This window comes from Pseudomonas sp. 57B-090624 (assembly GCF_003234055.1).
Taxonomy (GTDB): domain Bacteria; phylum Pseudomonadota; class Gammaproteobacteria; order Pseudomonadales; family Pseudomonadaceae; genus Metapseudomonas; species Metapseudomonas tohonis.
On record NZ_QKRU01000029.1, the window covers coordinates 1 to 55,283 of the forward strand.

Genomic DNA, 55,283 nt, shown 5'->3' on the forward strand with positions numbered 1-55,283 from the left:
GGCGAATGAATGGGCTCTTTCTGCGTTTGCTGTTGTGAGCTTGATGCGAAGCCTCAAGCACGGTGCTTTCCGGGCATTCACGGCTCCCTGGCACACCCACCGCGTGGGTTTCGCTTCGCTCCACGCCACCCTACGGAGGCGCGCTCACACCTGGAAGCGCGCCACGGAGGTCTGCATCGCCTCGGCCACGTTGTCGAGGCGTTGCGCGGCGTCGGCCAACTCGTGCATCGCCTCGGTGTTCTGCCGCGACATGCGGGCGATGGTCTCCACCCGCTGGGCCACCTCGCTGCTGGCCCGGGATTGCTCGTCGATGGTCTGGGAGATCTCCTCGACCACCTCGGCGGCACGGTGGGCGCCGTTGCGGATCTCGCTGATGGAGGTGCCGGCCTGGGTGGCCAGGGAGACGCCGTCGTTCACCCGCGTCACCCCCGTCTGCATGCTGCTGACCGCCTGTTCGGTGCTCTCGCGGATGCGTTCGATCATGCCGGTGATCTCCTGGGTGGACTGCGCCGTGCGTGCCGCGAGGTTGCGCACTTCGTCGGCCACCACGGCGAAGCCGCGACCCGCCTCGCCGGCCCGCGCGGCTTCGATGGCAGCGTTGAGCGCCAGCAGGTTGGTCTGCTCGGCGATGCTCTTGATCACCTGGATGATCGAGTGGATTTCCTCCGAGGAGCGGCCCAGCGCGGTGATGGTGCTGGACGAGCTGTTCACCGCGTCGGCGATGCGGTTCATGCCGTCGACGACGCCGAGGATCACCTGTCCGCCGTTGCTGGCCAGGCCTTCGGAGTGCGCGGAGATGCCCTGGGCGTTGCGCGCGTGCTCGGCGATCTGGGCGATGTTGGCGATCATCTCCTCCATCGCCGCGGCCATGCTGGTGGCGCTGTCGGCCTGCTCGCTGGCGCCATCGACGATACCGCGCGAGGTGTCGCTGAGGGTGTGCGCGGTGCCCCGCAGCTCCTCACTCTCCTGGCGGATGTCGGCGATCATCTGGCGCAGGTTGTTCTGCATGTCCGCCAGCGCCTGCTGCAACTGGCCGGCCTCGTCGTTGCTGTCGACGCTGATGGTGTTGCGCAGGTTGCCCTGGGCGATCGCACGGGCAGCGGCGACGGTCTTCTCCAGCGGGCGCAGCACGGTGCGCATCAGTTGGCCGGTGGCCAGGCACAGCGCCAGGCAGACGACGAGGATGCCGCCGACCAGCCACATGGCCGCCTGGTTCACGGCGGCCTCGCTGGCGTTGCGCGCCTCGGCGGCGTGCTCCTCGATCAGGCTGCTGAGGGCTTCGTTGCGCTCCTCCAGTTCGCCGAAGGTGGTGTTGAAGGCCGGCAGCTCGGCGCGCGCTGCGGCCGGGTCGCGCAGGGCATGGTCGATGATCTTCTCGGCAGCGGTGATGTAGGACTCCAGCGCGGGCTGCGAATCGCCGATGGCGCGCTTGATGTTGGCGCTCAGGGGCAGGCTGGCGTTCTCGCTCATGGCCTTGCGGAACCAGTCGCTGTGCTCCTTGAGGTCCTGGCGCACCTGGTCGGCGGCGGCGCTGTCGCCAGGTTCGGCGACGAAGGCGGCAAGCACGTCCGCCCGCAGGGCGTCGTGCATCATGTCGCCCTCCAGGTGGTTGCGCAGGGCGCTGACGCTCAGTTCGTTCTCGGCCAGCGCGTCGGCGAGGCGGGTCTGGCCCCAGAAGCCGATGCCGCCGAGCAGGGCGGCGGCGATGACGCTGATGGCCCCTGAAGCGACCATTTTCTGGCGAATGTTCATGCCGTTCCTCCCTAGGCGCAGACTGGCTGCTAAAGCGTAGCCCAGCGGCGCGAGAAGGCATCAGGGTACGCGTTGCAGCCTGGCGCCCCAGTCTGCCAGCGGCACGCTGGCGTCCTGGTTCCAGATGCGCCGCCAGATCAGCCCCAACTGCTGCAGGTCGCCTCGCACGGCGGGCAGGCGCTCGGTCACGGCCGGCAGCACCCAGGTGTCGCCCCTGCGCGTGGCGAGGACGAAGCGGAACGGGTGGTAGCCGGTGAAGCCCAGGCGCAGGTCGGTCACCACCAGGGCGTCGCCCAGTTGGTCGAAGCGCAGTACGCCGTCGGTGAACCACGCCAGCCGTGCGTATTGCGGCGATGCCTTGAGGTGTTCGGCCAGGGCGGTGCCACGTGGCAGGGTCACCAGGGCGGGCGGTGCCGTGTCGAACCCGCTCACCAGGGCCTCGTGGTAGCGCTCGCCGTCCAGCACCGTGACCCGCCAGAGCAGGCTGTTGAAGGGCGTCGGCGAGGCGAACAACGCCTGCGCCCGGACGCCCTGGCGGGCGAGCTCGGCCTCGACCCGCTGCTCGGCCATCCATTTGCCGGCGACCGTGAAGGCCAGGTAGAGGCTGGACAGGGCCAGCGCCAGCAAGGGGCCGCGCGGTGCCTTGCCCCCTGGGCTTGCAGCCAGCCCGGCGAGCACGGCCAGCAGCAGGGGCAAGGTGTAGAGCGGGTCGATGATGAAGATGCTGGACCAGGCCGTCGGCGGCGGGGTGAAGGGCCAGAGCAGCTGCGTGCCGTAGCTGGTGAAGGCGTCGAGCAAGGGGTGGGTGATCAGCACCAGCCAGAGGGCGAGGAACAGCCGTCGCCCCGAATAGCCGGGGTTGGGTCGCCAGCGCCGCAGGAGCAGGGTCAGCACCAGCGCCAGCAGGGTGAGCACCGGCAGCGAATGGCTGAAGCCGCGATGGCGGGTCATCACGTCCACCGCATCCTGGTAGCGGATCAGCACGTCGAGGTCCGGCAAGGTCCCCAGCGCCGCGCCGTAGAGCAATGCCTTGCGTCCCTGCCAGCGGCCCAGTACCGCCGTCTGCACCGTCGCGCCCAATACCGCCTGGGTGATCGAATCCATTGCCGCGCCCCCTGGAGACAAGGCGCCTAAATTAGGGGCTCGGCGGGAGCGCGGGAAGTGGCGGGGCAGGGCGATTGGTAAGTTTGTATGAACGAGGCGAGGGTACAGGCCGCGAGATTTAAGTGGGCTGCGGCGCTATCCTGTCGCTCTTTCCGCTATCCGGCCCGTGCCATGTTGCTGATCTCCAACAGCGTCCACCTGCCCGACGATGAAATCGAGCTGACCGCCATCCGCGCCCAGGGCGCCGGCGGGCAGAACGTCAACAAGGTGTCCAGCGCGATGCACCTGCGCTTCGACATCCACGCCTCGTCGCTGCCGCCGTTCTACAAGGAGCGCCTGCTTGAGCTGCGCGACAGTCGCATCACCGGCGAGGGCGTGATCATCATCAAGGCCCAGCAATACCGCACCCAGGAGCAGAACCGCGCCGATGCCCTGGAGCGCCTGGCGGAACTGATCCGCAGCGCCGGCAAGGTGGAGAAGAAGCGCCGCCCGACGCGGCCGACCCTGGGCTCGAAGACCCGCCGCCTGGATGGCAAGTCCAAGCGCGGTGCGATCAAGGCCGGTCGCGGCAAGGTGGACTACTAGCCCGCCAGGACCCGGGTGGCGAAGCCGGGCGATTATCGGCGGGTTTCGCCACTGGGCACCGCGCCTGGCGGGGCCCGCTGACGGATACTGGCGCCACTTCACCGCGATCGCCCCGAGGCCGCCGTTGCTCGACGTCATCACCATCACCGCCCCCGTTTTCCTGATCATCGGCCTGGGCTTCGCCGCCTCCCTGGGCGGGCTGGTCAGCCGTGAGCAGGTGCGTGGCATCGGCGCGTTCGTGCTCAACTTCGCGCTGCCCGCGCTGGTGATCAAGGCACTGGCCGAGCGCCCCATCGGCGAGGTGTTCAACCCTTGGTACCTGCTGGCCTACGGGCTGGGCTCGCTGGCCGTGTTCGGCCTCGGCCTGGCGTACTTCCGCCTGGTGCGCGGGCGTGGCCTGGCCGATGCCGCCATCGCCGGGCTGGGCATGTCGGCCTCCAACAGCGGCTTCGTCGGCTACCCGGTGGTGGTGATGGTGGCGGGGCCCACGGCGGTGCTCGGCCTGGCGTTGAACATGGTGGTGGAAAACCTGCTGATGATTCCCCTGGCGCTGGCCCTGGCCGAATCGGCTCAGCAGCGCGGCGAGGGGGTCTGGCACACCCTGCGCGGGACCTTCGGGCGTCTGGCGCGCAACCCGCTGATCATCGCCATGCTGGTGGGCGTCGGCCTCTCGCTGCTGGGGCTGCGCCTGCCGGCCGTGCCCGCGCGGGTGGTGGAGATGCTGGCGTCGGCCTCGGCACCGGCCGCGCTCTTCGTCATCGGCGGCACCCTGCATGGCGTGCGCCTCGGTGGCCTGCTGCCGGACATGGCGGCCATCAGCCTCGGCAAGCTGGCCTTGCACCCGCTGGCGGTGGCGGGGCTGTTCTGGTTGCTGCCGCCGGTGGAGCCCGCGCTGATGGCAGCGGGCATTCTCTTCGCCTGCGCGCCGATGATGAGCATCTACCCGCTGGTGGGCATGCGCTTCGGCCTGGAGGCGCGCTGCGCGGCGACCCTGGTGATGGCCACGGTGCTGTCGTTCTTCGGCCTCAGCCTGGCCATCGCGCTGTTGCAGCACTGAGCCACCGGCGCCAGGCCGCGCCGCCGCCCCGTCGGGTACGAGGGGCGGGGAGGGAAGGGCGCCTCAGCACACCCGTGCGATCGCCTGCGCCAGGTCGCCCAGGCGCGAGGCGTCCACCCCGGCGATGTTGGCGCGGCCGCTGCTGACCATGTAGACGCTGGACTCGCTGCGCAGCCGGGCCACCTGTTCGGCACTCAGGCCGGTGTAGGAGAACATGCCGCGCTGGCGGGCGATGTGGGCGAAGCGCTCGGCCAGGCCGTGGGGCGCGAGGGCCTCCACCAGGCCGGCACGCAGTTCGGCGACGCGGCGGCGCATGGCGTCCAGCTCCTCCAGCCACACGGCCTTCAGCTCGGCATCGCCGAGGATGGTGGCGACCACCGCCGCGCCATGGTCCGGCGGGGTGGACCAGAGGTTGCGGGCGATGAAGGCCAGCTGGCTGCGCACGTCGATGAGCTGGTCGGGGCTGGCGGCGCAGACGACCAGGGCGCCGGTGCGCTCGCAGTAGAGGCCGAAGTTCTTCGAGCAGGAGCTGGTGATCAGCACCTCCGGCAGCGATTCGGCGAACAGGCGCACGGCCCAGGCGTCCTGCTCCAGGCCGTCGCCGAAGCCCTGGTAGGCGAAGTCCAGCAGCGGCAGCAGGCGGCGCGCGCGGACGATCTCCAGCACCCGTTGCCAGTCGTGGCGGCCCAGGTCGAAACCGGTGGGGTTGTGGCAGCAGGCGTGCAGCAGCACCACGTCGCCTTCGGGCACCTGTTCCAGGGCGGCGAGCATGGCTTCCAGGTCGAGGCGGTTGTCGGCGCCGACGTAGGGGTAGTGGTGCACGGCCAGGCCGCTGGCGGCGAACAGGGTCTCGTGGATCGGCCAGGTCGGGTCGCTGACCCAGATGCCCCGGCCCGGCAGGCAGCGGGCGATGAACTCGGCCGCCAGGCGCAGGGCACCGGTGCCGCCCGGGGCCTGGGTCACGCCGGCGCGCTGGCCGGTCAGCAGCGGCGAGCCCGCGCCCAGCACCAGCTCGCCCAGCAGGCGGCCGAAGGCGGCGTCACCGTGGCCGCCGATGTAGGTCTTGGTGCGCTGCACCTCCACCAGGCGCTGCTCGGCGAGCTTCACCGCACGGGGGATGGGGGTCACGCCCTGGCTGTCCTTGTAGACGCCCACGCCGAGGTCGATCTTGGCCGGGTTGGGGTCCGCGCGGTGGGCCTCGATCAGGCCGAGGATGGGGTCGCCGGGCACGCGCCCGACCGGGGCGAAATGGCTCATTTGCGGCCCTCGGCGCGTTCGGCCACCTCGTCGGTGCGGGCGGCCATGATGAAGTCGTTGCGGTGCAGGCCCTTGGCCTCGTGGCTCCACCAGGTGACGGTGACCTTGCCCCACTCGGTGAGCAGGCCCGGGTGGTGGCCTTCTTCCTCGGCGATGGCGCCCACCGCATTGGTGAAGGCCAGGGCATGGCGGAAGTTCTTGAAGCGGTAGACCTTCTCCAGCTGCATGATTGCGTCGCGGACTTCGATGTTCCAGTCGGGGATCTGCTTGAGCAGCTCGGCCAGTTCGGCCTCGGAGACCTTGGGCGCGTCGGCGCGGCAGGCTTCGCAATGGGCTTGGGACAGTGCGGTCATGGGGTTCTCCAGGTAGAGGGCTGGCCGGTTGGCGCGGCTCGTGGCGCCAACCGGCGGGAAAGGGTTTCAGGCCGCCTTGGGCTTGGGCGGGAACTTCGGCGCGTGCAGGCCGAGGGCCATGGCCTGGTGCACCAGCGCCATGATGTCCTCGTGGGCCAGTTCGAACAGGCGCTTGAGCTCCGGCAACACGAAGTAGAGCGGCTGCAGGATATCGATGCGGTACGGGGTGCGCATGCATTCCAGCGGGTCGAAGGCCTGGTGCTCGGGCTCGCCGGAAAGACTGTAGACGGTCTCCTTCGGCGAGGAGAGGATGCCGCCGCCGTAGATGCGTCGGCCCTGGGCGGTTTCCACCAGGCCGAACTCGATGGTCATCCAGTACAGGCGGGCGAGGTAGACGCGCTCCTCCTTGGTGGCCTTGAGGCCGAGCTTGCCGTAGGTGTGGGTGAATTCGGCGAACCAGGGGTTGGTCAGCAGGGGGCAGTGGCCGAAGATCTCGTGGAAGATGTCCGGCTCCTGCAGGTAGTCCAGCTCTTCCGGCGTGCGGATGAAGGTGGCCACCGGGAATTGCTGGCTGGCCAGCAGCTCGAAGAAGGTCTGGAAGGGGATCAGTGCCGGGACGCGGGCGACGCGCCAGCCGGTGGCGGCCTGCAGCACCCGGTTGATCTCGCCCAGCTGGGGGATGCGGTCATGGGGGAGGGCGAGGCGCTCGATGCCGTCCAGGTACTCCTGGCAGGCGCGCCCTTCGATCACCTTGAGCTGGCGGGTGATCAGGGTGTTCCACACCTGGTGCTCGCTGTCCGGGTAGTGGATGAAGTCGTTCTCGTCCGGCTCGCGGGCCACGTATTGCGTGGTTTTCATTCGGCCTCCTGGGGCGGGGCTTCGTTGTTGTGTTGAGCCATGGATAACCCCTAACCCTGCGTCGCGCAGCCCGCTGGCGGCTACAGCGACCGGGATGAAGGCGGAATTTGCGTAAAGAAATGTTTACGTATTGGTCGGGATCAGGCGGAGTCGCCTTGCTGGTGGGGCAAGTCGTCACATATTCTTGACGGAAAAATCGGGCAGGACGCTGATTTTCAGCCCCGCGCCCCAGACAAGAACCCGTTCCGGGGTGCCGCATGCGTATCAAAGTCCATTGCCAGAACCGCGTAGGCATCCTGCGCGACATCCTCAACCTGCTCGTCGACTACGGCATCAACGTCAACCGCGGCGAAGTCGGCGGCGACCAGGGCAACGCGATCTACCTGCTCTGCCCGAACCTGATCAACCTGCAGCTGCAATCGCTGCGGCCGAAGCTCGAGGGCATCCCCGGTGTCTTCGGCGTCAAGCGCGTGGGGCTGATGCCCAGCGAGCGTCGCCACCTGGAGCTCAACGCGCTGCTCGGGGCGCTGGAGTTCCCGGTGCTGTCCATCGACATGGGCGGCTCCATCGTCGCCGCCAACCGCGCCGCCGCGCAGCTGCTGGGCGTGCGCGTGGACGAGGTGCCGGGCATCCCGCTGTCGCGCTACACCGAGGATTTCGACCTGCCGGAGCTGGTGCGGGCCAACAAGGCGCGCATCAACGGCCTGCGGGTGAAGGTCAAGGGCGATGTGTTCCTCGCCGATATCGCGCCGCTGCAATCCGAGCACGACGAGAGCGAGGCCCTGGCTGGTGCGGTGCTCACCCTGCACCGCGCGGACCGCGTGGGCGAGCGCATCTACCACGTGCGCAAGCAGGAGCTGCGCGGCTTCGACAGCATCTTCCAGAGTTCGCGGGTGATGGCCGCCGTGGTGCGCGAGGCCCGGCGCATGGCGCCCCTGGATGCGCCGCTGCTGATCGAGGGCGAGACCGGCACCGGCAAGGAGCTGCTGGCCCGCGCCTGTCACCTGGCGAGCCCGCGCGGGCAATCGCCCTTCATGGCGCTGAACTGCGCCGGCCTGCCTGAGTCCATGGCCGAGACCGAGCTGTTCGGCTACGGCCCCGGCGCCTTCGAGGGCGCGCGCCCGGAAGGCAAGCTCGGCCTGCTGGAGCTGACCGCCGGCGGCACGCTGTTCCTCGATGGCGTCGGCGAGATGAGCCCGCGCCTGCAGGCCAAGTTGCTGCGTTTCCTCCAGGACGGCTGCTTCCGCCGCGTGGGCAGCGACGAGGAGGTGTACCTGGACGTGCGGGTGATCTGCGCGACCCAGGTGGACCTCTCGGAGCTTTGCGCCCGGGGCGAGTTCCGCCAGGACCTCTATCACCGCCTCAACGTGCTGTCGCTGCACATTCCGCCGCTGCGCGAGTGCCTGGACGGGCTGGGGCCGCTGGTGGAGCACTTCCTCGACTCGGCCAGCCGGCAGATCGGCTGTGCCTTGCCCCGCCTGGCGCCCCAGGCGCTGGAGCGCCTCGGCCATTACCACTGGCCGGGCAACGTGCGGCAGTTGGAGAACGTGCTGTTCCAGGCCGTTTCCCTGTGCGAGGGGGGCACGGTGAAGGCCGAGCACATCCGCCTGCCGGACTACGGCGCACCCCAGCCGCTGGGGGACTTCTCCCTGGAGGGCGGGCTGGAGGCGATCCTCGGGCGCTTCGAGAAGGCCGTGCTGGAACGCCTGTTCGCCGACCATCCGAGCAGCCGCCAGTTGGGCAAGCGCCTGGGGGTGTCGCACACCACCATCGCCAACAAGCTGCGCCAGCACGGGCTGGGGCGCGAGGAGGCCTAGCGGGCTGTTGAAAAACCGATCGCGTTGCGGCTGCGGCATTGAAAGCGCCCGCAGGATGCCTGCGTACCCTGCGTACCCTGCGCTCCCGGCCGGTCCTGCCGTCCAGGTTTCAACGGCCTGTTAGACCTTGGTGCAATGGCCGGTGGGCAGGCGGGTGGGTAAAAAGGGCGCTGTCTGAATCTTGCGTGATGCGGACACTAGCGTTTCTACATTCCTCTCCCGGAATGATTGAGCGGGCGACCCGAGGGTCGCCCATTTTTTTGCCTGCGATCTGCCCTTCCGCACAGGGCGGGTCACGCCAGTTTCAGCAGGCCCATCCCCAGCACCAGCATGACCAGGCCGAGCCAGCCCTTCCACGCCAGGCGCTGGCCGAACAGTGCCCAGCCCATGGCGACCGTGGCGAGGATGCCGAAGCCGCCCCAGATGGCATACGCCAGTGACAGCTCGATGCCGCGCACCGCCTGGGCCAGTGCGGTGAAGGCCGCCAGGATGCAGAGGATGGAGACGGCGCCGAGCACGCGGCGACGGAAGCCGTCGGAGTACTTGAGCAGGACGTTGGCCAGCACTTCCAGGGCGATGGCCACGCCCAGCCAGGCGAAGTGGATCCAGGTCACGCCGCTCATGCCGCCACCTCCTGGCCGCGGGCCACGGGCTCGGCGCGGGTGCCGAACTTGATCAGCAGGATGCCGACGATCATCACGGCCAGGCCCAGCGCCTTGGCCAGGCCGAGGCTCTCGCCCAGCCAGGCGACGCTGACGGCGGTGATCAGGACGATGCCGATGCCTTCCCACAGTGCATAGGCGACGCCAACCGGGACGCGCTTTACCGCCAGGGCGAGGAAGAAGTAGGACAGGCCGATCAGCACGTACATCGCGAGGTAGCCGAGCAGGGGTGCGTATTCGGTGGCGAATTTCATCGAGGTGGTGCCGACGACTTCGAAGAAGATCGCCGTGAGCAGATAGAACCAGGAACGCATGGTGCCCTCCCATGGGCATGCAGGGGCGTCGTCATGGGTGACGGACGCCAGGGGGTCTCGGTGGTTGGCGAGCGCAGGGTCATTCCCGGGGGAATCCCGGCGCGGCCAGGGGTGGACGAGGGGGAGGGCGCTAGAGGTCGCCGGTCCAGTGTCCTTCGCGGGACACCAGGCGGGAGAAGTGCAGGGAGTAGGGTTTTGTGTTCGACATAATGAACACAAAATTACCATTAGGAATCGAATAAAGCCAATCGATAGGTTTTGGCTAAATGTTTCGGCCTGTATTCGGGGGTTATAGAGATCTGATGGCGGGCCCAGGAAATCGCCCGTTCGTTTTTATGTTCATTTTCTTGGGGGCGGCCGCTGCCCCGTGAGGCCGGCGGTGGCGTGCCCTCGACCCTTGCGCCCGTCTGCGCAGGGCCCCGCCGCGAGGGCTCTGCGGCGGCCTTAGACCATAGTCCGTATGCGGTAAGACCATGGTCGAATGGCCCCACAGGGAGGCGGGGGATACAAAAGGCGGCATACAAAAACAACTGCCCGTCGAGGTATGAACATGAGTGCTGCTTCACTTTATCCGGTGCGTCCCGAGGTGGCTGAAAAGTCGCTGACCAACGAGGCGACCTACAAGGCCATGTACCAGCAGTCGGTGATCAACCCCGACGGCTTCTGGCGCGAGCAGGCTCAGCGCATCGACTGGATCAAGCCGTTCACCAAGGTCAAGCAGACCTCCTTCGACGACCACCACGTCGACATCAAGTGGTTCGCCGACGGCACCCTCAACCTGTCCGCCAACTGCCTGGACCGTCACCTCGCCGAGCGTGGCGACCAGCTGGCGATCATCTGGGAAGGCGACGACCCGTCCGAGCACCGCAACATCACCTACCGCGAGCTGCACGAAGAAGTGTGCAAGTTCGCCAACGCCCTGCGCGGCCAGGATGTGCACCGCGGTGACGTGGTCACCCTCTACATGCCGATGATCCCCGAGGCGGTGGTGGCCATGCTGGCCTGTACCCGTATCGGCGCCATCCACTCCGTGGTCTTCGGCGGCTTCTCCCCCGAGGCCCTGGCCGGTCGCATCATCGACTGCAAGTCCAAGGTGGTGATCACCGCCGACGAAGGCCTGCGCGGCGGCAAGAAGACCCCGCTGAAAGCCAATGTCGACGACGCCCTGACCAACCCCGAGACCAGCAGCGTGCAGAAGCTGATCGTGGTCAAGCGCACCGGTTCGGACATCAAGTGGAACCCGCATCGCGACGTCTGGTACGAGGATCTGATGAAGGTCGCCTCCAGCCAGTGCCTGCCGAAGGAAATGGGCGCCGAGGACCCGCTGTTCATCCTCTACACCTCCGGCTCCACCGGTAAGCCCAAGGGCGTGCTGCACACCACCGGCGGCTACCTGGTCTACGCCTCGCTGACCCATGAGCGCGTGTTCGACTACCGTCCGGGCGAAGTCTTCTGGTGCACCGCCGACATCGGCTGGGTCACCGGCCACACCTACCTGGTGTACGGGCCGCTCTCCAATGGCGCCACCACCCTGATGTTCGAGGGCGTGCCGAACTACCCGGACGTCAGCCGTGTCGCCAAGATCATCGACAAGCACAAGGTCAACATCCTCTACACGGCCCCCACCGCCATCCGCGCGATGATGGCCGAGGGCAAGGCCGCCGTGGCCGGTGCCGATGGCTCCAGCCTGCGCCTGCTGGGTTCGGTGGGCGAGCCGATCAACCCGGAAGCCTGGCACTGGTACTACGAGAACGTCGGCCAGTCCCGCTGCCCGATCGTCGACACCTGGTGGCAGACCGAGACCGGCGCCTGCCTGATGACCCCGCTGCCGGGTGCCCACGCCCTCAAGCCGGGCTCCGCCGCGCGGCCCTTCTTCGGCGTGCAGCCTGCCCTGGTGGACAACCTGGGCAACCTGATCGAGGGCGCCGCCGAAGGCAACCTGGTGATCATCGACTCCTGGCCGGGACAGGCCCGTACCCTGTACGGCGATCACGACCGTTTCGTCGACACCTACTTCAAGACCTTCAAGGGCATGTACTTCACCGGTGACGGTGCCCGTCGCGACGAGGACGGCTACTACTGGATCACCGGTCGCGTCGACGACGTGCTTAACGTCTCCGGCCACCGCATGGGCACCGCCGAGATCGAGAGCGCGATGGTCGCCCACCCGAAAGTCGCCGAGGCGGCCGTTGTCGGCGTCCCCCACGACATCAAGGGGCAGGGCATCTACGTCTACGTCACCCTCAATGCGGGCGTGGAGTCCTCCGAGGCGCTGCGCCAGGAGCTCAAGCAATGGGTGCGCCGCGAGATCGGCCCCATCGCCACGCCGGACGTCATCCAGTGGGCACCGGGCCTGCCCAAGACCCGCTCGGGCAAGATCATGCGCCGCATCCTGCGCAAGATCGCCGTGGCCGAGTACGACAGCCTCGGCGACATCTCCACGCTGGCCGATCCTGGCGTGGTGCAGCACCTCATCGACACCCACCGCACCATGCAGGCCGCCTGACCCGGCGCCTGCGCGCAACACCCACGCCCCGCCCCGGCCACAAGCCGCGGCGGGGCGTTTTCGTTGGCGATGCCGGCCTGAGCTGTTGTGGTTCTTCAGGAAGCGCTCTGGCGCGGTATTTTTCGGGGGTATGGCTTCTTCTTCCTCCACCGCGTGGGTTTCGCTCCGCTCTACACCACCCTACGAAAAGCCCGTGCGCACCATGTGGTCATGCGCTGGGCGAGAAACGTTGGGGCAGCCGTCAAATGCCCCTCCAGGAGGTCGAGCGCAACTTGCACGCAGACAGAGCGCTTTCGTTCCTGGAAGGGCAGGTGAGGGCGCCGCGGGTTTTTGGTCGTGCCAGGGACGACGCCAAGCGACTGATTTATATCGGCGAAACGACTTTGTGCGGGAAGGGGCGGGACCGACCGGTCAGGGTAACGCCGGGGTTGTTACGCGCCGCGCCGAAACGGGGCGGGTGGAAACACTTCGCCTCGAAATGGTGCGCGGAAATGGCAGGTCAGAAAATTAGAAGTAAGATGTAAGCCTTGTACTGCAAGGGTTGGCGGATTTGTGGCGCGGTAATTGCTTTTTCCATGGGTTTACTGTCTTTCTGCTCCCTGCATATTCATGAGGGGCTGTCAACCTTCCTCCCCGGGCCGTCCTGGCCTTTTGTAATTTGTTGTCGCATTGAAGAAATATCGACTTTAGGGCTGTCGCTAGAATGCCGCTCACCCGGCCACGGCCATTTTCCCTGAGATCGATCAAGGTAAACCCGGCGCCTCTTTCTACAATTCATCAGAAGGCCTGGGCATATCCTCACTCTGCCAGCAGAAGCCATACCCATTCGTAGGAGTCAAAAGATGAAGAAGATCGCACTTCTCGGCGCCATGGCGCTTTCCCTGTTGTCGCCGCTGGCTGCTGTGGCCGATGAAGCCAAACCCCTGCGCATCGGTATCGAAGCGGCCTATCCGCCCTTCGCCTACAAGACTCCGGACGGCAAGATCACCGGCTTCGACTACGACATCGGCAACGCCCTGTGCGCCGAGATGAAGGTCGAGTGCAAGTGGATCGAGCAGGAGTTCGACGGCCTGATCCCGGCCCTCAAGGTGCGCAAGTTCGACGCCATCCTGTCGTCGATGACCATCACCGATGAGCGCAAGAAGTCCGTGGACTTCACCGGCAAGTACTACCAGACCCCGATCAAGCTGGCGATGAAGGCCGGCACCGTGATCAACGATCCGCTGGTGGACCTGAAGGGCAAGAAGGTCGGTGTGCAGCGCGCCAGCACCTACGACCGCTTCGCCACCGAGGTGTATGCACCGGCCGGTATCGAAGTGGTGCGCTACAGCTCGCAGAACGAAGTGTTCCTCGACATGACCTCCGGCCGCCTCGACGCGACCCTGGCCGATGCCGTGAACATCGACGACGGTTTCCTCAAGACCGAGGCTGGCAAGGGCTTCGCCCTGGTGGGCCCGGACTACACCGATCCGAAGTACTTCGGTGAGGGTGCCGGCATCGCCGTGCGCAAGGGCGACAAGGCCCTGGCCGACAAGATCACCGCTGCCATCACCGCCATCCGCGCCAACGGCAAGTACAAGGAAGTGCAGGACAAGTACTTCCAGTTCGACGTGTACGGCAACTGATCAAGCCGCCAAAAACCGACTGCGTTGCCAGCGCAGCGTTGAAGACAGGCTCAAGATGCTCATTTACAGCTCGTAAACGTCGCTCTTTCGCCTGTTCTTGCCTCGCGCTGCCTGCCTCGCCTGCGTTTTTGGTGCCTCGATAGTTGTCTGGCCATTCCCGGAAGTGGCACAACCAGGACGTTGAGGTCGCCAGCGAGCGGCCGCAGCGCCGCGACGCCAGGCTCCATGGTTCGCGGCTAACCTGCAGGTTGTGCCACTTTTTCGTTGCAGCGGTGCTGTCCGGTTCCATTCGGGGCGCTGCATGAGGACCTGAACATGCTCAACGGCTACGGCTCGACCATTCTCGATGGTGCCTGGCTCACCCTTCTGCTGGCCCTGTCGTCCATGTCCATGGCCATCGTCCTGGGCCTGGTCGGCGCGGCGTTCCGCCTGTCGCCGGTGCGCTGGCTGGCGCTGCTGGGCGAGACCTATGCCACGGTGATCCGCGGCATTCCCGACCTGGTGCTGATCCTGCTGATCTTCTACGGCGGCCAGCAGGTGGTGAACATGGTCGCGCCCATGGTCGGCTACGAGGACTACATCGACCTCGACCCGTTCTGGTCCGGGGTCTTCACCCTGGGCTTCATCTTCGGCGCCTACCTGTCCGAGACCTTCCGTGGCGCCTTCATGGCGATCCCCAAGGGCCAGGGCGAGGCCGGCTTCGCCTACGGCATGAGCGGTCGCCAGGTGTTCTTCCGCGTGCTGGTGCCGCAGATGATCCGCCTGGCCATCCCCGGCTTCACCAACAACTGGCTGGTACTGACCAAGGCCACCGCGCTGGTCTCGGTGGTCGGCCTGCAGGACATGATGTTCAAGGCCAAGAGCGCCGCGGACGCGACCCGCGAGCCCTTCACCTTCTACCTGGCCGTGGCTGCGCTCTACCTGGTGCTGACCAGCGTTTCCCTGCTGGCCCTGCGCTTCCTGGAAAAACGCTATTCCGCCGGCATCAAGGCCGCCGAGCTGTGATCAAGAGGGCGCACGCGTGATCTTCGACTACAACGTCATCCTGGAAAACCTGCCGCTCTACTTCGGTGGTGTGCTGGTCACCCTCAAGCTCCTGGCGATCTCCCTCGCCCTGGGCCTGCTGGCGGCCGTGCCCCTGGCGCTGATGCGGGTCTCCAAGCAGCCGGCGATCAACTTCCCGGCCTGGCTCTACACCTACGTCATCCGCGGCACCCCGATGCTGGTGCAGCTGTTCCTCATCTACTACGGGCTGGCGCAGTTCGCCTGGGTGCGCGAGAGCGCCCTGTGGCCCTACCTGTCCAACGCGACTTTCTGCGCCTGCCTGGCGTTTGCCATCAACACCAGCGCCTACACCGCCGAGATCCTCGCCGGCAGCATCCGCGCCACGCCCCACGGCGAGATCGAGGCGGCCAAGGCCATCGGCATGTCGCGGGCCAAGCTGTACCGTCGCATCCTGCTGCCCTCGGCCCTGCGCCGTGCGCTGCCGCAGTACAGCAACGAGGTGATCATGATGCTGCACACCACCAGCCTCGCCTCCATCGTCACCCTGATCGACATCACCGGCGCGGCGCGCACCGTGAACTCGCAGTACTACCTGCCGTTCGAGGCGTTCATCACCGCCGGCCTGTTCTACCTGTGCCTGACCTTCATCCTGGTGCGCCTGTTCAAGCTGGCCGAGCGCCGCTGGCTGGCCTACCTGGCCCCGCGCAAGGCCTGATCCCATGCAGCGCATCGACCACCTCCTGCCCTGGGGCATCCCCGGCACCCGCCGCGAGCTGACGGTCTTCCGTTTCGGCTCGGGCGAGCGCAAGGCCTATATCCAGGCCTCGTTGCATGCCGACGAGCTGCCGGGCATGCGCGTGGCGGTGGAGCTGAAGAAGCGCCTGGCCGAGCTGGAGGCCGAAGGGCGCCTGGCCGGTGTGATCGAGCTGGTGCCGGTGGCCAACCCCATCGGCCTCGGGCAGATGCTCCAGGCCAACCACCTGGGGCGTTTCGAGCTCGCCAGCGGCAGGAACTTCAACCGTGGCTTCGCCGACCTGGCCGAGCTTGTGGCGCCGATGCTGGAGGGCCGCCTGGGCAGTGACGTGGCGGCCAACGTGCGCTCGATCCGCAGCGCCATGCAGGTCGCCCTGGACGGCCTGGCGCCGGCCGCCTCCGAACTCGAGGGCCTGCAGCGCCTGCTGCTGCGCCACGCCTGCGACGCCGACCTGGTGCTCGACCTGCATTGCGACTTCGATGCGGTGGTGCACCTCTACATGATTCCCCAGCAGGCGGACGCCTTCCGCCCGCTGGCCGCGCGCCTGGGTGCCGGCGCCATGCTGGTGGCCGAGGATTCCGGCGGCAGCTCGTTCGACGAGGCCTGCTCCATGGCCTGGCTGCGCCTGCAGCGTCGCTTCCCCGATTGCGCCATTGCGCTGGCCTGTGTGGCGGCGACCGTGGAGCTGGGCGGCATGGCCGACACCGGGCGTGAGCGCGCCGAGGCCAGTTGCGAGGCCATCCTCGCCTTCCTCGCCGGGCAGGGACTGATCAGCGGCGACTGGCCGCCGGCCCCTGCGCCCAGTTGCGAGGTGACGCCCTTCGAGGGCGCCGAATACGCCTGTGCCCCCCATGCCGGGGTGGTGAGTTTCCTGCAGCCGGTGGGCGCGCTGGTCGAGGCGGGTGATCCGCTGTTCGAGGTGATCGACCCCTTGAGCGACCGCCACAGCGTGGTGCGTGCCTCCACCCGCGGCGTGCTGTATGTGCGCGAACGCCTGCGTTTCGCGCAGCCCGGACTGTGGCTGGCCAAGGTGGCCGGCCATGTACCCATTCGTCAGGGACGCTTGTTGAGCGACTGATCCATTCGCATCGAGACCGAGACCATGTACAAACTGGAAGTCCAAGACCTGCACAAGCGCTATGGCAGCCATGAAGTCCTCAAGGGCGTGTCCCTGGCGGCCAAGGCGGGCGATGTGATCAGCATCATCGGCTCGAGCGGCTCGGGCAAGAGCACCTTCCTGCGCTGCATCAACATGCTCGAGCAGCCCCATGGCGGCAAGATCCTGCTCAATGGCGAGGAGCTGAAGCTGGTGGCCAACCGCGATGGCGGCCTCAAGGCGGCCGAGCCCAAGCAGCTGCAGCGCATGCGCTCGCGCCTGGCGATGGTGTTCCAGCACTTCAACCTGTGGTCGCACATGAGCGCCCTGGAGAACGTCATCGAGGCGCCCGTGCACGTGCTCGGCGTGCCGAAGAAGGAAGCCATCGAGAAGGCCGAGCACTACCTGGCCAAGGTGGGCGTGGCGCACCGCAAGGACGCCTACCCGGCGCACATGTCCGGCGGCGAGCAGCAGCGCGTGGCCATCGCCCGTGCGCTGGCGGTGGAACCCGAGGTGATGCTGTTCGACGAGCCCACTTCCGCGCTCGACCCCGAGCTGGTGGGCGAGGTGCTCAAGGTGATGAAGGACCTGGCCACCGAAGGCCGCACCATGGTGGTGGTGACCCACGAGATGGGCTTCGCCCGCGAGGTCTCCAACCAGCTGATCTTCCTGCACAAGGGCGTGGTCGAGGAGACCGGTTGCCCGCGCGAAGTGTTGGCCAATCCGCAATCCGAGCGCCTCAAGCAGTTCCTCTCGGGGAGCCTGAAGTAATTAATGCCAACTGCGGCTAAGCTGCCTGCCATGACTGCCCATCGAATCGGTTTTCTCCTCTGGCCCGGCACCAAGGCCATGACCCTGGCGCTGGCTGAGGAAGCACTTCGTGTCGCCCAGCGGCTGCACCCCGAAGTGGTCTACGAGCTGCACTTCCTCCAGGCCGAGGCGCCCTCCGAGGGGGCCTGGCGCCTGCCCGGCGAGGCCTGGACCGGCCGGCTCGAAGGGCTCACCCGCCTGTTCCTGCTGGCTGACGAGCCGCCCGCGCCGATGTCCGCCGCGCTGTCGGCGGCGATCAAGCAACTGGTGCGTGCCGGCTGCGTGATCGGCGGCCTGTCGGCGGGGGTCTACCCGCTGGCCCAGCTCGGCCTGCTCGACGGTTACCGCGCGGCGGTGCACTGGCGCTGGCAGGACGACTTCACCGAGCGCTTCCCCAAGGTCATCGCCACCAGCCACCTGTTCGACTGGGACCGTGATCGCCTCAGCGCCTGTGGCGGTCTTTCGGTCCTCGACCTGCTGCTGGCGGTGCTGGCCCGCGACCACGGCGCCGAGCTGGCGGGCGCGGTTTCCGAGGAACTGGTGGTGGAGCGCATCCGCGAGGGCGGCGAGCGCCAGCGCATTCCGCTGCAGAACCGCCTCGGCTCCAGCCACCCGAAGCTCACCCAGGCGGTGCTGCTGATGGAGGCCAACATCGAGGAGCCGCTGACCACCGACGAGATCGCCCAGCACGTGTGCGTGTCGCGTCGCCAGCTGGAGCGCATCTTCAAGCAGTACCTCAACCGCGTGCCCAGCCAGTACTACCTGGAACTGCGCCTGAACAAGGCCCGGCAGATGCTGATGCAGACCAGCAAGTCGATCATCCAGATCGGCCTGTCCTGCGGCTTCTCCTCCGGCCCGCACTTCTCCAGCGCCTACCGCAACTTCTTCGGCGTCACCCCCCGCGAAGACCGCAACCAGCGGCGCAGCGGCGGCCCCTTCGACAACCAGCCGGCACTCGCCGAGCGCGGTTGATCGCCCGCACCGGGTGGGCGTCGAGCCTGCCCGGTGTCTGGCCTGTCCCTTTCCTTCACTTGAACCTGAGAAGTTACGTCCTCAGGGCGTGGTCATGAGTCATCGGCGCTGCCTGTGAAGGTTTGAATTGAGCGCTCAGCAGGATGAACTCGTGCCGTAGGGTGTGCCGTGCGCACCGCCGCACGGTGTTTCCGGCAGGCTCCCCAGGTGCGCGCGGCACACCCTACGTCCAAGCTCCGAAGTCTGCCTGCGCAACCCTTATGGGGACCAAAGCAAGTCTGCGTTCTATGAGCGTGGATTTACGTCCATACACCGCCCGGTGGGCCGCGCTGCGCTTGGCGCCAACCTACGGAGCCCGTCTCCTGCTGGCCGCGTCCAGGCAGCGTTCCAACGTGGCGACCGCGCGCGTGAGCTCTTCGGGGGTGTAGGCGGCGAAGCCCATGAGAAAGCCCGGTTGCGCAGGGCGCTCGACATACAGCCCGCTCAGCCCGAGCAGCTCGATGCCCGCATTGCGCGCGGCGGCGACGGCGTTGCTTTCAGGCAGGTCTCCGGTCAGCAGGCAGGGCATCTGCAGTCCGCCGGCCGGAACGCGGGGTTCGATCACCGTGCCCAGCCTCGTCTCCAGCAGCTCGGCGAGGAGCGCCAGGCGTTCGGCATAGAGGGTGCGCATGGCGCGGACGTACGCGCCGAAGTGCCCGCCGCTGATGAAGCGCGCCAGGGTCAGCTGGGCGATGGAGGCGGTATGGCCGTCCTGCAGGGAGCGTGCGATGGTCATGGGCTCCACCAGTGCCGGCGGCAGCACCAGGTAGCCGATGCGCAGCCCCGGGAACAGCGACTTGGTGAAGGTGCCGATGTAGAGCGTCCGCTCGTGCGCGTCCAGGCCCTGGACGCAGGCGGTGGGGCGGCCCGCGTAGTGGAACTCGCTGTCGTAGTCGTCCTCGATGATCCAGGCCTGCTCCCGCTGGGCCCATTCGATCAGCGCCAGGCGTCGTTCCAGGGAAAGTGTCGCGCCGGACGGAAACTGGTGGGACGGCGTCAGGTACACGGCCCTGGCGGGGTGCGGATGGGCCAGGAGCTGGTCGACCTGCAGGCCGTCCGTGTCGACCGTGATGGCCTGGCAAACCAGGCCCGCCGCCTCGAAGGCCTTGCGCGCACCGTAGTACACCGGGTCTTCGACGAAGATCCGCTCGCCCGCATCCAGCAGCACGTTGGCGCACAGCCCCAGCGCCTGCTGCGAGCTGGTGAGCACCAGCACCTGATCCGCGGTGGTGCGGGCGCCGCGTTCCAGGTTGACGTAGTCGGCGATGGCGCGGCGCAGCGGTTCCAGGCCCTGGGGGTCGCCATGCAGCAAGGCCTTCGCGCCGAACTCCTTGAGCGCCTGGCGCTGCAGGCGCTCCCAGGTTTGCAGCGGAAAGGTGCGCGTTTCGGGCACGCCATGGGCGAAGGGGCGGGGTGCGAGGTGCTCGCGCACGCCGCCCTGGCGCAGCATGGTCTCCCCACGCTTGCTCAGGCCGACTCCGTTCGCGACCGCCTTGCGTGTACGGCGGGCGGGCCTGCCGGGTGACAGGCGGGTGGCCTCGGCGACGAAACTGCCACTGCCGACGCGGCGCTCGATGAAGCCTTCGGCATGCAGCTGGCCGTAGGCGGCCTCGATCGTGTCGCGGGAAACGCCGAGGGAGGTGGCCAGCAGGCGGGAGGCGGGCAGCGGCGTGCCCGTCGCCAGGGCGCCGTCCAGGATCAGTTGGCGGAGGGTGCGCTGGATCCGCGCGTGCAGCGGCAGGGGGCGGAGTTCCGGATGGGCCAGCCGGGCCTTGACCGATTCCAGTAGGGCGTTCTTGAACAATTGGTCTGCTCTTGATGCGCTTATTGGTGGGGATAATCCGGCCAATGGGGCGCTATAAAACCGTCCTGGTCAAGCCTGGCAAGGCCGGCGCAGAGAGCGAAGGCCCGGTGCTTGACCGGCAGTTCCGGGGGAGAGGCCCGCCGGATGCGAGACAGGAGCATTTCCATGACAGCTGTGCAGCAACTCATATCGGTGCGCCCCGTGGTGGCGGAGGACTTCGATAAATGGGCCGAGTACTGGGGCAAGTACCAGGAGTTCTACGCCGTGGACCTGAGTGCGGAGACCACCCGGGCGACCTGGGCGCGGTTCTTCGATGGCGGCGAGCCGGTCCATTGCGCCGTCGCCACGGACGGTGAGCGCATCTTCGGCTTCGTCCATTTCGTCTTCCACCGCTCGACCTGGGCCTTGAACGACTTCTGCTACCTGGAGGACCTCTACGTATCGCCCAGCGTGCGTGGCCAGAAGATCGGCAAGGCGCTCATCGAGTACGTGCAGGGGCAGGCCCGGGAAAAACAGTGCGACAGGCTCTACTGGCACACCCAGGAAACCAACAGGACCGCCCAGCGGCTGTATGACTGGATCGCCGAGCGGCCGGGCGTGATCGAGTACCGGATGCCGCTTTAGCGAGGCGGGGGCCTGTCGCGGAGCCCGCTCGGGCGCTGCGACAGGGAGCTGCGCAGGCAGCCCCTGCAAGGAAGCCGGAACCGCCCGGTTCCGGCCGTTGCCGATCGCCATTCGCGTCGCCATCCAGGCCTCGCCGGTCATCCACTGACCGATGCGCTGCGCCTCGTGCGTCCCGTGGCGATCCGCGTTTAAACTGCGCCTTCCCGAAGCTTTCTGTCGCATTTCCGAAAGCCTCGGATTTTCGCGGGTTGGCGCTGTAAGAAGTTGTCGCTTGGCGGCAATGCCAACCCCGAATCTGTCCCTACAATCCTTTCATCACTAGCCGTCCATGGCAGGAGAAACTGATGTCCGTTGAGCATGCGCAGGTCGAGCGCGCCGATTTCGATCAGGTGATGGTTCCCAACTACGCCCCCGCCGCCTTCATTCCGGTACGCGGTGAGGGTTCGCGAGTCTGGGACCAGAGTGGCCGCGAACTGATCGATTTCGCCGGCGGTATCGCCGTGAACTCCCTCGGCCATGCTCACCCGGCGCTGGTCAAGGCACTGACCGACCAGGCCAACAAGATCTGGCACGTCTCCAACGTCTTCACCAACGAGCCGGCCCTGCGCCTGGCCAAGAAGCTGGTGGCCGCCACCTTCGCCGAGCGCGTGTTCCTCGCCAACTCCGGCGCCGAGGCCAACGAGGCCGCGTTCAAGCTGGCCCGCCGCTACGCCCATGACGTCTACGGCCCGCAGAAGCACGAGATCATCTCGGCCACCAACAGCTTCCATGGCCGCACCCTGTTCACCGTGACCGTCGGTGGCCAGCCCAAGTATTCCGACGGCTTCGGCCCCAAGGTGGAGGGCATCACCCATGTGCCCTTCAATGACCTGGACGCGCTGAAGGCGGCCATCTCCGACAAGACCTGCGCCGTGGTGCTCGAGCCCGTGCAGGGCGAGGGCGGCGTGCTGCCGGCCACCCAGGCCTACCTGGAAGGCGCGCGCAAGCTGTGCGACGAGCACAACGCGCTGCTGGTGTTCGACGAAGTGCAGAGCGGCATGGGCCGCAGCGGCAAGCTGTTCGCCTACCAGAACTATGGCGTCACCCCGGACATCCTCTCCAGCGCCAAGAGCCTGGGTGGCGGTTTCCCCATCGGCGCCATGCTGACCACCACCGAGATCGCCAAGCACCTGGTGGTGGGCACCCACGGCACCACCTACGGCGGCAACCCGCTGGCCAGCGCCGTGGCGGAAGCCGTGCTGGACGTGGTCAACACCCCGGACGTGCTCAGCGGCATCAACGCCAAGCACGACCGCTTCAAGACCCGCCTGCAGGCGATCGGCGAGAAGTACGGCATCTTCACCGAAGTGCGTGGCCTCGGCCTGCTGATCGGCGCCGCCCTGTCCGATGCCTGGAAGGGCAAGGCCAAGGACGTGCTCAACGCCGCCGAGAAGGAAGCGGTGATGGTGCTGCAGGCCGGCCCGGACGTGGTGCGCTTCGCGCCCAGCCTGGTGATCCCGGATGCCGACATCGACGAGGGCCTGGACCGCTTCGAGCGCGCCGTGGCCAAGCTGACCCAGGCCTGAGGCCGGGTGAAACGCGGCACAGGGCTGTGCCGCGGTTCCGATTCCAGGGATGAGCGTTTTCATGCGTGATCGGCGGCCGTTGGCCGCCGTTTTCTCCGGCCGACCGTGCATGGGTTGTCCGGAGCCTTTATTGAAGGAGTGACACCATGCTGGTGATGCGCCCCGCGCAAATGGCCGACCTTGCCGATGTTCAGCGCCTGGCTGCGGACAGCCCCGTTGGTGTCACTTCGCTGCCGGACGACGCCGAGCGCCTTGGCGAGAAGATCGCCGCCTCGGAAGCCTCGTTCGCCGCCGAAGTCAGCTTCAACGGCGAGGAGAGCTATTTCTTCGTCCTCGAGGACACCGAGACCGGTCGCCTGGTCGGGTGCTCGGCCATCGTCGCCTCGGCGGGCTTCTCCGAGCCCTTCTACAGCTTCCGCAACGAGACCTTCGTCCACGCCTCGCGCGAGTTGAAGATCCACAACAAGATCCATGTCCTCTCGCTGTGCCACGACCTCACCGGCAACAGCCTGCTGACCAGCTTCTACGTGCAGCGCGAGTTGGTGGGCACCGCCAGCGCGGAGCTCAACTCCCGGGCGCGCCTGATGTTCATGGCCAGCCACCCGGAGCGCTTCGCCGATGCGGTGGTGGTGGAGATCGTCGGCTACAGCGACGACGAGGGCGAGTCGCCGTTCTGGAACGCCGTGGGCCGTAATTTCTTCGACCTGAACTACATCGAGGCGGAGCGCCTGTCCGGCCTGAAGAGCCGCACCTTCCTCGCCGAGCTGATGCCCAACTATCCCATCTACGTGCCGCTGCTGCCCGACGAGGCCCAGGAATCCATGGGCCAGGTGCACCCGCGCGCGCAGATCACCTTCGACATCCTGATGCGCGAAGGCTTCGAGACCGACAACTACATCGACATCTTCGATGGCGGCCCGACCCTGCACGCGCGCACCTCCGGCATCCGCTCCATCGCCCAGAGCCGCGTCGTGCCGGTGCGCATCGGCGAGCAGCAGAAGGGGGGCCGCCAGTACCTGGTGAGCAACGGCCTGCTGCAGGACTTCCGCGCCCTGGTGGCCGACCTCGACTGGGTGCCCGGCAAGCCGGTGGAACTCAGCCTGGAGATCGCCGAAGCCCTCGGTGTGGGTGAAGGCGCCAGCGTGCGCCTGGTAGCGATTTAAACCCAAGCGCCAAGCGGGGGCCCTGCCGCCCGGTTTGCAGCTTGCCGCTCGAAGCTTGCAGCTCTAACGGAGTCACTATGATCGTTCGTCCCGTACGCAGCGCCGACCTGCCTGCCCTGATCGACCTGGCGCGCAGTACCGGTGCCGGCCTCACCACCCTCCCGGCCAATGAGGAGCGCCTGGCGCATCGCGTGGGCTGGGCGGAGAAGGCCTTCACCGGCCAAGCCGAACGGGGCGATGCGGACTACCTGTTCGTGCTCGAGGACGACGACGGCAAGGTGGTGGGCATCTCCGCCGTGGCCGGCGCCGTCGGCCTGCGCGAGCCCTGGTACAACTACCGCGTCGGGCTCACCGTCAGCGCCTCGCAGGAGCTGAACATCCACCGGCAGATCCCCACGCTGTTCCTGGCCAACGACCTGACCGGCAACTCCGAGCTGTGCTCGCTGTTCCTGCACGCCGGCTACCGCACCGGCCTCAACGGTCGCCTGCTGTCCAAGGCGCGCTTCCTGTTCATCGCCGAGTTCCCCGAACTGTTCGGCGACAAGGTGATCGCCGAGATGCGCGGCATGTCCGACGAGCACGGCGTCTCGCCGTTCTGGGAGAGCCTGGGCCGGCATTTCTTCAAGATGGAATTCTCCCGCGCGGACTACCTCACCGGCGTCGGCAACAAGGCCTTCATCGCCGAGCTGATGCCCAAGTTCCCGCTCTACACCTGCTTCCTCTCCGAGGCGGCGCGCGATGTCATCGGCCGCGTGCACGCCGACACCGAGCCGGCGCTGGCCATGCTCAAGGGCGAGGGCTTCAGCTTCCAGGGCTATGTCGACATCTTCGACGCCGGCCCGGCCATCGAATGCCAGACCGCGAAGATCCGCGCCGTGCAGGACAGCCAGGCGCTGGTGCTGGCCGTGGGCACGCCGGGCGACGATGCCACGCCGTACCTGATCCACAACCGCAAGCGCGAGGATTGCCGCATCACCGCCGCCCCGGCCCGCCTGGCCGCCGGCACCCTGGTGGTCGATGCCGACACCGCCAAGCGCCTGAAACTCTCGGCTGGCGCTTCGGTCCGCGCCGTGCCGCTGTCGGCCAAGGAGTCCGTCAAATGAGCACCCATTACATCGCAGGCGCCTGGCAGGCCGGGCAGGGCGAGGCCTTCGACTCGCTGAACCCCGTCACCCAGGAGTCCGTATGGAGCGGCCAGGGCGCCAGCGCCGAGCAGGTCGAGGCCGCCGTGGCCGCCGCCCGCGCCGCCTTCCCGGCCTGGGCCCGACTGAGCCTGGAGGCACGCATCGCCGTTCTCGAGCGCTTCGCCGCCACCCTCAAGACCCGCGCCGACGAACTGGCCCGCTGCATCGGCGAGGAGACCGGCAAGCCCTTGTGGGAGTCGGCCACCGAGGTGACCACCATGGTCAACAAGGTCGCCATCTCCATCCAGAGCTACCGCGAACGCACCGGCGAGAAGAGCGGCCCGCTGGCCGACGCCACGGCCGTGCTGCGCCACAAGCCCCACGGCGTGGTCGCCGTGTTCGGCCCCTACAACTTCCCCGGCCACCTGCCCAACGGCCACATCGTGCCCGCGCTGCTGGCCGGCAACGCGGTGGTGTTCAAGCCCAGCGAGCTGACCCCCAAGGTGGCCGAGCTGACGGTCAAGTGCTGGATCGAGGCGGGCCTGCCCGCCGGCGTGCTCAGCCTGGTGCAGGGCGGCCGCGAGACCGGCATCGCCCTGGCCGCGAGTGCCGGCATCGACGGCCTGTTCTTCACCGGCTCCAGCCGCACCGGCAACCTGCTGCATCAGCAGTTCGCCGGCCGCCCGGACAAGATCCTGGCGCTGGAGATGGGCGGCAACAACCCGCTGGTGGTGGACGAGGTGGCCGATGTGGATGCCGCCGTCTACACCATCATCCAGTCCGCCTTCATCTCCGCCGGCCAGCGCTGCACCTGCGCCCGCCGCCTGCTGGTGCCGGTCGGCGCCTGGGGCGACGCGCTGCTGGCGCGCCTGGTGGCGGTGGCGGCGAGCATCCAGGTCGGCGCCTTCGACGCCCAGCCGGCACCCTTCATGGGCTCGGTGATCTCCCTGGACGCCGCGCGCCACCTGCTCAAGGCCCAGGAGCACCTGATCGCCCAGGGCGCCACGCCGCTGCTGGCCATGTCCCAGCCGCTGGAGACCGCCGCGCTGCTGACCCCCGGCATCCTCGACGTCACCGCTGTGGCCGAGCGCCCGGACGAGGAGTTCTTCGGTCCGCTGCTGCAGGTGATCCGCTACGCCGATTTCGACGCCGCCATGGCCGAGGCCAACGCCACCCAGTACGGGCTGGCCGCCGGCCTGCTCTCGGATTCCCGCGAGCTGTACCAGCGCTTCTTCATCGAGAGCCGCGCCGGCATCGTCAACTGGAACAAACAACTGACCGGGGCCGCGAGCAGCGCGCCCTTCGGGGGCATCGGCGCATCGGGCAACCACCGCGCCAGCGCCTACTACGCCGCTGACTACTGCGCCTACCCGGTCGCCTCGCTGGAAAGCGAAACCCTTGCCCTGCCTGCAACCCTGACGCCTGGAGTCAGCCTATGAGCGCCCATGAAGTGAACTTCGACGGTCTGGTCGGCCCGACCCACAACTACGGCGGCCTGTCGTACGGCAACGTGGCGTCGCAGAGCAACAGCCAGGCCGTCTCCAGCCCGAAGGAGGCCGCCCTGCAGGGGCTGGCGAAGATGAAGGCGCTGATGGAGATGGGCTTCAAGCAGGGCGTGCTCGCCCCGCAGGAGCGCCCCAACGTCGCCGCGCTGCGCAGCCTCGGTTTCGCCGGGAGCGACGCCCAGGTGATCGAGAAGGCCGCCCGTGACGCCATGCCGCTGCTGGCCGCCTGCAGTTCGGCATCGAGCATGTGGACCGCCAACGCCTGCACCGTCAGCCCCAGCGCCGACACTGCCGATGGCCGCGTGCACTTCACCGCTGCCAACCTCAACTGCAAGTTCCACCGCAGCATCGAGCACCCCACCACCAGCCGCGTGCTGGGGGCGATGTTCGCCGACGAGCGCCACTTCGCCCACCACGCGGCGCTGCCGGCGGTGGCGCAGTTCGGTGACGAAGGCGCGGCCAACCACACCCGTTTCTGCAAGGGCTACGGCGAGGCCGGCGTGGAGTTCTTCGTGTTCGGCCGCAGCGCCTTCGACAGCCGCTTCCCGGCGCCCTCGCGCTACCCGGCGCGGCAGACCCTGGAGGCCAGCCAGGCCGTCGCGCGCCTGCACGGGCTGAGCGAGGCCGGTGTGGTCTACGCCCAGCAGAACCCGGCGGTGATCGACCAGGGCGTGTTCCACAACGACGTGATCGCGGTGGGCAACGGCGAGGTGCTGTTCCACCACGAGGACGCCTTCCTCGACACCGACAAGGTGCTGGCCGAGTTGCACGACAAGCTGGGCCGCGTCGGTGGCCGTTTCCAGGCCGTGTGCGTACCGCGTGTGGCGGTGACGGTGGAGGACGCCGTGCGTTCCTACCTGTTCAACAGCCAACTGCTCAGCCGCGCCGATGGCAGCATGCTGCTGATCGTCCCGGAGGAGTGCCGCAACAACGCGCGGGTGTGGAGCTACCTGCAGACCCTGACCGCCGAGGACGGCCCGATCCGCGAGGTGAAGGTCTTCGACCTCAAGCAGAGCATGCAGAACGGCGGCGGCCCGGCGTGCCTGCGCCTGCGCGTGGCGCTGAAGGACGACGAGCTGGCGGCGGTGAACCAGGGCGTGATCCTCACCCCTTCGCTCTACGACACCCTGACCGGGTGGGTGGAGAAGCACTACCGCGACCGCCTGAGCGAAACCGACCTGGCTGATCCACAATTGCTCACTGAATGCCGCACGGCATTGGATGAGCTGACGCAGATCCTTAAACTGGGCGCCGTTTATCCGTTTCAACTGAATTGAGCGGCAAGCGCCAAGCGACACGCTTCAAGTAGAAGCCGCCGCCTACACTTGCCGCTTGTCGCTTACGACTTGGAGCTCTAGTAAATGTCCGACGCCCTGCAACTCATCCTCGAAGACACCGACGGTACCCAGCTCGAAACCTCCTGCACGCGCTTTGCGGTGATGTGGCAGGGCAAGGAGGTCTGGATCCAGACCGCCGGCAACGGCCAGCTGCTGATCGGCGTGGATGTCGAGGAAGGCGATACCGAGTACGCCAACCTGTTGCTGCGCCCGCTGGCGACCAACCTGGTCAGCCTGCAGCTGGAGATGGAGCCGGCCGACGCCGGTGATGACGACGAGGACGGCCACGTGCATGGCCCGGACTGCAACCACGATCATTGAGGACGCGCGGATGTTGGCCCTTGGCAAACTGCTTGAACTGACCCTGGCCGGCCGCGAGCCGACCGAGAAGATTCAACTGACCGCCGAGGGCGCCCGCCTGCACTGGCTGGGCGAGGGGGCCCTGGAAGTCACCCCGCCCGTCCATGCCGACAATGGCATGGACCTGCTGCTCTCCGCCGGCATCCACGGCAACGAGACGGCGCCGATCGAACTGCTCGACCGCCTGCTGCAGGGTGTCGCCCGGGGCGAGCTCAAGCCCCGCTCGCGCGTTCTCTTCCTGCTCGGCAACCCCGAGGCCATGCGTCGCGGCGAACGCTATGTCGAACAGGACATCAACCGCCTGTTCAATGGCCGCCACGAGCAGACCAGCGGCTTCGAGGCGATGCGTGCCAACGAGCTGGAGCGCCTGGCCGCGGCGTTCTTCATCAAGCCGGGCCGTACCCGCCTGCATTACGACCTGCACACCGCCATCCGTGGCTCGAAGATCGAGCAGTTCGCCCTCTACCCCTACAAGGAAGGGCGCGAGCACTCCCGCCGCGAGCTGGCGCGCCTGGGGGCCGCCGGCATCGAGGCGGTGCTGCTGCAGAACAAGACCGGCATCACCTTCAGCTCCTACACCTATGCCAGCCTGGACGCCGAGGCCTTCACCCTGGAGCTGGGCAAGGCGCGCCCGTTCGGCCAGAACTGCCAGGTCAACCTCGAGCTGCTGGAGGCGCGTCTGCGCCTGCTGGTGGAAGGCGCGGAACCCGAAGACGAGGGCGAGGACCTCGGTCCATTGCAGCTGTTCTCCGTGTCCCGCGAGGTGATCAAGCACAGCGATGCCTTCCAGCTGCACCTGCCGGCGGACATCGAGAACTTCAGCGAGCTGCCCATCGGCTACCTGCTGGCCGACGACATCGCCGGCACCCGCTGGGTGATCGAGGAGGAGGGCGCGCGCATCATCTTCCCCAATCCGAAGGTGAAGAACGGCCTGCGCGCCGGCATCCTCATCGTTCCCGCCGAAGTCGACTGACGGGCGCCTGCCTCCTTCCCGGGCTGATGCCCGGGCTACCTCTTCGCCGGCTCTTCCCGGGCTTCGACATTTGCCCACTTGCTCGCCTCGCCGTGCTCCTTTAGGGTCGTTCCCTCACCCAGCCAAGGAGCCCGAGATGGCCGTCATAGACCTGCGCAGCGATACCGTCACCCAACCCACCCCCGGCATGCGCGACGCCATGCAGGCGGCCCCGCTGGGTGATGACGTCTATGGCGAAGACCCCACCGTCAACCTGCTGGAAACCACGCTCGCCGGGCGCCTGGGCTTCGAGGCCGCGCTGTTCGTGCCCACCGGCACCATGAGCAACCTGCTGGGGCTGATGGCCCATTGCGAACGCGGCGACGAATACATCGTCGGCCAGCAGGCCCACACCTATAAGTACGAGGGCGGTGGTGCGGCGGTGCTCGGTTCGATCCAGCCGCAGCCCATCGATGGCGAAGCGGATGGCTCCCTCGACCTGGCGAAGGTCGAGGCGGCGATCAAGCAGGACGATTTCCACTTCGCCCGCACCCGCCTGCTGGCGCTGGAGAACACCATGCAGGGCAAGGTCCTGCCCCTGGAATACCTGGCGGCGGCGCGCGAGCTGACCCGCCGTCGCGGCCTGGCGCTGCACCTGGACGGCGCGCGGCTGTACAACGCGGCGGTGAAGCAGGGCGTGGACGCCCGCGAGATCACCCGTCACTTCGATTCGGTTTCGGTGTGCCTGTCCAAGGGCCTGGGCGCCCCGGTGGGCTCGGTGCTGTGCGGCAGCGCGGCGCTGATCGCCAAGGCCCGGCGCTTGCGCAAGATGGTCGGCGGCGGCATGCGCCAGGCCGGCCTGCTGGCGGCCGCTGGGTTGTACGCCCTGGATCACCAGGTGCAGCGCCTGGCGGACGACCATGCCAACGCCGCGCGCCTGGGTGCCGGGCTGGCCGAACTGGGCTATGGCGTGGAGCCGGTGCAGAGCAACATGGTCTATGTTGATCTGGGCTCGCAGGCGCCGGCGCTCAAGGCGTTCATGGCCGAGCGGGGGATCGTCCTGAGTGCGGCGCCGCGCCTGCGCATGGTCACCCACCTGGACGTCGACGCCGCCGGCATCGAGCGAGTGATCGAGGCGTTCGCCGAGTTTCGTCGCAGCTGATCACCCGATAGCGTTCGATAGTCGCTTTCTATCGCATAAAGGCACTATCCCGCAGGCACAGGGCCTATATAATGCGGCCCTTTGCCGGCGATTCGTGGCCGCAGTTTCCGTGGAAGAACCTATGAAAAGCGCTCAAATCCGTGAAGCCTTCCTGAGCTTCTTCGAAGAGAAGGGGCACACCCGTGTGGCCTCCAGCTCCCTGATCCCGGGCAACGACCCGACCCTGCTGTTCACCAACGCCGGGATGAACCAGTTCAAGGACTGTTTCCTCGGCCTGGAAAAGCGCGCCTACACCCGTGCCACCACCAGCCAGAAGTGCGTACGCGCCGGCGGCAAGCACAACGACCTGGACAATGTCGGCTACACCGCGCGCCACCACACCTTCTTCGAGATGCTGGGCAACTTCAGCTTCGGCGACTATTTCAAGCGTGACGCCATCACCTACGCCTGGGAATTCCTCACCTCGGAAAAATGGCTGAACCTGCCCAAGGAGAAGCTCTGGGTCACGGTCTACGCCAGCGATGACGAGGCCTACGACATCTGGACCAAGGAAGTCGGCATCCCCGCCGAGCGCATGGTCCGCATCGGCGACAACAAGGGCGCGCCTTACGCCTCCGACAACTTCTGGGCGATGGGCGACACCGGCCCGTGCGGCCCTTGCACCGAGATCTTCTACGACCACGGCCCGGACATCTGGGGCGGCCCGCCCGGATCCCCGGAAGAGGACGGCGACCGCTACATCGAGATCTGGAACAACGTCTTCATGCAGTTCAACCGCACGGCGGACGGCGTGATGCACCCGCTGCCGGCACCGAGCGTGGACACCGGCATGGGCCTGGAGCGCGTCAGCGCCGTGCTGCAGCACGTGAACTCGAACTACGAGATCGACCTGTTCCAGAGCCTGCTGAACGCCGCGGCCAAGGCCATCGGTTGTGCCAACGAAGGCCAGGCGTCGCTGAAGGTGGTCGCCGACCACATCCGCTCCTGCTCCTTCCTGATCGCCGACGGCGTGCTGCCGTCCAACGAAGGCCGTGGCTACGTGCTGCGCCGCATCATTCGCCGCGCCTGCCGCCACGGCAACAAGCTGGGTGCCAAGGGCACCTTCTTCCACCAGATCGTCGCCGCGCTGGTCGGCGAGATGGGCGACGCCTTCCCCGAGCTCAAGCAGCAGCAGGCACACATCGAGCGCGTGCTGAAGACCGAGGAAGAGCAGTTCGCCAAGACCCTGGAGAACGGCCTGAAGATCCTCGAGCAGGACCTGGCCGGCCTTTCCGGCAGCGTCATCCCGGGCAACGTGGTGTTCAAGCTGTACGACACCTACGGCTTCCCTGCAGACCTCACCGCCGATATCGCCCGTGAGCGCGAGCTGACCATCGACGAGGAGGGCTTCGAGCGCGAGATGGAGGCCCAGCGCCAGCGCGCCCGAGAGTCCAGTTCTTTCGGCATGGATTACAACAGCCTGGTCAAGGTCGACGGTGAGACCCGCTTCCTCGGCTACCAGGGCCACTCCGGTGCCGGCCAGATCGTCGCGCTGTTCAAGGACGGCCAGGCGGTCGACAGCCTCAAGGAAGGCGAGGAGGGCGTCGTCGTCCTCGACCAGACCCCGTTCTACGCCGAATCCGGCGGCCAGGTGGGTGACTGCGGTTACCTGGAAGGCGCCGGGGTGCGTTTCGACGTGCGCGACACCACCAAGGCCGGCGGTGCCTTCCTGCACCATGGCGTGGTCGCCCAGGGCAGCCTGAGCACCGGTGCTTCGGTCAAGGCGGAAGTGGCAGGTGACGTACGCCAGGCCACCGCGCTCAACCACTCGGCCACCCACCTGCTGCACGCTGCGCTGCGCCAGGTTCTGGGCGAGCACGTACAACAGAAGGGCTCCCTGGTGGACAGCCAGCGCCTGCGTTTCGACTTCAGCCACTTCGAGGCGATCAAGCCTGAGCAACTGAAGGCGCTGGAAGACATCGTCAACGCCGAGATCCGCAAGAACAGCGCGGTCGATACCGAGGAAACCGATATCGAGACCGCCAAGGCCAAGGGCGCCATGGCGCTGTTCGGCGAGAAGTACGGTGACCAGGTGCGTGTGCTGAGCATGGGCGATGGCTTCTCCGTCGAGCTCTGCGGTGGTACCCACGTGTCCCGCACCGGCGACATCGGCCTGTTCAAGATCACCAGCGAAGGCGGCGTGGCCGCCGGCGTGCGTCGCATCGAGGCGGTGACCGGCGCAGCGGCGCTGGCCTACCTGAACGGCGCCGAGGAACAGCTCAAGGAAGCGGCCGGCCTGGTCAAGGGCAGCCGCGACAACCTGCTGGACAAGCTCTCCGCTCTGCTGGAGCGCAACCGCCAGCTGGAGAAGGAGCTGGACCAGCTCAAGGCCAAGGCGGCAAGTGCTGCCGGCAACGACCTCGCGGCTTCTGCCGTCGACGTCAAGGGTGTGAAGGTCCTGGCCGCGCGCCTGGACCTGGACGGCGATGCGCTGCTGGCGCTGGTCGACCAACTGAAGAACAAGCTCGGCCGCGCAGTGATCCTGCTCGGCGGCGCGCTGGAGGGCAAGGTGACACTGGTCGCCGGTGTCACCCAGGACCTGACCGGCCAACTCAAGGCCGGCGATCTGATGAAGCAGGCCGCGGCTGCGGTCGGCGGCAAGGGCGGTGGTCGTCCTGACATGGCCCGTGGCGGCGGTACCGACGCCGTGGCCCTGGAGCAGGCCCTGGCCCTGGCCGTACCGTTCGTCGAGCAGGGTCTGTAAGACCCCGCCGCCAACGGCCCGCCCCACGCCCGGCGGGCCTTGGCAGTGTTCTGCGTTGATTGTTTAATGGGCGCCCTTCACGGGATTAGGCGGCTTTTGAAATGGCTTTGATCGTACAGAAGTTTGGGGGGACCTCGGTCGGCACCGTCGAGCGCATCGAGCAGGTGGCCGAGAAGGTCAAGAAATTCCGCGAAGGCGGCGACGACATCGTGGTGGTGGTTTCCGCCATGAGCGGCGAAACCAACCGTCTCATCGACCTGGCCAAGCAGATCAGCGATAAGCCGGTGCCGCGCGAGCTGGACGTGATGGTTTCCACCGGCGAGCAGGTGACCATCGCCCTGCTGGCCATGGCGCTGATCAAGCGCGGCGTGCCGGCGGTTTCCTATACCGGCAACCAGGTGCGCATCCTCACCGACAGCGCGCACAACAAGGCGCGCATCCTGCAGATCGACGACCAGAAGATCCGCAGCGACCTCAAGGCGGGTCGCGTGGTGGTGGTCGCCGGCTTCCAGGGCGTGGACGAGCACGGCAACATCACCACCCTCGGCCGTGGCGGCTCCGACACCACCGGCGTGGCCCTGGCGGCGGCGCTGAAGGCCGATGAGTGCCAGATCTATACCGATGTAGATGGCGTCTACACCACCGATCCGCGCGTCGTGCCCCAGGCCAAGCGCCTGGACAAGATCACCTTCGAGGAGATGCTGGAAATGGCCAGCCTCGGCTCCAAGGTGCTGCAGATCCGCTCGGTGGAGTTCGCCGGCAAGTACAACGTCCCGCTGCGCGTGCTGCACAGCTTCCAGGAGGGTCCGGGCACCCTCATTACCCTTGATGAAGAGGAATCCATGGAACAGCCGATCATCTCCGGCATCGCCTTCAATCGCGACGAAGCCAAGCTGACCATCCGTGGCGTACCGGATACTCCCGGCGTTGCCTTCAAGATCCTCGGGCCGATCAGCGCCGCCAATATCGAAGTGGACATGATCGTGCAGAACGTCGCGCACGATAACACCACCGACTTCACCTTCACCGTGCACCGCAACGACTACCAGAACGCGCTGCAGGTGCTGGAGCAGACCGCTCGCGAGATCGGCGCCCGTGAAGTCAGCGGCGACACCAAGATCGCCAAGGTCTCCATCGTCGGTGTCGGCATGCGCTCCCACGCGGGCGTCGCCAGCCGCATGTTCGAGGCCCTGGCCAAGGAAACCATCAATATCCAGATGATCTCCACCTCCGAGATTAAGGTGTCCGTGGTGATCGAGGAGAAGTACCTCGAGCTGGCCGTGCGTGCCCTCCATACCGCCTTCGAGCTCGACGCACCCGCCCGACAGGGCGAGTGAGGCATATAACGAAAGGCGCGGCTCACCCCGCGCCTTTTGTCGTTTTTGGTCGGCACTGTTGGAACTTTCCTTTTGCCAGTGCTGGTCAATACTTGGGTGGAGGCCCCTTGATAACGCATGGGGTCGATACCATTTCTTTTTTGCAGACTGTTTTGTCCCTGAACATTAAATCCGTGAGGAGAAAGGAATGCTGATTCTGACTCGCCGGGTCGGAGAGACCCTGATGGTGGGTGACGACGTCACTGTCACCGTGTTAGGCGTGAAAGGTAATCAGGTGCGCATCGGCGTCAACGCCCCGAAGGAGGTAGCCGTGCACCGTGAAGAGATTTACCAGCGCATACAGAAAGAGAAAGACCAGGAACCAAGCCACTAATTTTTCTGCATTTTTTGCTTTGCAAACGGGGAAAACATGGATATCATGCGCCCCGTGTTGCGGAGAGGTGGCCGAGTGGCCGAAGGCGCTCCCCTGCTAAGGGAGTACACCTCAAAAGGGTGTCGGGGGTTCGAATCCCCCCTTCTCCGCCATTATTAAGCGTTATAGAGATGTCAGCGGTTAGTTCGGTAAGTTGTTGAAAATTATCGAAAAAGCAGTTGACGAAGGTTTGAGATTCTCTATAATGCGCGCCCTACACGCACTCATAGCTCAGCTGGATAGAGTACCCGGCTACGAACCGGGCGGTCGGAGGTTCGAATCCTCCTGAGTGCGCCATACAGGATGCGGCGATCAAGGTCGGCGCATCGGGCAGTAACCAGTGGTGATCTGGTCTAAAACCACCGAAACGCACTCATAGCTCAGCTGGATAGAGTACCCGGCTACGAACCGGGCGGTCGGAGGTTCGAATCCTCCTGAGTGCGCCATACAAGAGAAGGGCCTGCAGCAATGCAGGCCCTTTTTCTTTGCGTCTGAAAAGTGATACGGCAGCGGCAAGCTTCAAGCCTCAAGCTGCACGCACAAGCCATCATGTCTTCGCCTCCCTTCTGCGCTGCCACTGCTGCGTGGCGAGCTGTGGTTGGGGAGGGTGGTGAGGCGGTAATGAAAAAGCCCGGCAATGGGCCGGGCTTCGCGTGAGGCGCGTGGGCTCAGAGCAGGACGGAGTACCAGAACACCCGGCCGATGATATTGATGTGCTCGTTGGCTTCGCTGGCCTCGTAGCGTTCGTCGGGGTGTTCGTCGCTGTTGAAGCTGCGCACGCGCAGGCCGCCCCCGGGCAGGCGGTAGAGCAGCTTCACGCGCAGCTGGCCGTCATGGTCGAAGGCGTACATGTCGCCATCCTTGATGGTACGTGAGCTGGTGTCGACGCCCACGGTGCTGCCGTCGGGCAGGACGGGCTCCATGCTGTTGCCGTTCACCGTCACGCAAGCTGCGCTGGCGGCATCGATGTTCTTCTTGCGCAGCGAGTATTTGCCGAAGCGCAGCTTGCGGCCGGTGGTCTGCAGCACGACCGTGCTGCCCTTGCCGCCGGACAGCTCCACCTCCTTGTAGAAGGGCAGCTCGATCTCGTCGGCGTCCAGTGGCGTGTCGTCGTCCCAGGGCTCCACGCCGCCGAACCAGTCGGCATTGCCAGGTTGTCGATTCATCCGGCCTTCCAGCATCTCTCCACGGCCTTCCGCGAGCCAGCGTGGGCTGACGCCGCAGATGGTGGCGATCTGGGTGGCGAAGCTGGTCGCGCGCGATTTGCCGCGCTCCAGGTCGGATATAGAGGTTTGTGTCATGCCGGCTGCGCTTGCGAGCTGTACCTGGCTCAGGTTGGCGTGCTTGCGGGCGGCCTTGATGCGGTCTTTGAGTTCCATGGGCGCAGAATAAGGGCGGACCTATGTCAATGCAAGTGCATAAATATAGATACTCCTATATAATTGGCACCAGAATTCGGCTGTCCCGCTGCGCCGCATCGAGTCCCAAGGCGACTCGGGAGAGCGGCGGAGCGGGGCGGCTTTCATCGTTCAGCCGGCCAGGGGGTCGGCCCATGGGAAGGGAAAACACAATGTTCCAGACGACAGAACAGGCGCTTGCGGTTGCTTACTGGATGGCTGAGCACAAGGCCGGCCCGCGTTCGTCGACGGCGATGGCCATCGACGTGTTGCGCGAACGTTTCGATACCAGCTTCGTCAGCAAGCTGCCCAGCGGCTTGAGCCCGCACGAATGGCAGGCGCAGTCGGTGATGACCATCCGCTTCGCCCAGCGCCTGCTGGCCGATCACCCGCTGGAGCTTGCAGTGGTGCAGGCCGAGTACGCTCATGGCCGTGATTTCGTGGTGGCTATTGCAGCCCTGCGTGACTGGCTTCGCCCGCAGGCGGACTCGGCCGAACAGCGTGCGGCGCTTGCACTATTGATGCGCATGTTCCGCCGCCCGCCGCACAGCATCCGCGAGGTCGAGCGGCTCACCGGCCTGTCCAAGAGCACCCTGCATCGCTGGGACCAGGATTGGCGCACCAAGGTCGCCGGCAAGCTGCGCGATGCCGTGGCGCGCCTGGAGGCGCCCATGTCCAGCGCGGGGATCGTGGTTGCGCATTGATGAGGAAAAATTTCTTTTAAAAAATGGCTTTTCCCATATTGACGATATGGGACGATAAAGGTAAGATAGCTCCAAGATCGAAATCAAACCAACTGAAGCCCGCACATCGCGGGCTTCGGCGTTTCTGGGCCTGGTGAAAACCGCACGGCCTTCAAGAAAGGAGTCTCCCATGACCGAGCCAAGTATTGCGGTCGCCATGGCAGGCGGGGTGGCTGGCGCCGGTGTCGCGATGATCGTGCCCGGTGTCGATGGCAATGCACTGATCGGCGGCTTCGGCGGCGCGATCTTCTTCGTAGTGTTCGCCCGTGACTATCAACCGCTTACCCGTGTGGGCTACCTGCTGGTGTCCTGGGTCGGCGGTTACTACACCGCCGTCGAGGCGGTCAGTCGCGGTATTTCGCAGACCAGCGGGGCGGTCGCCTTCGTCGCCGCGACGCTCTGCGTGACGGCGGGCGTCGGCCTGCTGGAATGGATGCGTGGCGGTCAGCTGCCATCCTGGTTGCGGACGATCCTGCGGCGCGGAGCGGGAGGCAAGGATGGATGATCCATTGGCCACCGGCACCCTCGTGGTCTGCGCGGCGATCTGCCTGCGACTGCTGACCTACCGGCGGCGTGGCTCACGCTTTCGCCCCGGCGTTTCACTCTGCGCCTACCTGTTGGCGCTCTGCACGGGCTGCCAGGCGCTGACCATCGCCCTCGGGCGCTACCAGGGCGAACACCTCTCGCCCTGGATGCTCGGCGTCCTGCTGATCCTGTTGTTCCTGGTGCTCCGGGCCCGCGGCAATCTCGCGCGGATCCTGCACCTGGGCTGATCGCCCCTTAGTTTCCAACCTACCCACCGCGACCCGAGAGGCAGCGGCGCGCACTCCTGCGCGCCGCTTGCCTGGCCGCACCTATTTACCAGGAGGACTCAATGACCATCACCGCCACGCGGCTGGATGTCGCCGCCCTGCGCGAGGCATTGCGCGGCCTGCTCGAACTGCCGGTCGGCGCGCTGATCGCGGCGGACCAGGCAGCCGCGCCGCCGTCCGGACTCTACGCCAGCCTGCGTGAAACGCAGTCGGCGGAGCAGGGCAAGTCCCGCCGCGAGTTCAACGGCAACAACGAACGGGAAACCGTCGTCACCAGCTGCGAGACCACCTTCGGCCTCGTCGGCTTCGGTACCGGTGCCCTCGACCTGATCCACGACGCGCGCTCGGTGCTGCAGTCGAGCCTCGCCCAGGACCGCTTGCGGCGCCTCGGCGTCGCGCTGCTGCGCCTGGCACCGATCGAAAACCTGTCCAGCGTCGAGGCGGGCGTTGCCCGGGAGCAAGCGCGCCTCGACCTCGTCCTCGGCCACGACCACCGCGTGACCCTGGAACAGAAACACATCGCTTCCTCGGTGGTGAGCGCCCACACCGATACGGGCCTCACCGCCACCCTCACAGTGAATCCAACGGAGACCTGATATGTCCCTTCCGCTTTCGCAGATCGTAAACGTACAACTCAACGTGCAGCCGGTATCCACCCCGCGCCGCGACTTCGGCCAACTGGCCCTGTTCACCCCCGAGGCCGGCAACGTCTTCATCGACGCGTCGACCCTGTACATCAGCTGCGCCAGCCAGGCCGAAGTCGAGGCCGCCTTCGGCAGCTCCTCGCAAACCGCCATCGCCGCCAGCGCCTTCTTCGCCCAGAGCCCGCGACCCAAGCAGTTGCTGGTGGCGCGCTGGCTGAAGTCGACCCGCAACGTGCCGGCGGTCAAGGCCGCCATCAATGGCACCCCGTTGCTGGCCACCCTCGACCAGTTGAAGGCGGTGAGCGCCGGCCAGCTGTCCATCACCGTCGACGGTGTGCGCCAGGACGTCACCGGCCTGAACTTCAGCGCCGCTGCCGATTTCGCCGCCATCGCCGCGCTGATCGACGCCAAGCTGACCGCCCAGGCCGTCAGCTGCCGTTATGACGCCGTCGCCAACCGCTTCATCCTCGACGCCGATGTCGCCGGCGCCGCCAAGGCCATCGGCTTCGCCCAGGACCTGGGCGCCACCGGCACCTACCTGGGTGGCCTGCTGCGCCTGGAGAACGGCATGGCGCAGAAGGTCGCCGGTGCCGATGCCCTGGTGCTTTCCGCGCAGACCCTGCCGCAGGCCTTCGCCGCGCTGCTGGACGTCAACGCCGGCTGGTACGCCGCCACCGTCGCCGCGTCCCTGACCGACGACGAGATCGAGCAGGCCTCCGCCTGGGTGCTGGCCGCCGACAAGAAGGTGTTCGGCGTCACCACCCAGAACCCGAGCCACCTGGAGAACGTCGCCAGCAACCCCTTCAAGCGGCTGGTGGATCGCCAGAGCCATCGCACCGTGGCGGTCTTCGACAAGAACGACCCCTATGCGGTGAACAGCTGGCTGGCCCGTGCGCTGTCGGTGAACTTCGCCGCCAACAACTCCACCCTGACCATGAAGTTCAAGCAGCTGCCCGGCATCAGCGCGGACAACCTGACCCTCACCGAGGCCGACAAGTGCCGCAAGCTGGGCCTGAACTTCTACACCTACTTCGACGAGTCGGCGATGGTCGCCGAAGGCACCGTCATCGGCGGTCGCTTCTTCGATGAAGTGCACATCCTCGACTGGTACGTCGACGCCGTGCAGAAGGAAGTCTTCGCCACCCTGTACCGCTCCCCGGGCAAGGTGCCGCTGACCGACGCGGGCGTCGCCCGTCTGCTGGCATCCGTACGCAAGGTCTGCCGCGAAGGCGTGAACAACGGCGCCTTCGCTCCCGGCGTATGGAACGGCGATCCCTTCGGCAACCTCGTCAGCGGCGAGCGCCTCGACGAGGGCTTCTACGTCTGGGCCGACAGCGTCGACAACCTGTCCACCTCCGATCGTGAGCAGCGCAAGGCGCCGCCGATCCAGGTGGCCCTGAAGATGGCCGGCGCCGTGCACTCGGTGGACGTGCTGGTCAACTTCGATCGCTGATCCCATCGCCAACCCATTTTTCGGCCCCTTCGATGGGGCCTTTTCTTTTCCGGAGATTTTCCATGGCTATCTATGACCAGAACCAACTGTCCGTCCTGATCAACGGCTACGAGATCCGCGACTGGGCCAGTGGCGCCGACGCCCTCAAACTGGCCTTCAACAACGCCGCCGGCACCCTGAAGATGGGCAGCAACGGCAGCGGCGTCTTCGTCGCCAACAACGACCGTTCCGCGACCCTGACCCTGAAGCTCAAGCAGCACTCGGCGGACAACAAGTACCTCAACGGCCTGCGCGCCCTGCAGGACGGCAACCTCAAGGCCTTCGTGCCGCTGACCCTGGAAGTGCGTGACCTGCTCAACGAAGACCTGATCAGCGCCACCAAGGGCTACTTCACCACGCGCCCTGAAGTGACCCGTGGCAGCGAGGCCAACGACATCCAGTGGGTCATCGTCTTCGAACGCGCCAACGTCAGCCTGGAACAAGGGGTCGCCTGAACATGAACGCCGAACATCGCATCAACCTGGATGGCATCTCCTACGTCATGCGCCCGGCCAACGCCATGCCGGCCTGGAACGCCCTGAAGAAGGCCGCGCGCCTGCTGCAGGGCGTGAAGATCGAGCGCGGCGAGGGCAGTGAGTCCCTGGCCATCGGCGCCATCCTCGCCAACCTGGGCGATCCGGTGGTGGCGGAGATCGAGGCGCTGGTGCTCCAGCACGTCAATGCGCAACCGGAGGACGGCGCGGCTTTCCGCCTGGCCGACCGTGCCGACGCGCACTTCAACCAGCATCGCGGCCACCTGCTGCCGTTGCTGATCGAGGGGGTGAAATACCAGTTCGGTGATTTTTTCGCCGCCGCCATGCCCGCCCTGTCGGCGATTCTGCCGGGGCAGGCCAAGGCGGAGTAACCGACTGGTTCCTCTTCACCCCTGTCATGCGCCAGCTCTGCACCCTGCATGAGCTGCGCGCGCTCTACACCCTGGCTGACCTGTGCGACTTCCACGACGCGATAGCGGAGTGGGACGACGCACAGCGTCAGGCCCATGAGAGGCAGGCCAATGGCAGCAATTGAAATCGACAAACTCGGTATTGGCGTCGGCCTTTCGCTCGGCCTGGCGCGGATCACCAATAGCGTGAAGCAGGAGTTGAGCATCACTGACAACTCCCTCACGCAGAACATCACCAACCTCTACAGCTATGTAGACACCCTCAACGAGGTGCAGGAAACCGCCGCCAAGGCGAGCGACTCGCTGCTTTCCGTCGCCTCCGGAATCGGCGGCTTCGTCAGCACGATCGCCGGCTATATCGGCTCTGCCCTGGAGAGCCTGGATGGGCTCAAGAGTGGGCAGGACTCCCTCGGCGTGGTCAGCGAAAGCGACGTCACCGAAGCCCAGCGCTACGAGAAGGCCATGGACGGCCTCGACAAGATGCTGGAGGCGGTGAAGGTACGTGTCGCCCTCGGCATCGCGCCGCAGCTGAGTTATCTGGCCGAGGGCTTCCTGAGCCTGCTCGATGCCAACAAGGAGCTGATCGCGGCGGGCCTCTCCCGAACCATGGAGATCGTGGGGGAGGGCCTGGACGCCCTGGTCAACTTCGGCCGCGCGGTGGACGCCGTCGTGCAGTCCACCGTCGGCTGGGAGGCGACCCTGATGATGCTCGGCGCCGCCCTGGCCTGGGTCGGCCAGGCCACCATCCTGGCCTTCGCCGCCAACCCGGTGACCTGGATCGTCGCCGCCCTGATCGGCCTCATCGTGCTGGTCGACGACTTCATGACCTACCTGGATGGTGGCGAGTCGGCGCTCGGTGAGTTCTGGGCGCCGTTCAAGACCGGTCTGGAAGGCATCAATGAAACGCTGGCCGCCTTCAAGGCGGTGTTCGCAGCGTTCTGGGCGGAAAACGGCGAGACCGTGACGGCCTTCGGCAACGACCTGTTCACCATCATCGGCGCCAGCGTCATGCAGCTGGTCGCCATCTTCCAGATGTTCTTCGCTGCGATAAACGGCGACTTCGAAGGCGTCAAGGCAGCCTTCAGCAGCTGGTTCGAAGCGCTCAAGGCGCAGTTCGAAATCATCGGGGGCTTTATATCCAAAGCCGCTTCCTACATCGGTTTGGGAGGCGAAGAGGAGGGCGAGGCTGGAGCAACACCTCAGCCTGGTCCTGGGCGCGCGATGAAGGGGCCTGGCACGGGTGGCCTGTCCGCACTGATGGCCAACGGGCCCGGCCTCGTGGACGGAGCCAGCCAGTTGTCCGCTGGTGTGCAGGGCGCTCAGAGCCAGGCTGCGGCGGGTGTCGGCGTCCTGGTGATGCCGGCTCAGCCGGTCAGTAACAGCTACAGCCAGACGGTGACCGTAAGCGTGGCGGGGGACAACCCGCGCGAGATCGGACGCGAAGTGGCCGAGCAGGTCGCACGCAACCAGCAACGCCTGACCACTCACAACAACAGCAGCGAAATTAGGCAGTGAGGTGAATCAATGGTCATGCTGATCAACCGCCGTATCGGAACCTTGAGGCTCGATGCGGTGATAAGCGAAACACACAAATCCGACCTCAAGATCACCGAGAACCCAGTGGAAAGCGGTGCCAACATCGCCGACCACGCCTACGTGCAACCGCGCTCCCTGATTATCAAGGGCACCGTGGTGGAGCACTACGACCCTTTAGCCAACCTGCCCATCGACAGCATGCCGGGAGTGCGCAGCGGGCGAGGGTTCCTCGACAACATCCTGCCTGGCCTGCTCTCACCCCGCACTTCGCAGGGTGAGAGCCGTGCCAAGCGCGAACTGAAGAGCTGGCTGGAGCCCCTGGCGGACGGCACCAAGGCCCGTCCCCTGGCGCCCTGGATGCTGGAGTCCCAGCCGCTGTCGCGCTTCGACAGCTCGCCCAGCCAGTCACGCCTGCAGCAGATCTACCAATGCCTGCTGGATACCCAGAAGGCTGGCGAATTGCTGCAGGTACAGACCGGCTTCTACCTGTACAAGAACATGCTGCTCAGCACCATTGCAGCCACACAGACACTCGACGGCTCCATCGATCTGGACCTGACCCTGCGTGAGGTCCTGGTGGTGGAAACCCGCGTCATCAATGGCGTGGTCACCCCGGCCGCCGGTACCGAACGTTCCGGTCGCAGCGATACCCAGGCGGCGGCGAAGAAGCCCCAGGGCAAGACCACGCCCAAGGCGGACAAGCGCAATGAAAGCCTGATGCATGCCGTATTGGGGGTTGTCAGATGAAACGAATCCCCATCAGCAGCGAACCGCTGCAGGAGCAGAGCTTCGATTTCGCCGGGCGGCGCCTGCGCCTGACCCTGCGCTACAACAGCATCGGCGATCACTGGGCCTTCGACCTGCTGGACGAGTCCGACAACACCTGGCTGGCCCAGGGCCTGACCCTGGTGGTCGGCGTGCCGATGCTCTGGCGCAGCACCCTGCCGTTCTTCCTCTGGCTCGACGACCTCAGTGGCGTCGGGCTCGACCCCATGGGCGGTAAGGACATGGGCAGCCGTTGCCTGCTCTACATCGGCGAGAAGTCGGAGGTGCAGCCATGAGGCAGTTCGGCCGGCAATACCGCCTGGTGCTGGGCAGCGAGGAAAACGGCCTGGTGATCGACAGCCTGCGGGTGACGTTCGAGTTCACCAAGAGCATCGACAACACCCCCAACAAGGCCGAGATCCGCATCTGGAACCTCAACCGCGAGCACCGCGAATGGCTCTACGGCAGCGATTTCCGCAAGGTCTGGCTGTGGGCCGGCTACAGCGAGCTGCGCCTGCTCTACGCCGGTGACATCACCGCCGTGGCGCTGGAGCGCAAGGAGCTGGACAACATCATCGTGCTCACCTGCAACACCGGTGACACGGACATGCGCCAGGCGCGGGTGAGTACCACCCTGGCCGCCGGCAGTACCGCGAACGACCACGTGAAGGTCGCGGTGGCCAGCATGACCGGCACCGCGCCCGGGCAGGTCGTCCTGCCCAGGCAGCGCCCGCTGCCCCGGGGCAAGGTGCTGTCCGGCCTGAGTCGTGACGTGCTGAGCGAAGTGGCGGCGGAACAGGGCGCCGACTGGTCGATCCAGGATGGCGACCTGCTGCTGCTTCCCGCCGGCTACGTGCTCGACGACCAGGCGGTGTTCCTGTCCCAGGAAACCGGGTTGATCGGTGCGCCCAAGGAGATCAAGGGCTGCGGGCTGGAACTGACCTGCCTGATCGACCCGGCCCCCCGGGTTGGCGGCACGGTGCGGCTGAAATCCATCGAGCCGCGCTACGACGGCGACTACAAGATCGTCGCCATCAACAGCAAGGGCGATGTGATGGAAAAGGACTGGTACTGCGTGCTGTCGGTGATCGGCGGCGAGTTCCAGAAGAAGGATGCCGCCAAGGCCGACAAGGGAGGCAAGGGCAATGGGTAACTACGACTGGCAGACCCCGTCGATGGACAAGGCCAACCGCTCCACCATCGACGCCCGCCTCAAGCGCCTGCACACCGCGCTGCCCGGCCGCATCGTCGCCTTCGACGCCGCGCGTCAGGTGGCCAGCGTGCAACCGATGATCGAGCAGCAGCTCATGGATGGCTCGCGCCAGGCCCTGCCGCTGCTGCCGGACGTGCCGGTGCAATTTCCCCGGGGCGGCGCCTTCGTGCTGACCTTCCCGGTCAAGCCGGGCGATGAGTGCCTGCTGGTGTTCAACGAACGCTGTATCGACGGTTGGTGGCAGTCGGGCGGCTCCTCGGAGCCGCTGGACTATCGCCAGCACGACCTGTCCGACGCCGTGGCGATCATGGGCATCAGCTCGTTGCCCCAGGTCGTCCCGGCCTTCGCCACCGATGCGGTGGAACTGCGCCGGCTGGACGGCTCGGCCTACGTGCGCCTGGACGAAGGCGGCACCCTGACGCTCGACGGCGCCAAGGTGCTGATCAAGTGCCCGGTGGTGTTCGAGGCCGGCATGACCGGCAAGGGCGACGTGGTCTCCAACGGCATCAGCCTGGAGCGCCACCTGCACGGCCAGGTCATGGCCGGCCCCGGCGTCACCGGCGTGCCGCAATGAGGACATGACAATGAGAGTGAGACGAATAGACAAGGACGGCGACTGGACCTTCGGCCAGGGCCGCAACAACTACGCCGACGGCAGTGAGTGCGTGGCGCAGCGCGTGTGTACGCGCTTGCGCTCCTTCAGCGGCGACTGGTTCCTCGACCTGGAACACGGCCTGCCGTGGCTGCCCCGCATGGAGCGGCCGGCAGACCTGGCGCAGATCGAGGTCGACATCAAGCGCTGCATCCTGACCACCGAGGGCGTGAGCGAGATCCTGGACTTCCAGATCAGCGAAAGCCCCGACGACAGGCGCCTGAGCATCGGCGTGACCCTGCGTGACAGCCTGGGTACCAGCCTGAGCACCAGCGTGCAGCGCTGAACGGCCGCAACCGCCGTCATACCGAAGCCCCACCTCGCGTGGGGCTTTTTCTTTGGAGAACCAACATGGGACAACTGACCAACAAGGGCTATGTCGGTGAACGCCTGGACAGCATCCTTGCGGATCTGGACCAGGGTTTCCGTGCCATCTACGGCAACGACATCGACCTTGCCCCCGACAGCCCGGACGGCCAGATGCTCGGGCTCATCGCCCAGATCCGCGCCGACCTGGAGGAGCTGGGCGAGGTCACCTACCGCGCCCTGGACCCGGACCACGCCAGCGGTGCCTGGCTGGAACAGCGGGTCGCCTACGCCGGCCTGACCCGGCGCCAGGCACGCTACAGCTACCTGCGCGGCGCCGCCCTTACCGGCCGCGCCGGCACCCTCATTCCCGCCGGCTCCGTGCTGCGGGACATCAACCGCGGCCGCTGGCTGCTGGTCGCCGACACTACCCTCGGCACCGATGGCTCGGCTCGCGCCGACCTGCGCAGTGAGCTGCTCGGTGCCTTCAACCTGCCCGCCAACAGCGCGCTCACCATCGAGACGCTGGTGCTGGGCTGGGACACCGCCACAAGCCTGGCCGCCGCCGAAGTGGGTGCGGAAGAGGAGACCGACCCGGAACTGCGGGCGCGCTTCTACCGCAGCCGCTCCCGCCCGGCGCAGAACAGCCTCGACGGCCTGGTGGCGGCGCTGCTGCAACTGGCCGACGTGCGCCAGGTGGTCGGGCTGGAAAACACCGGCTCCACCGTGGATACCGACGGCGTGCCGGGCCACAGCCTCAACCTCATCGTCGATGGCGGCGAGGAGCAGGCCATCGCCCAGGCGATCTTCCTGCGCAAGCCCGCTGGCACCGGCCTCATGGGCCAGCAGTCGCGCACCGTGGTGGACGGGCAGGGCGTGAGCCGCCTGATCCGCTTCGACCGCCCGGCGATGGTCGACTGCAAGGCCTTCGTCCAGCTGCGCCGGGATGCCGAATTCACCGCCATCGACGTCGCCGCGATCAAGGCCCAGCTGTCTCAGCTGGACTTCCGCATCGGCCAGGACGTGCAGCTCTCCCGGCTCTACAGCCCGATCAACACGGTGCAGGGCTTCTGGGTCGAGCAGCTGAAGATCGGCCGCCGCAGCGGCGCCCTGGCGGCGGACAACATCGTCATCGGCGTCCGTGAACGGGCCCGCTTCGCCCAGGCCGACATCGAAGTGGTGGTGCTATGAGCTACGACCGCCTGCTGATCTGGCAGTACCAGGGCAAGCCCCGGGCCGCCGCCACCGCCGAACTGCTCTCGCGACAGTTCGGCGATACCTGGCAAGGGCTGGCGGCGCTCCCCGAGGCACTGGACATCGACAACGCCGAAGGCGTGAACCTCGACCTGGTCGGCAAGCATGTCGGCCAGGGCCGGGTGCTGCCCGGCCTGGCCCCGCGCAGCCTGTTCGGCTTCTTTGAAGTGGCCGGCGCCAAGGGCTTCGGCCAGGGCAAGTGGTACCGCATGGGCGACCCGCTGGGTGAGTCGGCGGTGCTCGATGACGACGACTACCGCTTCCTCATCCGCTGCCGCATCGCCCGCAACTACCAGCTCGGCACCATCGAGGACATCAGCGCGGCGCTGCGCTTCATCTTCAACAGCGAAACGGTGGTCTTCGACCAGTACGACATGAGCCTGACCGTGGTCATCCGCACCGACCAGGTCAGCGACTTCAAGCGCTACGCGCTGAACACCCTGGACATCCTGCCGCGCCCGGCCGGTGTCCGCATCCAGTTCTACGTCGCAGTGCCCCAGCGGGCATTCGGCTTCCGTGGCGCCCCCGGCGCCCTCGGCTTCAACCAAGGAAAATTCGCGAGGTTCCTATGACGCAATACACCCGTCCCGACGAACTGGTCTTCGCTTCCGGCGCCAAGCCGGGCGAGCTCCAGAGCTTCCCCGACATCCCCCGCGGCTGGGGGGTGACCTTCGACCAGACCACCGGTGTTCCGCCGATGGAATGGTTCAACGCCCTGTTCAAGCGCAGCGATGAAGCCGTGCGCTACCTGCTGCAACGCGGCATCGGCGAGTGGTCCACCAGCGAGGACTACCCGACCGGCGCCCATGTGCAGGAAGGCGGCAAGGTGTGGAAGGCGAAGGTGGCGAACGTTGGTAAACGGCCGTCGATCAACCCCACCGAGTGGGTGGAGACGGCGCTGACCCGTGATGCCCTGAAGACACTGATTCAGGAGCAGCTAGGGGGCGGGACCCTCAACTTCGGCCAATGGCTCTGGAGCGCCGCAACGTCTGGCGCGCCGGCCAACGGCTACCTCGCATTGAATAATTCAACACCGGCCAATGCCACTGCGCTGCTGATCGCCAAGTCCAGCATCGAAGGGCTGGACTACAGCCGGGGCCTCAGCATCTTGCGGGCTGGGGACACCATCTGCTTCCAAAGCCGCGATGGCGGTGCCGTGGTTCATCGTTTCCGCGTTACCGGGGACCTGGTGGACAGCGGGACCTATCGTTCGGTGCCGGTGGTGTATGTCGGTGGGGCGGGTGGCGTGCCGGCGGCGAATGCTTCGCTGCAGGTGTTGCTGACGCCGGCGGGGGCTTCGGATGCGGCCCAGCCGCTGTTCTCCGTCATGTGGTGGCCCTATCGCTCGTCCGTTCCTGCAGGTTGGGTGCCCGCTGATGGTCAAGCACTGTCCCGGGCGACCTACCCCGACGCCTGGGCAGGCATCGTGGCGGTTCAAGTTCCGATAGTTGCGGAGTCGGCTTGGCTATCGACGCCAACAGAGCGTGGTCGTTATACCGCCGGCGACAACACTGCAACTTTCCGCGTACCGGACTACAACGGCAAGTCTGCTGGGACGCTGGGCGCTTTGTTCCTGCGTGGTGACGGCGCGCTCTCGATGGGTACACATGGCACGATCCAGGCGGATGCCCTGCAGGGACATTGGCATGCAATGGACATCGGTGGCCAGGCTGGCACTACCGCAATCAGTGCCTCGTCCATTGGTGTTTCAAACGGCACGCTTCCGTCGACCGGGGCAATCCGAAATCCGACAACTGACAACGTGAACGGTGTGCCTCGTACTGCATCTGAAACGCGCCCACTGAACGTGACGGGCTGCTGGATCATCAAGCTGGCGGGCAGCGTGACTAATGCCGGCAGTGTTGATGCATTGGCTCTGGCCTCAGCTTACGCAGCGCTGGTTACGCGTGTGGAGGCTCTCGAGGCGCGCCCGCGCACTTTGGGCGATGGCCAAACTTGGCAGAACCTGACTGCCAGCCGAGTCTCGGGCACGACTTACACAAACACGACCGGGAGACCCATCTTTGTGCAGGCGAGCATTACTACGGGCAGCGTAACTGCATATTGCAACGGCATATCGATAGTTCCGAACGGAATTTATGCGGCTTTTGTTGTGCCCAATGGGGGCACCTATTCAATTGCTTGGACTAATAACTTGAACGCAGTTTGGGCGGAGCTTCGCTAATGAAATTCTTTCGAAATACTCAAAGTGGCGAAGTGTTCGCCTACGAAAAAGACGGTTCCCAGGATCACCTGATCAGCAAGGAACTGGTACCCATGACTGCCGCTGAAGTCGAGCTGCACATCAACTCGGTCAGGCAACCGACTGCAGCCGATGTAGATATCGAGCGCGACCGGCGAATGGCTGCTGGCATGGAGTTCCAGGGAACGTGGTTCCAGTCCAGACCGAGTGATCACGAGAACATTCTCGGGGCCGCCCAGTTGGCTTTCATGGCCTTGGCTGGTGGCGCCAAACCGAGCAACCTGCGCTGGCTGGATGCTGACCAGGACTTCGCCTGGATCGCGGCCGACAACAGTCTGGTGACGATGGATGCACCCACCGTCGTGGAGCTTGGCAAGGCGGTGATTGCTCGCAAGCAGTCACTTATCTACGCGGGCCGTCAGCTGAAAGATATGCAGGCGATTCCCAGCGACTATGCCGACGACAAATGGTGGTCGTGATGGAGTCATCTAGTTGAAGTAACACTTATTTGCGGCCCGCACTTTGCGGGCCGTTTCTTTTCCGACTGACTCGTTATCGGTTTGTACTGAAGACTTGGCGTTCGTTGATTCGTTTTCGGTGGGGCACCTGACCACCTTTATTTCCGGGCGGTAGACCGAACCTGCAAAAGGGGAGGCGCCGTTCAACCACCTGGTAATCGCCAGTGGTTTTCTAGCAAACGAATCGAACGAGGTTTTATCCATGACTCAATACAATCGCCCCAATGAGACGGTCTTTGCTTCGGGTGCCAAACCCGGAGAACTGGAAAGCTTCCCTGACATCACTCGAGGTTGGGGGGTGACTTTCGACCAGACCACCGGCATCCCGCCAATGGAGTGGTTCAACGCCTTGTTCAAGCGCAGTGACGAAGCTGTGCGCTATCTGTTGCAGCGGGGTATCGGCGAGTGGTCCAGCACGGAGGACTACCCGATCGACGCCCATGTGCAGGAGGGCGGCAAGATCTGGAAGGCGAAGGTGGGCAGTGTTGGAAAGCGGCCGTCCCTCAACCCGACCGAGTGGGTCGAGACGGCGCTGACTCGAGAGGCTCTGAAAACGCTGATCCAGGAGCAACTGGGTGGCGGCACCATCAACTTCGGCCAGTGGCAGTGGAGCAGTGCCACCTCGGGTGGCGTAGCCAACGGTTACCTGGCGCTGAACACCACCAACCCGGCCGACGCCACATCGTTGCTGATCGCCAAGTCCAGCGCCGAAGGCCTGGACTACAGCCGCATTGTGGCCCTCTTGCGGGCTGGCGACACCCTCTGCGTCCAGAGCCGTTCAGGCGGCACGGTCGCTCACCGCTTCCGCGTCACCGGGGATCTGGTGGACAGCGGGACCTATCGCTCGGTGCCGGTGGTTTACGTCAGTGGCGCCGGAGGTGTGCCGACGGCCAATGCGCAGCTTCAGGTACTGATGACGCCGGCTGGTGGTACTGTTCCAGCGGCCAGCACGACGGACTCGCAAACCGATTTCAACGCAGTACTTGAACCGGGTTGGTATCCCCGGCTGCTCGGGGGGGCTGCTGGCTCGAGGAACGCTAATCATCCTGATGGCCAGGTAGCCATGCAAAAGGGCAGTGGTACGACCAATTACTACTGGTTACTGGTTGTTCGCTACTCCTCAAACCTAATCCAGGTTGCACTGCCCTATGTGAGTAGTGCCGACACTACGTTGGTGACGATGAAGTTTCGTCTTCTGGGGGGCGGTACCTGGTCTCCCTGGCGTTCGATTCTGCATGCAGACAACACACAGGGAACGGGTTTTCCCGCCGCTTCGGTGATGTGGTGGTCCCTCCGCAGCTCCATTCCTGCCGGCTGGGCGCCGGCAGATGGCCAACTGCTGAGTCGGGCTCTGTATCCCGATGTCTGGGTGACGGTGAGCGAAGGAAAAGTGCCTAAAACAACCGAAGCACTCTGGAGCAGTGATCCATCGCAACGTGGCATGTTCACGGAGGGCGATGGCAGTACAACGTTCCGGATGCCGGACTACAACGGCAAGGCGGCGGGGTCGCTCGGTGCTCTGTTTATGCGCGGTGATGGGGCACTATCCAGCGGTGCGTCTGGTTCGATTCAGGGAGACGCTATTCGGAACATAACGGGGGCGGGAGCGAAAATCATCGGTTCAGCCCCGACCGGCGCTTTTGGTTTTGAGAGTATCGGTAGTTCACCAACTGGAACCTCTAGCGGGACACTCCTGAGTTTTGACGCATCCCGTGTTGTGCCTACTGCCTCTGAAAACCGCCCTCTGAACGTTACTGGCTGCTGGATCGTTAGAATGGGTGGCGGTATTGCGAATCCAGGTAGCATCGATGCGGCTGCACTTTCCACAACCTATGCAACTCTGGTTACACGCGTAGAGGCTCTTGAAGCTCGCCCGCGCACCCTCGGAGAGGGCCAGGCTTGGCAGGATCTAAAGGCATCTCGTGCCACCAACACAACTTATACGAACACCACCGGGCGTTCGATAGCAGTGAGTGTCGCCCTATACGACAACGGCTCTTACGCCTCCTCCATATACGTCAATGGTGTGGTGATCGGTTGGTGGGATCAACCTACCGCTATCACGTACACCCAGACGTTCCTTGTCCCTCCGGGAGCGACCTACATGGTGAGTGGCAATGCTGGGTCGCCGAGCGGCAATACTCTTCAATACTGGGCGGAGCTTCGCTAATGAAATATTTTCGACATATACAAAGCGGGACGGTTTTCGCTTATGAGCAAGATGGTTCCCAGGATCAACTGATCGCTCGGGAACTTGTTCATATGAGTGCCGTTGAGATCGAGGCCCACCTGAACCCGATTCGGCGACCGAGACCGGTCGATGTAGACGTCGAGCGCGATCGCCGTATTGAGGATGGCATTGAGTTCGAGGGCTATTTGTTCCAGTCCCGGTCATCCGATCACTCGAACATCATCGAGGCAGCTCAACTGGCGTTTATGGCGATGGCCAATGGTATCTCGCCTGGTGATTTGCGCTGGTCAGACCCGGAAAGGGATTTTGTCTGGATCGCGGCAGACAATAGTCGGGTTCCCATGGACGCCCCAACGGTTGTGGCGCTCGCTAAGGTGGTTGTTGAGCGTAAGCAATCCCTGATTTACGCGGGGCGCCGATTAAAGGATATGGAGGTTATCCCGAGCGATTACACCGACGATAAATGGTGGGTGTAGTGGGCATGAACACTTAGCAATTTTTCGATTAGGGTACTGCTTGTTTCCGGCCCGCACTCTGCGGGCCGTTTTCATTACTGAACTGGCCGATTCGTTGTCGGCTTGTATCGAAGGCTTGGAATTCGTCGATTCGTTTTCGGTGGGGTGACTGACCACCTTTATTTCCGGGCGGCAGACCGAACCCGCAAGAGGGGAGGCACCGCTCAACCACCTGGCCTATTGCCGGTGGTTTTCTAGCAAACGAATCGAACGAGGTTTTATCCATGACTCAATACAATCGCCCCAACGAGACGGTCTTCGCCTCGGGGGCCAAACCCGGGGAGCTTGAAAGCTTCCCTGATATCCCCCGTGGTTGGGGCATTGCTTTCGACCAGACCGACGGCATTCCGCCGATGGAGTGGTTCAACGCGCTGTTCAAACGCAATGATGAAGCTGTTCGTTATCTATTGCAGAGGGGGATTTCCGAATGGTCGGCAACAGAGGACTACTCGGTAGGAGCCCATGTGCAAGAGAGTGGCAAGGTGTGGAAAGCCAGGGTTGCAAGTTTTGGGAAGCGACCATCTCTAACGCCTTCGGAGTGGGTTGAAACTGCATTGACCAGAGACTCTTTGATTACTTTGGTCCAAGAGCAACTTGGAGGCATTGGAATCAAGGTCCGAGTACGAGCGGCCAGCACCGAAAATCTCACCTTGAGCGGCCTGCAGACTATCGATGGAGTTAGTTTGTTAGATGGCGACCGTGTTCTAGTGAAGAATCAGAATTTGGAGGCGAATAACGGGATTTATGTAGCATCTCCTACCGCCTGGGTTCGCTCCAGCGACGCTGATAGTAGCGCCAAAGTACAGCCAGGGTTGCTGGTTCATATCGAAAGTGGAAGCTCCCAACTCAACAGCTTCTGGCAATTGATAACTGATGGCCCAATTACGCTGGGTTCTACGGGGATTGTGTTCGAGATGGTAGCGGGCTACACCGGTGTTTCTCCTGGCACCTATCGATCCCTTACCGTGGATCGTTATGGCCGGATAACTGGCGGTAGCAATCCAAGCACGTTGGCTGATTACAGCATCAGCGTTGCTACTCAGGCTGAGGCGGAGTCCGGCTCTGATAACTCTAAGGCGATGACTCCTTTACGAGTCGCTCAAGCAATCTATCTTAGGCTTGTTCAGGCGACTGAATCGGTTCTTGGTGTCGCTAAGACTGCGACTCAGGCCCAGACCAATGCCGGCACCGATGACACAACCATCGTTACGCCAAAAAAACTCCGAGCGGGGTTCTCTACGAGCCTTGGCGTTAACGGTTATATCGCTTTACCTACTTGGCTTGGGGGCGTGATATTCCAGTGGGGTTACTACAGCGGCTCCCTTGACGATCTGACCGCACTCATTACATTCCCAGTTCCCTTCCCCAACTTGAATATGAGTGTTTCCGTAACCGCCGATGGTGGGCAGTCGGGCGTGGGTTATTTTGTTACTGCGGGTGCGCAAAAAGTGAGTGCTGCACAATTTCGGTTGAATGGTTATGGAACAAACATGCCCACCAATGGATATCACTGGTTTGCAATCGGCTACTGATTTCTTGGGTCGATAATTTATTGATATGGGAGTGGGTTGGGGCTTTCAAAGGCAGTTGTTAATACATGAGCAAAATCGAAAATCTTTTACTACTGATATTTCCAAACGCCCGCCCCGAAGCGGGCGTTTTCATTTCCGCCCTTACCCCAGCAATGTCCCGCTTCTCCATCACCACCCCCGCCCGCCAATCCGCCTTCCTGGCCCAGTGCGCCCATGAGTCCGCTGGCTTCTCCCGTCTCGCGGAGAACCTCAACTACAGCGCTTCGGGTTTGGCGGCTACCTGGCCAGGTCGGTTCCGTGGAGTGGATGGGCAGCCCAATGCGTTGGCGCTGGCCTACCAGCGGCGGCCGGCTGTAATCGCCAACCATGTCTATGCCAATCGCATGGGCAATGGCGATGAGGAGTCTGGTGATGGCTGGCGCTTCCGTGGGCGAGGTCTGTTGCAGATCACCGGGCGCGGGATGTATCAGCGTTGCGGTGATGCTTTGGGGCTGCCGCTGCTGGAGCAACCGGATCTGCTGCTGCAGCCGGAGCCGGCGGTGTTGTCCGCCGCCTGGTTCTGGCAATCCAATGGTTTGAATGCTCTGGCCGATGCGGGAGATTTCGAAGCCATTACCCGCCGTATCAACGGTGGGCTGAATGGCCTGGCAGAGCGCAAGGCGCTCTGGCTGAAGGCTCGGGAGGCGCTGGAATGAACCTGCTTGCTTCCTGGAAGTGGCTGGCGTTGCCGTTGATGGCGGCGCTATTGATCGGGCTGGGCGCCTGGTGTTCTGCCCGCGTTTACCGCCCGCAACTGGACGCACTGAGGCAACAGCTGGCCGAGTCTCGTCATGGCGCCGAAGTCAGTCTGCTGGCGCTGCAAAAGCAGAATGCTGTCGTGATCGATCTGGAGGCCCGTGCTGCGGAGAGAGCCCACCAGGGTGAGTTGCTCCAGGCGCGGGCCAACCAGGCGGCGCGACAGGACTACACGGCAGCGGCCCGGGTGATGCTGGAGCCGCCACCGGAGGGCGTCGATGCCTGCGAGGCGGCGCGCCAGGCGTTTGCCGAAGAGCTTCGCCGGGAGCGTGCGCCATGAGAGTCGCCTGGCTGCTGCCATTTGCGCTGTTATCCGGCTGCTCCACCGGGGTGCAGCCTGCCCCTGAACTGGTCGAGGTCAAGGTGCCGGTGCCGGTCCCCTGCAAGGCGGTCGCCCCTGCGGTACCGGCGTTTGCAGTCGACTCGCTGGCGCTGGATGCGCCGATCGACCAACAGATGAAAGTCCTGCGTGCCGAGCGCTTGCAGCGCATCGGCTATGAGCGCGAGCTAATGGCCGCGCTCGAGGCCTGTCGCTGAGTACGACGGGCCTCTTCCTTCCTTTCGGGCGCTGTTTCAGCGCCCGCCTTTTACGCAGCCATGCTCGTCGAATGTAACGAGCTGGCTGCGTCCTTTTCCCTTCTTTGCAATGTATTGGTAGCGGGTCTGGCCGTTGGTACTGCTGACCTTGTCCGGCTTGCCGAGCATGCTTTCCACATCGCTCCGGGTCATCCCCGTTCTTACCTGTTTCTGCAGCATCGCCTGGCGCCGCTCCTGGCCGACGATCCGATTGCCGCAGCCATCCTGTCTTTCCCCAACTACTTCTATTTCCCGGGGCTTCTCGGCCTGTTCCTTCCGTGTGCTTCGCGTGATCCGTTCCACCTTCGCCGGTGGCAAAAGCGCCTGGCTGTCCTGCATGGACTCGACTCGTTCCCGTACTTCCACCAGTTCGTCATCGGGGCAGCCCAACTGGGTGAAGGTGACGTGCCCGTGTGCGTCCTCGCAGCGGTAGATGGAGGCCTCCAGCGGCGGGCTTTCGAGAGCGATATAAAGCAGAAGCGGCAGTGTGCAGAGCGGGGTGCGCATGGCGATGTCCTCCGTGACGGTAGCCTCCGAAGGTATCTGCTTTAATTTCTTCCTAACGGTGTCTCCATAGCGGG

General features: G+C 65.4%; 55 protein-coding genes, 3 tRNA genes and 1 pseudogene. 48 read left to right on the forward strand and 11 right to left on the reverse strand.

Features of this window, described 5'->3' with window-relative positions; translation table 11 throughout:
- Window positions 1-144: 144 nt before the first annotated feature.
- The 3 genes and pseudogenes from DMX10_RS33620 to DMX10_RS15185 all read right to left on the reverse strand — a co-directional run bounded on the left by DMX10_RS33620 (window position 145) and on the right by DMX10_RS15185 (window position 2,856).
- The gene (locus tag DMX10_RS33620) at window positions 145-1,008 is read right to left on the reverse strand and encodes a methyl-accepting chemotaxis protein (protein WP_371921696.1); all 864 of its coding nucleotides are present in this window, start codon (window positions 1,006-1,008) and stop codon (window positions 145-147) included.
- Window positions 1,000-1,752 (reverse strand): annotated as a pseudogene (locus tag DMX10_RS33625) (HAMP domain-containing protein); the annotation flags it as partial. The gene DMX10_RS33620 and the pseudogene DMX10_RS33625, both read right to left, overlap by 9 nt.
- A gap of 60 nt (window positions 1,753-1,812) precedes the next feature.
- Window positions 1,813-2,856: a metal-dependent hydrolase gene (locus DMX10_RS15185; protein ID WP_111261861.1), complete on the reverse strand. Its 1,044-nt coding sequence runs from the start codon at window positions 2,854-2,856 to the stop codon at window positions 1,813-1,815.
- A 171-nt stretch (window positions 2,857-3,027) separates the two neighbouring features.
- Here DMX10_RS15185 and arfB point away from each other — a divergent pair, with 171 nt between their 5' ends.
- Both arfB and DMX10_RS15195 read left to right on the forward strand, forming a co-directional pair.
- On the forward strand, window positions 3,028-3,441 hold the full coding sequence (arfB, locus tag DMX10_RS15190) for an alternative ribosome rescue aminoacyl-tRNA hydrolase ArfB (RefSeq protein ID WP_111261862.1): 414 nt from the start codon (window positions 3,028-3,030) through the stop codon (window positions 3,439-3,441).
- A gap of 124 nt (window positions 3,442-3,565) precedes the next feature.
- On the forward strand, window positions 3,566-4,498 hold the full coding sequence (locus tag DMX10_RS15195) for an AEC family transporter (protein ID WP_111261863.1): 933 nt from the start codon (window positions 3,566-3,568) through the stop codon (window positions 4,496-4,498).
- Window positions 4,499-4,561: 63 nt separating this feature from the next.
- On the opposite strand, the gene DMX10_RS15200 is transcribed toward DMX10_RS15195, so the two are convergent.
- From DMX10_RS15200 to phhA, 3 genes are all read right to left on the reverse strand, one after another.
- Window positions 4,562-5,755, reverse strand: coding sequence for an amino acid aminotransferase (locus tag DMX10_RS15200; RefSeq protein WP_111261864.1), 1,194 nt, complete (start codon window positions 5,753-5,755; stop codon window positions 4,562-4,564).
- Window positions 5,752-6,108, reverse strand: coding sequence for a 4a-hydroxytetrahydrobiopterin dehydratase (locus DMX10_RS15205; protein ID WP_111261865.1), 357 nt, complete (start codon window positions 6,106-6,108; stop codon window positions 5,752-5,754). The genes DMX10_RS15200 and DMX10_RS15205 overlap by 4 nt, the downstream gene beginning before the upstream one ends.
- 66 nt (window positions 6,109-6,174) lie before the next feature.
- Window positions 6,175-6,966, reverse strand: coding sequence for a phenylalanine 4-monooxygenase (gene phhA, locus DMX10_RS15210; RefSeq protein WP_111261866.1), 792 nt, complete (start codon window positions 6,964-6,966; stop codon window positions 6,175-6,177).
- A gap of 257 nt (window positions 6,967-7,223) precedes the next feature.
- Here phhA and DMX10_RS15215 point away from each other — a divergent pair, with 257 nt between their 5' ends.
- Entirely contained in the window at window positions 7,224-8,783 is a 1,560-nt protein-coding gene (locus DMX10_RS15215; RefSeq protein ID WP_111261867.1) for a sigma-54-dependent transcriptional regulator, read from the forward strand.
- Between the two features lie 293 nt (window positions 8,784-9,076).
- On the opposite strand, the gene mdtI is transcribed toward DMX10_RS15215, so the two are convergent.
- Window positions 9,077-9,406: a multidrug/spermidine efflux SMR transporter subunit MdtI gene (gene mdtI / locus DMX10_RS15220; protein ID WP_111261868.1), complete on the reverse strand. Its 330-nt coding sequence runs from the start codon at window positions 9,404-9,406 to the stop codon at window positions 9,077-9,079.
- Window positions 9,403-9,759, reverse strand: a complete 357-nt coding sequence (locus DMX10_RS15225) for an SMR family transporter (protein ID WP_111261869.1) — start codon at window positions 9,757-9,759, stop codon at window positions 9,403-9,405. Before DMX10_RS15225 ends, mdtI begins: the two co-directional genes overlap by 4 nt.
- A gap of 550 nt (window positions 9,760-10,309) precedes the next feature.
- On the opposite strand from DMX10_RS15225, the gene acs reads away from it, so the two are divergent.
- The 7 genes from acs to argR all read left to right on the forward strand — a co-directional run bounded on the left by acs (window position 10,310) and on the right by argR (window position 18,527).
- On the forward strand, window positions 10,310-12,265 hold the full coding sequence (gene acs / locus DMX10_RS15230; RefSeq protein WP_111261918.1) for an acetate--CoA ligase: 1,956 nt from the start codon (window positions 10,310-10,312) through the stop codon (window positions 12,263-12,265).
- A gap of 842 nt (window positions 12,266-13,107) precedes the next feature.
- The gene (locus tag DMX10_RS15240) at window positions 13,108-13,890 is read left to right on the forward strand and encodes an ABC transporter substrate-binding protein (protein WP_111261871.1); all 783 of its coding nucleotides are present in this window, start codon (window positions 13,108-13,110) and stop codon (window positions 13,888-13,890) included.
- Between the two features lie 315 nt (window positions 13,891-14,205).
- Window positions 14,206-14,895, forward strand: a complete 690-nt coding sequence (locus DMX10_RS15245; protein ID WP_111261872.1) for an ABC transporter permease — start codon at window positions 14,206-14,208, stop codon at window positions 14,893-14,895.
- A 16-nt stretch (window positions 14,896-14,911) separates the two neighbouring features.
- A complete protein-coding gene (locus tag DMX10_RS15250) occupies window positions 14,912-15,610 on the forward strand; it encodes an ABC transporter permease (protein ID WP_111261873.1) in 699 nt (232 codons plus the stop codon).
- A gap of 4 nt (window positions 15,611-15,614) precedes the next feature.
- Window positions 15,615-16,727, forward strand: coding sequence for a succinylglutamate desuccinylase/aspartoacylase family protein (locus DMX10_RS15255; RefSeq protein WP_111261874.1), 1,113 nt, complete (start codon window positions 15,615-15,617; stop codon window positions 16,725-16,727).
- A 24-nt stretch (window positions 16,728-16,751) separates the two neighbouring features.
- Complete coding sequence (locus DMX10_RS15260; RefSeq protein ID WP_021218464.1) at window positions 16,752-17,516, forward strand: ABC transporter ATP-binding protein; 765 nt, start codon at window positions 16,752-16,754, stop codon at window positions 17,514-17,516.
- Between the two features lie 30 nt (window positions 17,517-17,546).
- A complete protein-coding gene (gene argR, locus DMX10_RS15265; RefSeq protein ID WP_178082961.1) occupies window positions 17,547-18,527 on the forward strand; it encodes a transcriptional regulator ArgR in 981 nt (326 codons plus the stop codon).
- Between the two features lie 346 nt (window positions 18,528-18,873).
- Here argR and DMX10_RS15270 read toward each other — a convergent pair whose 3' ends face one another.
- Window positions 18,874-20,370: a PLP-dependent aminotransferase family protein gene (locus DMX10_RS15270; protein ID WP_111261876.1), complete on the reverse strand. Its 1,497-nt coding sequence runs from the start codon at window positions 20,368-20,370 to the stop codon at window positions 18,874-18,876.
- A 165-nt stretch (window positions 20,371-20,535) separates the two neighbouring features.
- Here DMX10_RS15270 and DMX10_RS15275 point away from each other — a divergent pair, with 165 nt between their 5' ends.
- From DMX10_RS15275 to DMX10_RS15345, 15 genes are all read left to right on the forward strand, one after another.
- On the forward strand, window positions 20,536-20,994 hold the full coding sequence (locus DMX10_RS15275; RefSeq protein WP_111261877.1) for a GNAT family N-acetyltransferase: 459 nt from the start codon (window positions 20,536-20,538) through the stop codon (window positions 20,992-20,994).
- A gap of 344 nt (window positions 20,995-21,338) precedes the next feature.
- The gene (locus DMX10_RS15280) at window positions 21,339-22,559 is read left to right on the forward strand and encodes an aspartate aminotransferase family protein (RefSeq protein WP_111261878.1); all 1,221 of its coding nucleotides are present in this window, start codon (window positions 21,339-21,341) and stop codon (window positions 22,557-22,559) included.
- Window positions 22,560-22,705: 146 nt separating this feature from the next.
- Complete coding sequence (gene aruF, locus DMX10_RS15285) at window positions 22,706-23,722, forward strand: arginine/ornithine succinyltransferase subunit alpha (RefSeq protein WP_111261879.1); 1,017 nt, start codon at window positions 22,706-22,708, stop codon at window positions 23,720-23,722.
- A 77-nt stretch (window positions 23,723-23,799) separates the two neighbouring features.
- Window positions 23,800-24,825 carry an arginine N-succinyltransferase gene (astA, locus tag DMX10_RS15290; protein ID WP_111261880.1) on the forward strand — a complete coding sequence of 342 codons (1,026 nt, stop codon included), beginning with the start codon at window positions 23,800-23,802 and terminating at the stop codon, window positions 24,823-24,825.
- The gene (gene astD, locus DMX10_RS15295) at window positions 24,822-26,285 is read left to right on the forward strand and encodes a succinylglutamate-semialdehyde dehydrogenase (RefSeq protein ID WP_111261881.1); all 1,464 of its coding nucleotides are present in this window, start codon (window positions 24,822-24,824) and stop codon (window positions 26,283-26,285) included. The genes astA and astD overlap by 4 nt, the downstream gene beginning before the upstream one ends.
- Window positions 26,282-27,628, forward strand: a complete 1,347-nt coding sequence (gene astB / locus DMX10_RS15300) for an N-succinylarginine dihydrolase (RefSeq protein WP_111261882.1) — start codon at window positions 26,282-26,284, stop codon at window positions 27,626-27,628. The genes astD and astB overlap by 4 nt, the downstream gene beginning before the upstream one ends.
- A gap of 84 nt (window positions 27,629-27,712) precedes the next feature.
- Complete coding sequence (locus DMX10_RS15305) at window positions 27,713-28,009, forward strand: hypothetical protein (RefSeq protein ID WP_021218473.1); 297 nt, start codon at window positions 27,713-27,715, stop codon at window positions 28,007-28,009.
- 10 nt (window positions 28,010-28,019) lie between these two features.
- Window positions 28,020-29,021: a succinylglutamate desuccinylase gene (astE, locus tag DMX10_RS15310; RefSeq protein WP_111261883.1), complete on the forward strand. Its 1,002-nt coding sequence runs from the start codon at window positions 28,020-28,022 to the stop codon at window positions 29,019-29,021.
- Window positions 29,022-29,157: 136 nt separating this feature from the next.
- Complete coding sequence (gene ltaE / locus DMX10_RS15315) at window positions 29,158-30,162, forward strand: low-specificity L-threonine aldolase (RefSeq protein ID WP_111261884.1); 1,005 nt, start codon at window positions 29,158-29,160, stop codon at window positions 30,160-30,162.
- A gap of 121 nt (window positions 30,163-30,283) precedes the next feature.
- Window positions 30,284-32,905, forward strand: coding sequence for an alanine--tRNA ligase (gene alaS / locus DMX10_RS15320; protein ID WP_111261885.1), 2,622 nt, complete (start codon window positions 30,284-30,286; stop codon window positions 32,903-32,905).
- A 101-nt stretch (window positions 32,906-33,006) separates the two neighbouring features.
- The gene (locus DMX10_RS15325; protein ID WP_111261886.1) at window positions 33,007-34,242 is read left to right on the forward strand and encodes an aspartate kinase; all 1,236 of its coding nucleotides are present in this window, start codon (window positions 33,007-33,009) and stop codon (window positions 34,240-34,242) included.
- 187 nt (window positions 34,243-34,429) lie between these two features.
- On the forward strand, window positions 34,430-34,615 hold the full coding sequence (gene csrA / locus DMX10_RS15330; protein WP_003283978.1) for a carbon storage regulator CsrA: 186 nt from the start codon (window positions 34,430-34,432) through the stop codon (window positions 34,613-34,615).
- Window positions 34,616-34,676: 61 nt separating this feature from the next.
- Window positions 34,677-34,767, forward strand: a tRNA-Ser gene (locus DMX10_RS15335).
- A gap of 107 nt (window positions 34,768-34,874) precedes the next feature.
- A tRNA-Arg gene (locus DMX10_RS15340) sits at window positions 34,875-34,951 on the forward strand.
- Between the two features lie 72 nt (window positions 34,952-35,023).
- Window positions 35,024-35,100 (forward strand) — tRNA-Arg (locus DMX10_RS15345).
- 222 nt (window positions 35,101-35,322) lie between these two features.
- On the opposite strand, the gene DMX10_RS15350 is transcribed toward DMX10_RS15345, so the two are convergent.
- Window positions 35,323-36,033 (reverse strand): helix-turn-helix transcriptional regulator, encoded by a 711-nt coding sequence (locus tag DMX10_RS15350; protein ID WP_111261887.1) that lies wholly within the window; start codon window positions 36,031-36,033, stop codon window positions 35,323-35,325.
- A gap of 191 nt (window positions 36,034-36,224) precedes the next feature.
- Between DMX10_RS15350 and DMX10_RS15355 the strand changes: the two genes are divergently transcribed.
- The 23 genes from DMX10_RS15355 to DMX10_RS15460 all read left to right on the forward strand — a co-directional run bounded on the left by DMX10_RS15355 (window position 36,225) and on the right by DMX10_RS15460 (window position 54,663).
- Complete coding sequence (locus tag DMX10_RS15355; protein ID WP_111261888.1) at window positions 36,225-36,755, forward strand: hypothetical protein; 531 nt, start codon at window positions 36,225-36,227, stop codon at window positions 36,753-36,755.
- A 169-nt stretch (window positions 36,756-36,924) separates the two neighbouring features.
- A complete protein-coding gene (locus DMX10_RS15360; protein ID WP_111261889.1) occupies window positions 36,925-37,299 on the forward strand; it encodes a putative holin in 375 nt (124 codons plus the stop codon).
- Window positions 37,292-37,567 carry a phage holin family protein gene (locus DMX10_RS15365; RefSeq protein ID WP_111261890.1) on the forward strand — a complete coding sequence of 92 codons (276 nt, stop codon included), beginning with the start codon at window positions 37,292-37,294 and terminating at the stop codon, window positions 37,565-37,567. Before DMX10_RS15360 ends, DMX10_RS15365 begins: the two co-directional genes overlap by 8 nt.
- A gap of 101 nt (window positions 37,568-37,668) precedes the next feature.
- Window positions 37,669-38,202 carry a hypothetical protein gene (locus DMX10_RS15370; RefSeq protein ID WP_178082962.1) on the forward strand — a complete coding sequence of 178 codons (534 nt, stop codon included), beginning with the start codon at window positions 37,669-37,671 and terminating at the stop codon, window positions 38,200-38,202.
- Between the two features lies 1 nt (window position 38,203).
- Window positions 38,204-39,703, forward strand: coding sequence for a DUF3383 domain-containing protein (locus DMX10_RS15375; RefSeq protein WP_111261891.1), 1,500 nt, complete (start codon window positions 38,204-38,206; stop codon window positions 39,701-39,703).
- 62 nt (window positions 39,704-39,765) lie between these two features.
- Complete coding sequence (locus tag DMX10_RS15380) at window positions 39,766-40,197, forward strand: phage protein (protein ID WP_021218484.1); 432 nt, start codon at window positions 39,766-39,768, stop codon at window positions 40,195-40,197.
- 2 nt (window positions 40,198-40,199) lie between these two features.
- Window positions 40,200-40,607, forward strand: coding sequence for a phage tail assembly chaperone (locus tag DMX10_RS15385; protein WP_111261892.1), 408 nt, complete (start codon window positions 40,200-40,202; stop codon window positions 40,605-40,607).
- A gap of 150 nt (window positions 40,608-40,757) precedes the next feature.
- A complete protein-coding gene (locus DMX10_RS15390; RefSeq protein ID WP_111261893.1) occupies window positions 40,758-42,161 on the forward strand; it encodes a hypothetical protein in 1,404 nt (467 codons plus the stop codon).
- 9 nt (window positions 42,162-42,170) lie between these two features.
- Window positions 42,171-42,929, forward strand: a complete 759-nt coding sequence (locus tag DMX10_RS15395) for a phage baseplate protein (protein WP_111261894.1) — start codon at window positions 42,171-42,173, stop codon at window positions 42,927-42,929.
- Entirely contained in the window at window positions 42,926-43,243 is a 318-nt protein-coding gene (locus DMX10_RS15400; RefSeq protein ID WP_111261895.1) for a hypothetical protein, read from the forward strand. The genes DMX10_RS15395 and DMX10_RS15400 overlap by 4 nt, the downstream gene beginning before the upstream one ends.
- A complete protein-coding gene (locus DMX10_RS15405; RefSeq protein WP_111261896.1) occupies window positions 43,240-44,100 on the forward strand; it encodes a hypothetical protein in 861 nt (286 codons plus the stop codon). The genes DMX10_RS15400 and DMX10_RS15405 overlap by 4 nt, the downstream gene beginning before the upstream one ends.
- Window positions 44,093-44,734: a Gp138 family membrane-puncturing spike protein gene (locus tag DMX10_RS15410; protein ID WP_111261897.1), complete on the forward strand. Its 642-nt coding sequence runs from the start codon at window positions 44,093-44,095 to the stop codon at window positions 44,732-44,734. Before DMX10_RS15405 ends, DMX10_RS15410 begins: the two co-directional genes overlap by 8 nt.
- A gap of 10 nt (window positions 44,735-44,744) precedes the next feature.
- Window positions 44,745-45,098: a hypothetical protein gene (locus tag DMX10_RS15415; RefSeq protein ID WP_031287383.1), complete on the forward strand. Its 354-nt coding sequence runs from the start codon at window positions 44,745-44,747 to the stop codon at window positions 45,096-45,098.
- 65 nt (window positions 45,099-45,163) lie between these two features.
- Entirely contained in the window at window positions 45,164-46,309 is a 1,146-nt protein-coding gene (locus DMX10_RS15420; RefSeq protein ID WP_111261898.1) for a baseplate J/gp47 family protein, read from the forward strand.
- Entirely contained in the window at window positions 46,306-46,944 is a 639-nt protein-coding gene (locus tag DMX10_RS15425) for a DUF2612 domain-containing protein (RefSeq protein ID WP_111261899.1), read from the forward strand. The genes DMX10_RS15420 and DMX10_RS15425 overlap by 4 nt, the downstream gene beginning before the upstream one ends.
- A complete protein-coding gene (locus DMX10_RS15430) occupies window positions 46,941-48,557 on the forward strand; it encodes a phage tail protein (RefSeq protein ID WP_021218495.1) in 1,617 nt (538 codons plus the stop codon). Before DMX10_RS15425 ends, DMX10_RS15430 begins: the two co-directional genes overlap by 4 nt.
- Complete coding sequence (locus DMX10_RS15435) at window positions 48,557-49,054, forward strand: DUF4376 domain-containing protein (protein ID WP_111261900.1); 498 nt, start codon at window positions 48,557-48,559, stop codon at window positions 49,052-49,054. The genes DMX10_RS15430 and DMX10_RS15435 overlap by 1 nt, the downstream gene beginning before the upstream one ends.
- 241 nt (window positions 49,055-49,295) lie before the next feature.
- Window positions 49,296-51,263: a tail fiber protein gene (locus DMX10_RS15440; RefSeq protein WP_111261901.1), complete on the forward strand. Its 1,968-nt coding sequence runs from the start codon at window positions 49,296-49,298 to the stop codon at window positions 51,261-51,263.
- Window positions 51,263-51,760, forward strand: coding sequence for a DUF4376 domain-containing protein (locus DMX10_RS15445; RefSeq protein ID WP_021218498.1), 498 nt, complete (start codon window positions 51,263-51,265; stop codon window positions 51,758-51,760). Before DMX10_RS15440 ends, DMX10_RS15445 begins: the two co-directional genes overlap by 1 nt.
- Before the next feature lie 263 nt (window positions 51,761-52,023).
- Complete coding sequence (locus tag DMX10_RS32510) at window positions 52,024-53,331, forward strand: hypothetical protein (protein WP_146603017.1); 1,308 nt, start codon at window positions 52,024-52,026, stop codon at window positions 53,329-53,331.
- 65 nt (window positions 53,332-53,396) lie between these two features.
- Window positions 53,397-54,026: a glycoside hydrolase family 19 protein gene (locus DMX10_RS15450; RefSeq protein ID WP_111261902.1), complete on the forward strand. Its 630-nt coding sequence runs from the start codon at window positions 53,397-53,399 to the stop codon at window positions 54,024-54,026.
- Window positions 54,023-54,406 (forward strand): hypothetical protein, encoded by a 384-nt coding sequence (locus DMX10_RS15455; RefSeq protein ID WP_111261903.1) that lies wholly within the window; start codon window positions 54,023-54,025, stop codon window positions 54,404-54,406. The genes DMX10_RS15450 and DMX10_RS15455 overlap by 4 nt, the downstream gene beginning before the upstream one ends.
- Window positions 54,403-54,663 carry a hypothetical protein gene (locus DMX10_RS15460; RefSeq protein WP_111261904.1) on the forward strand — a complete coding sequence of 87 codons (261 nt, stop codon included), beginning with the start codon at window positions 54,403-54,405 and terminating at the stop codon, window positions 54,661-54,663. Before DMX10_RS15455 ends, DMX10_RS15460 begins: the two co-directional genes overlap by 4 nt.
- Window positions 54,664-54,699: 36 nt before the next feature.
- Here the strand turns inward: DMX10_RS15460 and bamE are convergent, their stop codons facing one another.
- The gene (gene bamE / locus DMX10_RS15465; RefSeq protein WP_111261905.1) at window positions 54,700-55,209 is read right to left on the reverse strand and encodes an outer membrane protein assembly factor BamE; all 510 of its coding nucleotides are present in this window, start codon (window positions 55,207-55,209) and stop codon (window positions 54,700-54,702) included.
- Between the last annotated feature and the right edge of the window lie 74 nt (window positions 55,210-55,283).

Bases quoted from the DNA above. Each gene is read 5' to 3' on its own strand.
- DMX10_RS33620 (WP_371921696.1), bottom strand. From the start codon at position 1,008: ATGCAGAACAACCTGCGCCAGATGATCGCCGACATCCGCCAGGAGAGT.
- DMX10_RS15185 (WP_111261861.1), bottom strand. From the start codon at position 2,856: ATGGATTCGATCACCCAGGCGGTATTGGGCGCGACGGTGCAGACGGCG.
- arfB (WP_111261862.1), top strand. From the start codon at position 3,028: ATGTTGCTGATCTCCAACAGCGTCCACCTGCCCGACGATGAAATCGAG.
- DMX10_RS15200 (WP_111261864.1), bottom strand. From the start codon at position 5,755: ATGAGCCATTTCGCCCCGGTCGGGCGCGTGCCCGGCGACCCCATCCTC.
- DMX10_RS15205 (WP_111261865.1), bottom strand. From the start codon at position 6,108: ATGACCGCACTGTCCCAAGCCCATTGCGAAGCCTGCCGCGCCGACGCG.
- phhA (WP_111261866.1), bottom strand. From the start codon at position 6,966: ATGAAAACCACGCAATACGTGGCCCGCGAGCCGGACGAGAACGACTTC.
- DMX10_RS15215 (WP_111261867.1), top strand. From the start codon at position 7,224: ATGCGTATCAAAGTCCATTGCCAGAACCGCGTAGGCATCCTGCGCGAC.
- mdtI (WP_111261868.1), bottom strand. From the start codon at position 9,406: ATGAGCGGCGTGACCTGGATCCACTTCGCCTGGCTGGGCGTGGCCATC.
- DMX10_RS15225 (WP_111261869.1), bottom strand. From the start codon at position 9,759: ATGCGTTCCTGGTTCTATCTGCTCACGGCGATCTTCTTCGAAGTCGTC.
- acs (WP_111261918.1), top strand. From the start codon at position 10,310: ATGAGTGCTGCTTCACTTTATCCGGTGCGTCCCGAGGTGGCTGAAAAG.
- DMX10_RS15240 (WP_111261871.1), top strand. From the start codon at position 13,108: ATGAAGAAGATCGCACTTCTCGGCGCCATGGCGCTTTCCCTGTTGTCG.
- DMX10_RS15245 (WP_111261872.1), top strand. From the start codon at position 14,206: ATGCTCAACGGCTACGGCTCGACCATTCTCGATGGTGCCTGGCTCACC.
- DMX10_RS15255 (WP_111261874.1), top strand. From the start codon at position 15,615: ATGCAGCGCATCGACCACCTCCTGCCCTGGGGCATCCCCGGCACCCGC.
- DMX10_RS15260 (WP_021218464.1), top strand. From the start codon at position 16,752: ATGTACAAACTGGAAGTCCAAGACCTGCACAAGCGCTATGGCAGCCAT.
- argR (WP_178082961.1), top strand. From the start codon at position 17,547: ATGACTGCCCATCGAATCGGTTTTCTCCTCTGGCCCGGCACCAAGGCC.
- DMX10_RS15275 (WP_111261877.1), top strand. From the start codon at position 20,536: ATGACAGCTGTGCAGCAACTCATATCGGTGCGCCCCGTGGTGGCGGAG.
- DMX10_RS15280 (WP_111261878.1), top strand. From the start codon at position 21,339: ATGTCCGTTGAGCATGCGCAGGTCGAGCGCGCCGATTTCGATCAGGTG.
- aruF (WP_111261879.1), top strand. From the start codon at position 22,706: ATGCTGGTGATGCGCCCCGCGCAAATGGCCGACCTTGCCGATGTTCAG.
- astA (WP_111261880.1), top strand. From the start codon at position 23,800: ATGATCGTTCGTCCCGTACGCAGCGCCGACCTGCCTGCCCTGATCGAC.
- astD (WP_111261881.1), top strand. From the start codon at position 24,822: ATGAGCACCCATTACATCGCAGGCGCCTGGCAGGCCGGGCAGGGCGAG.
- astB (WP_111261882.1), top strand. From the start codon at position 26,282: ATGAGCGCCCATGAAGTGAACTTCGACGGTCTGGTCGGCCCGACCCAC.
- DMX10_RS15305 (WP_021218473.1), top strand. From the start codon at position 27,713: ATGTCCGACGCCCTGCAACTCATCCTCGAAGACACCGACGGTACCCAG.
- astE (WP_111261883.1), top strand. From the start codon at position 28,020: ATGTTGGCCCTTGGCAAACTGCTTGAACTGACCCTGGCCGGCCGCGAG.
- ltaE (WP_111261884.1), top strand. From the start codon at position 29,158: ATGGCCGTCATAGACCTGCGCAGCGATACCGTCACCCAACCCACCCCC.
- alaS (WP_111261885.1), top strand. From the start codon at position 30,284: ATGAAAAGCGCTCAAATCCGTGAAGCCTTCCTGAGCTTCTTCGAAGAG.
- DMX10_RS15325 (WP_111261886.1), top strand. From the start codon at position 33,007: ATGGCTTTGATCGTACAGAAGTTTGGGGGGACCTCGGTCGGCACCGTC.
- csrA (WP_003283978.1), top strand. From the start codon at position 34,430: ATGCTGATTCTGACTCGCCGGGTCGGAGAGACCCTGATGGTGGGTGAC.
- DMX10_RS15350 (WP_111261887.1), bottom strand. From the start codon at position 36,033: ATGGAACTCAAAGACCGCATCAAGGCCGCCCGCAAGCACGCCAACCTG.
- DMX10_RS15355 (WP_111261888.1), top strand. From the start codon at position 36,225: ATGTTCCAGACGACAGAACAGGCGCTTGCGGTTGCTTACTGGATGGCT.
- DMX10_RS15360 (WP_111261889.1), top strand. From the start codon at position 36,925: ATGACCGAGCCAAGTATTGCGGTCGCCATGGCAGGCGGGGTGGCTGGC.
- DMX10_RS15365 (WP_111261890.1), top strand. From the start codon at position 37,292: ATGGATGATCCATTGGCCACCGGCACCCTCGTGGTCTGCGCGGCGATC.
- DMX10_RS15370 (WP_178082962.1), top strand. From the start codon at position 37,669: ATGACCATCACCGCCACGCGGCTGGATGTCGCCGCCCTGCGCGAGGCA.
- DMX10_RS15375 (WP_111261891.1), top strand. From the start codon at position 38,204: ATGTCCCTTCCGCTTTCGCAGATCGTAAACGTACAACTCAACGTGCAG.
- DMX10_RS15380 (WP_021218484.1), top strand. From the start codon at position 39,766: ATGGCTATCTATGACCAGAACCAACTGTCCGTCCTGATCAACGGCTAC.
- DMX10_RS15385 (WP_111261892.1), top strand. From the start codon at position 40,200: ATGAACGCCGAACATCGCATCAACCTGGATGGCATCTCCTACGTCATG.
- DMX10_RS15390 (WP_111261893.1), top strand. From the start codon at position 40,758: ATGGCAGCAATTGAAATCGACAAACTCGGTATTGGCGTCGGCCTTTCG.
- DMX10_RS15395 (WP_111261894.1), top strand. From the start codon at position 42,171: ATGGTCATGCTGATCAACCGCCGTATCGGAACCTTGAGGCTCGATGCG.
- DMX10_RS15400 (WP_111261895.1), top strand. From the start codon at position 42,926: ATGAAACGAATCCCCATCAGCAGCGAACCGCTGCAGGAGCAGAGCTTC.
- DMX10_RS15405 (WP_111261896.1), top strand. From the start codon at position 43,240: ATGAGGCAGTTCGGCCGGCAATACCGCCTGGTGCTGGGCAGCGAGGAA.
- DMX10_RS15410 (WP_111261897.1), top strand. From the start codon at position 44,093: ATGGGTAACTACGACTGGCAGACCCCGTCGATGGACAAGGCCAACCGC.
- DMX10_RS15415 (WP_031287383.1), top strand. From the start codon at position 44,745: ATGAGAGTGAGACGAATAGACAAGGACGGCGACTGGACCTTCGGCCAG.
- DMX10_RS15420 (WP_111261898.1), top strand. From the start codon at position 45,164: ATGGGACAACTGACCAACAAGGGCTATGTCGGTGAACGCCTGGACAGC.
- DMX10_RS15425 (WP_111261899.1), top strand. From the start codon at position 46,306: ATGAGCTACGACCGCCTGCTGATCTGGCAGTACCAGGGCAAGCCCCGG.
- DMX10_RS15430 (WP_021218495.1), top strand. From the start codon at position 46,941: ATGACGCAATACACCCGTCCCGACGAACTGGTCTTCGCTTCCGGCGCC.
- DMX10_RS15435 (WP_111261900.1), top strand. From the start codon at position 48,557: ATGAAATTCTTTCGAAATACTCAAAGTGGCGAAGTGTTCGCCTACGAA.
- DMX10_RS15440 (WP_111261901.1), top strand. From the start codon at position 49,296: ATGACTCAATACAATCGCCCCAATGAGACGGTCTTTGCTTCGGGTGCC.
- DMX10_RS15445 (WP_021218498.1), top strand. From the start codon at position 51,263: ATGAAATATTTTCGACATATACAAAGCGGGACGGTTTTCGCTTATGAG.
- DMX10_RS32510 (WP_146603017.1), top strand. From the start codon at position 52,024: ATGACTCAATACAATCGCCCCAACGAGACGGTCTTCGCCTCGGGGGCC.
- DMX10_RS15450 (WP_111261902.1), top strand. From the start codon at position 53,397: ATGAGCAAAATCGAAAATCTTTTACTACTGATATTTCCAAACGCCCGC.
- DMX10_RS15455 (WP_111261903.1), top strand. From the start codon at position 54,023: ATGAACCTGCTTGCTTCCTGGAAGTGGCTGGCGTTGCCGTTGATGGCG.
- DMX10_RS15460 (WP_111261904.1), top strand. From the start codon at position 54,403: ATGAGAGTCGCCTGGCTGCTGCCATTTGCGCTGTTATCCGGCTGCTCC.
- bamE (WP_111261905.1), bottom strand. From the start codon at position 55,209: ATGCGCACCCCGCTCTGCACACTGCCGCTTCTGCTTTATATCGCTCTC.